At 38.3% G+C, this 57,671-nt stretch carries 51 protein-coding genes; 6 read left to right on the forward strand and 45 right to left on the reverse strand.

Going from position 1 to position 57,671, the window contains the following annotated elements:
- Nucleotides 1-83: 83 nt before the first annotated feature.
- Nucleotides 84-905: a YitT family protein gene (locus BQ5321_RS15015; protein WP_071395244.1), complete on the forward strand. Its 822-nt coding sequence runs from the start codon at nt 84-86 to the stop codon at nt 903-905.
- Between the two features lie 79 nt (nt 906-984).
- On the opposite strand, the gene hprK is transcribed toward BQ5321_RS15015, so the two are convergent.
- From hprK to hmpA, 5 genes are all read right to left on the reverse strand, one after another.
- Nucleotides 985-1,932, reverse strand: a complete 948-nt coding sequence (hprK, locus tag BQ5321_RS15020; protein ID WP_071395245.1) for an HPr(Ser) kinase/phosphatase — start codon at nt 1,930-1,932, stop codon at nt 985-987.
- Between the two features lie 86 nt (nt 1,933-2,018).
- Nucleotides 2,019-2,816: a hypothetical protein gene (locus BQ5321_RS15025; protein ID WP_071395246.1), complete on the reverse strand. Its 798-nt coding sequence runs from the start codon at nt 2,814-2,816 to the stop codon at nt 2,019-2,021.
- Nucleotides 2,817-3,187: 371 nt separating this feature from the next.
- Nucleotides 3,188-3,448, reverse strand: coding sequence for a metal-sensitive transcriptional regulator (locus tag BQ5321_RS15035; RefSeq protein ID WP_071395248.1), 261 nt, complete (start codon nt 3,446-3,448; stop codon nt 3,188-3,190).
- A gap of 365 nt (nt 3,449-3,813) precedes the next feature.
- Entirely contained in the window at nt 3,814-4,128 is a 315-nt protein-coding gene (locus tag BQ5321_RS15040; RefSeq protein WP_071395249.1) for a thioredoxin family protein, read from the reverse strand.
- A 202-nt stretch (nt 4,129-4,330) separates the two neighbouring features.
- Nucleotides 4,331-5,563 carry an NO-inducible flavohemoprotein gene (gene hmpA / locus BQ5321_RS15045; protein ID WP_071395250.1) on the reverse strand — a complete coding sequence of 411 codons (1,233 nt, stop codon included), beginning with the start codon at nt 5,561-5,563 and terminating at the stop codon, nt 4,331-4,333.
- A 167-nt stretch (nt 5,564-5,730) separates the two neighbouring features.
- On the opposite strand from hmpA, the gene BQ5321_RS15050 reads away from it, so the two are divergent.
- Nucleotides 5,731-6,171: an RrF2 family transcriptional regulator gene (locus tag BQ5321_RS15050; protein WP_071395251.1), complete on the forward strand. Its 441-nt coding sequence runs from the start codon at nt 5,731-5,733 to the stop codon at nt 6,169-6,171.
- 76 nt (nt 6,172-6,247) lie between these two features.
- Here BQ5321_RS15050 and BQ5321_RS15055 read toward each other — a convergent pair whose 3' ends face one another.
- A complete protein-coding gene (locus BQ5321_RS15055; protein ID WP_071395252.1) occupies nt 6,248-7,093 on the reverse strand; it encodes a 2OG-Fe(II) oxygenase in 846 nt (281 codons plus the stop codon).
- 445 nt (nt 7,094-7,538) lie between these two features.
- Here BQ5321_RS15055 and BQ5321_RS15060 point away from each other — a divergent pair, with 445 nt between their 5' ends.
- From BQ5321_RS15060 to BQ5321_RS15070, 3 genes are all read left to right on the forward strand, one after another.
- Nucleotides 7,539-7,943 carry an anti-sigma regulatory factor gene (locus BQ5321_RS15060; protein WP_071395253.1) on the forward strand — a complete coding sequence of 135 codons (405 nt, stop codon included), beginning with the start codon at nt 7,539-7,541 and terminating at the stop codon, nt 7,941-7,943.
- Nucleotides 7,940-9,811: an ATP-binding protein gene (locus BQ5321_RS15065; RefSeq protein ID WP_071395254.1), complete on the forward strand. Its 1,872-nt coding sequence runs from the start codon at nt 7,940-7,942 to the stop codon at nt 9,809-9,811. The genes BQ5321_RS15060 and BQ5321_RS15065 overlap by 4 nt, the downstream gene beginning before the upstream one ends.
- 118 nt (nt 9,812-9,929) lie before the next feature.
- Nucleotides 9,930-10,778, forward strand: coding sequence for an STAS domain-containing protein (locus BQ5321_RS15070; protein WP_071395255.1), 849 nt, complete (start codon nt 9,930-9,932; stop codon nt 10,776-10,778).
- Nucleotides 10,779-10,895: 117 nt separating this feature from the next.
- Here BQ5321_RS15070 and spoVK read toward each other — a convergent pair whose 3' ends face one another.
- The 3 genes from spoVK to miaA all read right to left on the reverse strand — a co-directional run bounded on the left by spoVK (nt 10,896) and on the right by miaA (nt 13,324).
- Nucleotides 10,896-11,843 (reverse strand): stage V sporulation protein K, encoded by a 948-nt coding sequence (spoVK, locus tag BQ5321_RS15075; protein WP_071395256.1) that lies wholly within the window; start codon nt 11,841-11,843, stop codon nt 10,896-10,898.
- A 247-nt stretch (nt 11,844-12,090) separates the two neighbouring features.
- On the reverse strand, nt 12,091-12,330 hold the full coding sequence (gene hfq / locus BQ5321_RS15080; RefSeq protein WP_071395257.1) for an RNA chaperone Hfq: 240 nt from the start codon (nt 12,328-12,330) through the stop codon (nt 12,091-12,093).
- A 31-nt stretch (nt 12,331-12,361) separates the two neighbouring features.
- Nucleotides 12,362-13,324: a tRNA (adenosine(37)-N6)-dimethylallyltransferase MiaA gene (miaA, locus tag BQ5321_RS15085; RefSeq protein ID WP_071395258.1), complete on the reverse strand. Its 963-nt coding sequence runs from the start codon at nt 13,322-13,324 to the stop codon at nt 12,362-12,364.
- A 318-nt stretch (nt 13,325-13,642) separates the two neighbouring features.
- Between miaA and mreBH the strand changes: the two genes are divergently transcribed.
- Nucleotides 13,643-14,650, forward strand: coding sequence for a rod-share determining protein MreBH (mreBH, locus tag BQ5321_RS15090; RefSeq protein WP_071395259.1), 1,008 nt, complete (start codon nt 13,643-13,645; stop codon nt 14,648-14,650).
- A gap of 66 nt (nt 14,651-14,716) precedes the next feature.
- Here the strand turns inward: mreBH and mutL are convergent, their stop codons facing one another.
- From mutL to truB, 36 genes are all read right to left on the reverse strand, one after another.
- Entirely contained in the window at nt 14,717-16,672 is a 1,956-nt protein-coding gene (gene mutL / locus BQ5321_RS15095) for a DNA mismatch repair endonuclease MutL (protein WP_071395260.1), read from the reverse strand.
- 16 nt (nt 16,673-16,688) lie between these two features.
- Nucleotides 16,689-19,361, reverse strand: a complete 2,673-nt coding sequence (gene mutS, locus BQ5321_RS15100) for a DNA mismatch repair protein MutS (RefSeq protein WP_187143791.1) — start codon at nt 19,359-19,361, stop codon at nt 16,689-16,691.
- A 156-nt stretch (nt 19,362-19,517) separates the two neighbouring features.
- Complete coding sequence (locus BQ5321_RS15105; RefSeq protein ID WP_071395262.1) at nt 19,518-20,060, reverse strand: outer spore coat protein CotE; 543 nt, start codon at nt 20,058-20,060, stop codon at nt 19,518-19,520.
- A 213-nt stretch (nt 20,061-20,273) separates the two neighbouring features.
- The gene (locus tag BQ5321_RS15110) at nt 20,274-20,702 is read right to left on the reverse strand and encodes a YlbF/YmcA family competence regulator (protein WP_071395263.1); all 429 of its coding nucleotides are present in this window, start codon (nt 20,700-20,702) and stop codon (nt 20,274-20,276) included.
- 24 nt (nt 20,703-20,726) lie between these two features.
- Nucleotides 20,727-22,244, reverse strand: coding sequence for a tRNA (N6-isopentenyl adenosine(37)-C2)-methylthiotransferase MiaB (gene miaB, locus BQ5321_RS15115; protein WP_071395264.1), 1,518 nt, complete (start codon nt 22,242-22,244; stop codon nt 20,727-20,729).
- A gap of 221 nt (nt 22,245-22,465) precedes the next feature.
- The gene (locus BQ5321_RS15120) at nt 22,466-23,332 is read right to left on the reverse strand and encodes a 2-oxoacid:ferredoxin oxidoreductase subunit beta (RefSeq protein ID WP_071395265.1); all 867 of its coding nucleotides are present in this window, start codon (nt 23,330-23,332) and stop codon (nt 22,466-22,468) included.
- Nucleotides 23,319-25,088 (reverse strand): 2-oxoacid:acceptor oxidoreductase subunit alpha, encoded by a 1,770-nt coding sequence (locus BQ5321_RS15125; protein WP_071395266.1) that lies wholly within the window; start codon nt 25,086-25,088, stop codon nt 23,319-23,321. Before BQ5321_RS15125 ends, BQ5321_RS15120 begins: the two co-directional genes overlap by 14 nt.
- A gap of 501 nt (nt 25,089-25,589) precedes the next feature.
- Complete coding sequence (gene spoVS, locus BQ5321_RS15130) at nt 25,590-25,850, reverse strand: stage V sporulation protein SpoVS (RefSeq protein ID WP_071395267.1); 261 nt, start codon at nt 25,848-25,850, stop codon at nt 25,590-25,592.
- A gap of 211 nt (nt 25,851-26,061) precedes the next feature.
- Nucleotides 26,062-26,859 carry a TIGR00282 family metallophosphoesterase gene (locus BQ5321_RS15135; RefSeq protein ID WP_071395268.1) on the reverse strand — a complete coding sequence of 266 codons (798 nt, stop codon included), beginning with the start codon at nt 26,857-26,859 and terminating at the stop codon, nt 26,062-26,064.
- An 81-nt stretch (nt 26,860-26,940) separates the two neighbouring features.
- Nucleotides 26,941-28,503, reverse strand: a complete 1,563-nt coding sequence (gene rny, locus BQ5321_RS15140) for a ribonuclease Y (RefSeq protein ID WP_071395269.1) — start codon at nt 28,501-28,503, stop codon at nt 26,941-26,943.
- Between the two features lie 258 nt (nt 28,504-28,761).
- Nucleotides 28,762-29,811: a recombinase RecA gene (recA, locus tag BQ5321_RS15145; RefSeq protein WP_071395270.1), complete on the reverse strand. Its 1,050-nt coding sequence runs from the start codon at nt 29,809-29,811 to the stop codon at nt 28,762-28,764.
- Nucleotides 29,812-30,142: 331 nt separating this feature from the next.
- Nucleotides 30,143-31,390 (reverse strand): competence/damage-inducible protein A, encoded by a 1,248-nt coding sequence (locus BQ5321_RS15150; protein WP_071395271.1) that lies wholly within the window; start codon nt 31,388-31,390, stop codon nt 30,143-30,145.
- Nucleotides 31,391-31,438: 48 nt separating this feature from the next.
- Entirely contained in the window at nt 31,439-32,017 is a 579-nt protein-coding gene (gene pgsA, locus BQ5321_RS15155) for a CDP-diacylglycerol--glycerol-3-phosphate 3-phosphatidyltransferase (RefSeq protein ID WP_071395272.1), read from the reverse strand.
- A gap of 75 nt (nt 32,018-32,092) precedes the next feature.
- Nucleotides 32,093-33,010: a helix-turn-helix domain-containing protein gene (locus BQ5321_RS15160; protein ID WP_071395273.1), complete on the reverse strand. Its 918-nt coding sequence runs from the start codon at nt 33,008-33,010 to the stop codon at nt 32,093-32,095.
- Nucleotides 33,011-33,030: 20 nt separating this feature from the next.
- Nucleotides 33,031-33,822, reverse strand: a complete 792-nt coding sequence (locus BQ5321_RS15165; protein WP_071395274.1) for a YmfK family protein — start codon at nt 33,820-33,822, stop codon at nt 33,031-33,033.
- A gap of 339 nt (nt 33,823-34,161) precedes the next feature.
- Complete coding sequence (locus BQ5321_RS15170) at nt 34,162-34,422, reverse strand: DUF3243 domain-containing protein (protein ID WP_071395275.1); 261 nt, start codon at nt 34,420-34,422, stop codon at nt 34,162-34,164.
- 93 nt (nt 34,423-34,515) lie between these two features.
- Nucleotides 34,516-35,238: an elongation factor P 5-aminopentanone reductase gene (ymfI, locus tag BQ5321_RS15175; protein WP_071395276.1), complete on the reverse strand. Its 723-nt coding sequence runs from the start codon at nt 35,236-35,238 to the stop codon at nt 34,516-34,518.
- 70 nt (nt 35,239-35,308) lie between these two features.
- Nucleotides 35,309-36,598: an EF-P 5-aminopentanol modification-associated protein YfmH gene (gene yfmH / locus BQ5321_RS15180; protein ID WP_071395277.1), complete on the reverse strand. Its 1,290-nt coding sequence runs from the start codon at nt 36,596-36,598 to the stop codon at nt 35,309-35,311.
- A gap of 1 nt (nt 36,599) precedes the next feature.
- Nucleotides 36,600-37,874, reverse strand: a complete 1,275-nt coding sequence (gene yfmF / locus BQ5321_RS15185) for an EF-P 5-aminopentanol modification-associated protein YfmF (protein WP_071395278.1) — start codon at nt 37,872-37,874, stop codon at nt 36,600-36,602.
- A 206-nt stretch (nt 37,875-38,080) separates the two neighbouring features.
- Nucleotides 38,081-40,411: an FtsK/SpoIIIE family DNA translocase gene (locus tag BQ5321_RS15190; RefSeq protein ID WP_071395279.1), complete on the reverse strand. Its 2,331-nt coding sequence runs from the start codon at nt 40,409-40,411 to the stop codon at nt 38,081-38,083.
- 201 nt (nt 40,412-40,612) lie between these two features.
- Nucleotides 40,613-40,834 (reverse strand): YlzJ-like family protein, encoded by a 222-nt coding sequence (locus BQ5321_RS15195; protein ID WP_071395280.1) that lies wholly within the window; start codon nt 40,832-40,834, stop codon nt 40,613-40,615.
- Nucleotides 40,831-41,580 carry a ClpP family protease gene (locus tag BQ5321_RS15200; RefSeq protein ID WP_071395281.1) on the reverse strand — a complete coding sequence of 250 codons (750 nt, stop codon included), beginning with the start codon at nt 41,578-41,580 and terminating at the stop codon, nt 40,831-40,833. Before BQ5321_RS15200 ends, BQ5321_RS15195 begins: the two co-directional genes overlap by 4 nt.
- 85 nt (nt 41,581-41,665) lie before the next feature.
- The gene (locus BQ5321_RS15205) at nt 41,666-42,301 is read right to left on the reverse strand and encodes an NUDIX hydrolase (protein WP_071395282.1); all 636 of its coding nucleotides are present in this window, start codon (nt 42,299-42,301) and stop codon (nt 41,666-41,668) included.
- A 155-nt stretch (nt 42,302-42,456) separates the two neighbouring features.
- Nucleotides 42,457-44,127 carry a ribonuclease J gene (locus BQ5321_RS15210; RefSeq protein ID WP_071395283.1) on the reverse strand — a complete coding sequence of 557 codons (1,671 nt, stop codon included), beginning with the start codon at nt 44,125-44,127 and terminating at the stop codon, nt 42,457-42,459.
- Nucleotides 44,128-44,335: 208 nt separating this feature from the next.
- A complete protein-coding gene (gene dapA, locus BQ5321_RS15215; RefSeq protein WP_071395284.1) occupies nt 44,336-45,208 on the reverse strand; it encodes a 4-hydroxy-tetrahydrodipicolinate synthase in 873 nt (290 codons plus the stop codon).
- 46 nt (nt 45,209-45,254) lie between these two features.
- On the reverse strand, nt 45,255-46,466 hold the full coding sequence (gene dapG, locus BQ5321_RS15220; RefSeq protein WP_071395285.1) for an aspartate kinase: 1,212 nt from the start codon (nt 46,464-46,466) through the stop codon (nt 45,255-45,257).
- Nucleotides 46,467-46,649: 183 nt separating this feature from the next.
- Nucleotides 46,650-47,699 carry an aspartate-semialdehyde dehydrogenase gene (gene asd, locus BQ5321_RS15225; protein WP_071395286.1) on the reverse strand — a complete coding sequence of 350 codons (1,050 nt, stop codon included), beginning with the start codon at nt 47,697-47,699 and terminating at the stop codon, nt 46,650-46,652.
- Nucleotides 47,700-48,046: 347 nt separating this feature from the next.
- Nucleotides 48,047-48,646: a dipicolinate synthase subunit B gene (gene dpaB, locus BQ5321_RS15230; RefSeq protein WP_071395287.1), complete on the reverse strand. Its 600-nt coding sequence runs from the start codon at nt 48,644-48,646 to the stop codon at nt 48,047-48,049.
- On the reverse strand, nt 48,643-49,545 hold the full coding sequence (gene dpaA, locus BQ5321_RS15235; RefSeq protein WP_071395288.1) for a dipicolinic acid synthetase subunit A: 903 nt from the start codon (nt 49,543-49,545) through the stop codon (nt 48,643-48,645). The genes dpaB and dpaA overlap by 4 nt, the downstream gene beginning before the upstream one ends.
- Before the next feature lie 322 nt (nt 49,546-49,867).
- Complete coding sequence (locus tag BQ5321_RS15240) at nt 49,868-50,104, reverse strand: YlmC/YmxH family sporulation protein (protein WP_071395289.1); 237 nt, start codon at nt 50,102-50,104, stop codon at nt 49,868-49,870.
- A 130-nt stretch (nt 50,105-50,234) separates the two neighbouring features.
- Nucleotides 50,235-51,470 carry a M16 family metallopeptidase gene (locus BQ5321_RS15245; protein ID WP_071395290.1) on the reverse strand — a complete coding sequence of 412 codons (1,236 nt, stop codon included), beginning with the start codon at nt 51,468-51,470 and terminating at the stop codon, nt 50,235-50,237.
- A 345-nt stretch (nt 51,471-51,815) separates the two neighbouring features.
- On the reverse strand, nt 51,816-52,802 hold the full coding sequence (locus BQ5321_RS15250) for a polysaccharide deacetylase family protein (protein WP_071395291.1): 987 nt from the start codon (nt 52,800-52,802) through the stop codon (nt 51,816-51,818).
- 141 nt (nt 52,803-52,943) lie between these two features.
- Nucleotides 52,944-55,064, reverse strand: a complete 2,121-nt coding sequence (gene pnp / locus BQ5321_RS15255; RefSeq protein WP_071395292.1) for a polyribonucleotide nucleotidyltransferase — start codon at nt 55,062-55,064, stop codon at nt 52,944-52,946.
- 245 nt (nt 55,065-55,309) lie between these two features.
- A complete protein-coding gene (rpsO, locus tag BQ5321_RS15260) occupies nt 55,310-55,579 on the reverse strand; it encodes a 30S ribosomal protein S15 (protein WP_071395293.1) in 270 nt (89 codons plus the stop codon).
- Between the two features lie 108 nt (nt 55,580-55,687).
- A complete protein-coding gene (gene ribF, locus BQ5321_RS15265) occupies nt 55,688-56,662 on the reverse strand; it encodes a bifunctional riboflavin kinase/FAD synthetase (RefSeq protein ID WP_071395294.1) in 975 nt (324 codons plus the stop codon).
- Between the two features lie 30 nt (nt 56,663-56,692).
- Nucleotides 56,693-57,610 carry a tRNA pseudouridine(55) synthase TruB gene (gene truB, locus BQ5321_RS15270; RefSeq protein ID WP_071395295.1) on the reverse strand — a complete coding sequence of 306 codons (918 nt, stop codon included), beginning with the start codon at nt 57,608-57,610 and terminating at the stop codon, nt 56,693-56,695.
- Between the last annotated feature and the right edge of the window lie 61 nt (nt 57,611-57,671).

Genomic DNA, 57,671 nt, shown 5'->3' on the forward strand with positions numbered 1-57,671 from the left:
TTATGGTAAAATAGTTTAGGTTCAATGAGATTCTATCAACAACGATGACCAACTAACTAGTGAATGGAATTGGAGTGTTACAGATGTTTCGGACTGTATTTCGCATCATTTGTTTAGGAGCTTGCGCTTGTCTTTTTGCGTTTGCTTTTAATGTTTTTCTTCTTCCGCATCACCTATTATCTGGGGGGGTAGCCGGTATAGCTGCTCTTATTCACCATTTTGTGGATGTTAATTCGGGAATTATCTTATTTACAATGAATATACCATTATTTATATTAGGCTTAATTTATCTAGGTAAAAAATTTGTCCTTCATACCATCTACACCGTAACCGTTCTATCCTTAGCGCTCAAATTCATACCGATATACGCGATAAGTGAAGATATCTTCTTATCATCTGTAATTGGAGGAGCATTATATGGATTGGCAGTCGGAATTATTATACGTTTGGGCAGTTCTACAGGCGGAACTGATATTATTAGCCTAACGGTTTCGAAACGAACGAATATGCAGGTTGGTTTTTTAAATATTTGCATGAACCTATTCGTTGTATTTAGTTCGGGGTTTGTTTTTGGCTGGGATATTACCTTATACACAATCATTGCGATTTATGTAGCCGGACGAGCAGTGGACATGGTCTATACGAATCAAAATAAACTAACGTTAACCATTGTAACCGATAAGGCAGAACAATTAACGGAGGAACTGTTAAAATTACACCCAAGAGGCATTACCATTTCTGAGGCAGAGGGAGCTTATACACACAGACCGAGGAAAATCTTAACAACGGTCATTACTAAATTTGAGTTAAATGAAACAAAGCATAAAATAAAAGAAATCGATGCTAACGCATTTGTAAATATCACACAGACCCTTGAAGTACTGGGTAGATTTAGAAGAGATTGATGACATGCAAAAGGGCCTCCAAGACACTTGGAGGTCCTTCTTGAACAAATCGTCCTGCGGTTTTTCTTCGTCAATCGCTTCATGCTTCAGGTCCAACAGAAGTAATAGAACCTTCTTCCTTCATTTTCCCAATTCGTTCAGAAAATTCATTGATAGCCGTATAGCCTTGCTGCTGTAAACGCCAATTTTTGGCTGCAACCTCTATCAGCGCGGCAATATCCCGGCCCGGACGGACGGGTATCTCAATATGAGGGACAGGGACGTCCAAGTAATCAATCATTTCATTACGGTGAACAATGGCGTCATAATATTTCTTTTCATCCCACGCTGATAGGAAAATATCTAACCGAATGGTTGTTTCATCCTGAAAGGAACCAGATCCATAGAGCCTTGGTACGTTAATCATACCGATGCCACGTAATGATAGAAAATCCCGATTTGTCTGATTATGGGTTCCAATTAAGGTTTCTGGGTCAATACTTTTTAGTATCACTAAATCATCTGAAATTAAACGGTGTCCCTTTTCGATTAATGAAAGGGCTGTCTCACTTTTCCCAATTCCGCTTTCTCCTCTAATTAATAAGCCTACCCCAAAAACATTCATACAAACAGCATGAATCCCGATACTTTTGGCTAATTCCTTTTCCAAATAATTATTTAAAGTGCTAATGACTCTTGTTGTTTTTTCCTTTGCTCGAAGTAGTGCTACACCTTCTTCGTTACAATGTTTAATCAAATAGTTAAGACCTTCCTGATTATGAGTAATAATCATACATGGCGGTTGCTTTTTTATCACATTTCCGATTCTTTCGTCACGTTGTTCCTTTGTGAGTGAATGTAAATAGGTTATTTCTTGTCTACCCAATAGCTGGATTCTTTCCTTCGGAAAAAATCGAAAATAGCCAGTTAATTCAAGACCAGGACGATGGATATCATCATTATCAATGCTGCGTTCAAGACCCTGTTTTCCTGCGAGAATTTCTAAATTCAGCTTATCTGCTAATTGTTGGATTGTAATCGTACTCATATATTACTCCCACTATCGTTTTTCTTACTTTGTGGTATTTTGACGTTCTTAATCCATTATCACATGACGTAAATAATTCCAAAGCATCATATTTTCAGCTTCGAAATGACATATATTTCATTATGAAACTTTTCGAATAGTTCATTATAGGAGGAGTTTATTAGAAGTGGAAATAAGGTTTCGACAGCTTCGTAATAGGGCTGCCCCAAAGCCACTCTAAGAATAACAAAGCGTTGAAAAAGAAAGGCCTTTTCAAAATCTATTCCTAATTCATATAAACCGCTATGCAACTCTTCTTGGGGAATTTGGAGAATTTGCTTTAAGATTTTTTTATTTTTTTCAATGAATTTAACCTCAACGAAATGAGTGACATAATCTGTATAAATCATTTGACCAATCTCATTGGATTCTTTCTTTGTATAATGAAAACCAATCACACGATTTTCCTTTTTTTCACTAAGAATAAACGTTTTATTCCCCTGTAAATGAGTGATAAAATTCTTGACTCGCTTATCAAATAACTTATTAAATTCAATAATTTGATGCAGCTTGACAGCAAAATCTGTATGCTCTTCTCCTACCACAAATAATCTGTCTACAATGGGCAAAAGGTTTAGAACTCCTTCAGAAAGCTGGCTCGATGCATCATAAATAATAATGTTATACGCCTTCTTCATTTTCTTGATTTTTTGTTTTTGCTGCGCTAGGTTTAACGAAGAAAATTCATGAACAAGCTCATCTGAGATTTCTTCCATTTCTAGCGAACCATAGGATATAAATGCAACGTCTAAATTAGTATTTTCCTTTAACCAATGATAGATAGACAACGATAATTCCGTAACACCTGATTTTGCCTTTGGGGAATAGAAACCAATCATATACATTTTACTCACCTGCCTTTTATTACTAGGTTATGTAAAAGATATCTGATTGTTTGGACAACCCCCTATCACTATTAGAATCAAATTCGCCAGTCGAATTTGCGTCCGGATTTTTATCGAGCTCGCTCGATAAACTACCTTTAAAAACCGCAAGACTCGCCGGAGACTTAACTTCATTCAGCAGGGGTTTGTACCCCCACTGAATCGAAGGACCATTTGCATTCATCCCCCATATATAGAAGTGGAGGACTTCTGCTGAATGAAGTTAAAGGCATGAGAAAATGCTAGAAACGCCCTAAACGAGAAAATATTCTTTCTCGTTTAGGGCGTATTAGATTAAAGGACAATTTATCGTTTATGATAAGTAGTTTTTGTTAACGACTTTTTATTAACAATTCCACTGCTTCCTTTACTAAATGCTCTGTTCCTTCACCTTTTTCGACATTTACACGAACACAATGCTCTAGATTAGCACTAACAATAACACCCATTGTACGGTCAAGTGCATTGCGTGCTGCTGATAACTGAGTAACAATTTCTCGGCAATCCTTCCCCTGCTCCATCATACCAAGTACACCTTTTATTTGGCCTTCAATTCGTCTTAAACGATTTTTTATACTTTTGTCGTATTCCATATTAATCCACCTTTCCTTTATATGGACAATTCATCATACAGTTCATAAATGTGGGAAATCTTGTCATCTAAAAGACAGTTCTATAAATAATATAATAATATTACTTAAGTAAGTATTATAATATACCTCAAGGGGTATAATGTCAAATTGTTTACATTATAACAGACTAAAAGGATACTATTAAAAAGTATCCTTTTCTCATCATAACTCTATTCATGATTCCAAGTCCAATATAAAATGAAGCTAGTTTCTATACACCATTACATATAACTTTATATTGACTAGAACACAGCAGAAAAATCTATTGACTTTGTACGTAAAAAAGGAGAGCACTTATGACCCGCACTTCTCCAACTGCTACAAGATTATAGTTGGCCTAAAAATTCTCTTACTTGATCCGGTGTTTTGGCGTTTGCGCTATGTAAATGGGCAAGCTTTTCACCGTTTTTAAAGACTAATAATGAAGGAATTCCCATTACCTGCTGTTCATCTGCTATTTCTGGAAATTCATCACGGTCAATCATAAACCATTGCTTATCTTGCTGTTCAGCTATGATTTCATCAATAAACATTCCTAACCGCTTACAGTCTGGACACCAAGTGGTCGTAAAAATCCCAATTGATAATGCCTCTTGATTTATTAGTTCTCTGTATTCCTGCTCATTATTCAATTGCTTCATCCTTAACATCCTCCAAATTCAACTTGTAGCGACAGCCGACAATGGCTAGTCGAAAGATCATCTACCTGAAAGAGTTTATCACATCCAACTCTAAAAGAGAAAAAAATTGAATTCTACTCTATGTTGGTTCATATATTCGAGCATACGGCAATACATCAATAGAAATAAGGCTTCCACCTTTGACAGCGAAAGCCTTTATTCATTATACAGTTACCGACTCTTCCTCAAGAGTACCGGCTGGACCAAAGAATTCAAAATGGATATTTTCTGCAGGCACCCCCCAGACTCTGAGGCTTTGATACATCATCTTCATAAACGGAACCGGTCCACAGAAATAAAAATCTGCTTGATTAGATGGTAAAATGGTTTGCAACCAGCTTGCGTCAATCAATCCTTGCTTATCAAAGTTCTTTTCAGTCAAATCCTGTTGTGTTGGCTCTGAATAAGCAACAAACCCTTCTGCATTTTCAGCTTCATTTATTACTTTTGCTACTTCGTCTTTTAATGCATGTACTTGGCTATTCAATGCACCATGAATAAAGGTTACTTTTCTTTCAGGCTGTTGTTCAACAATTGTTTTTAACATACTTACCATCGGTGTTAATCCAACTCCACCACTTATTAATACAACCGGCGTATCTTTCGCTTCAAGGGTAAATTCACCTGCTGGTACACTTAGCTGTATTATGTCGCCTTCCTGAACTGATTTATGTAGATAATTGGATACGACTCCGTCAGGATTTTCACCTCTGCCTTCTTCTCTTTTGACAGAGATACGGTAGTAATCCTTTCCAGGGGCATCAGATAAACTATAATGTCTAAGACTAGTATAGTTTGCTCCTTCTGGAAGCACCTTCACCGTAATATATTGACCCGCTTTATAGGATGCAATTTCCTTTCCATCTTCTGGCTTTAAATAAAAAGAAGTAATGACATCACTTTCTTTTACCTTTTTCTCGACTGTAAAATTCCGAAAGCCTGCCCAACCACCAGTCTGTTCCTTTGCCTCTTTATACATGTCAGCTTCAATGCCAATAAAGGCATCTGCAATGACTCCATAAGCCTCAGCCCAGGCCTGAATAATTTCTTCTGTAGCCGCATCTCCTAGTACATCCTTTATCGCAGCCAATAGGTTTTCACCAACGATTGGATAGTGCTCTGGTTTTATTTCAAGTGCCCTATGCTTAGTGGCGATTTGCTTAACAACTGGGATAATAGCTGCTAAATTATCAATATTAGCAGCGGCTGCATAAACAGTATTTGCTAAGGCGGTTTGCTGACGTCCTTGCTTTTGATTGGCATGATTAAAAATATTTAATAGCTCTGGGTGGTTTGTAAACATTCTTTCATAGAAACGCGTTGTGATTTCCTTACCATATTTTTCGAGTACCGGTACGGTGCTTTTTATTATTGCTATTGTTTCTTGACTTAACATAACCCCATCCACCTTTTAAAGATATATTTTATTTACATCTTTAATAATATTACAACAGTGATAAATAAGATATATTTTATTTACATCTTTCAAAAAGTTGTCACAATTACATTTATTATCCTTTGATGTTATAATAAGATAACTCAAAGCATAGAGGTGTCATTGAGATGAGGTTAACCAATTATACAGATTATTCATTGCGTGTATTGATATATTTAGCATTAAAAACAGATTCTGAATTATGCACAATAAAAGAGATTGCCGAAACCTATCAAATTTCTAAAAATCATCTGATGAAAATTATTCACGAGTTAGGGAAGCTTGGGTATATTGAAACCATCCGTGGTCGCCACGGTGGGATTCGGTTAGCTAAAAGTCCAAGTGCCATTAATATCGGAGAAGTAGTAGCCAAGACCGAAGAGGATTTTCATATTGTTGATTGTTTTAATAAAGATCATAACTATTGTGTTATTACCCCATCCTGTAAATTAAAGCATGTCCTTGCAGAAGCACTACAGGCATTTATGAAGGTATTAAAGGATTATACGCTTGAGGATTTAATCCAAAATAATGATGATTTACAACAATTATTTGATCCTCCGATTTAAGAAACGAAGCTGTCCAAAAAGGTGTTTTTTATCTTACCTTTCAGACAGCCTCTTTTCTATTTTCATCTGTTATTACTTAATCATATATTTTCCCTTGCCGTATCCATTTCGTTGCGACCCATTTATCACCATTGATAACGGGTGTGCTAGAGTGTAATGACAGACGATCTGTTTGACCTTTACTATTTCCATAATGAAAATAGACGGCCGCCCCTTTTTTCGGCGATAACGACAAGCCTAGCTTTGGGAAAACCGTTTCACCACCTGCTTCGACATCGTTTAAATACATTAAGAGAGTCGCAATCCGCTGACCTCCTTTTGCCGCATCCACTTTACTATCTGGAAAATAATCATAGTGGCTTTTATACTCTTCTCCTTGATTATAGTGAAGCACCTGTAATGACTCGCCGTTTATAATCGGAAAATCAGTGAGTGCCGCAATCCTTTTTTCAATTGTTGTTATGAGTCTATTTTCCATGACAGCAAACTCCGTTCCCTCACTCGTTCGTCCTGGGACCGTTTTTTCCTTCCCCGTTTCTGCATCAATAACTTGTGAGCGTCTTAACCGATCTTTTGCAAGGGAAATTAGCTTCTCACATTCGTGAGAGCTTAATAGATTATCTAAATACAGGATGAACGGCTTTTCCATTCTTAGTGTTACTTTGATATCCAATTTATCAGTTGTTGAAATTAAATTTCCTTTATTCGCAATGTGCGGTAGCTCAACCACATATGGAGCATGTTCATCTATGGTTTGAATTGGCTGATTTCGAATCATACGGAATAGCGTTGTGTAGGCATACTTTTCAGCAAAGCCTTTTTTTACCATAGCATCAACAATGAATTCAGGAGAGACCCCGTTGTTTAACGTATTTTGAATCCATTCCTTTAATTCATTTGAAATGGTGCTGATTTTTCCCACGTTTCTCACCTCCTAAATAATTAACAACCACTTGCTAGTTTCACTACAAGCATGGGCTGTCATTCTTCTAATGAAAGATTAGCATTCTATTACTTATTTTAAAGCACAATCGTTGAAAGGAAAAAGAAATTAGTGTTTTTTTATTTAAATCAAATTCGCCCGTCGAATTTGCGTCCCGATTTTTATCGAGCTCGCTCGATAAATTACCTTAAAAAAATCTGTGACATCCGCTGGAGGCTTAACTTCATTCAGCCCCCCACTGAATCGAAGTACCATTTGCATTCATCCCCCACTTGTATAAGTGGAGGACTTCTGCTGAATGAAGTTAAAAGATTTTCAGATAGATAGTAAAAAATTATCATGTCTTTTGAAAAATATGTTAAAATATTTCTAATATATTTATATTTCGCAATTAGGTATTTTTTTAAGGAGGATATTGGAAAACTTGTACAGAATTGTAATTGAACGAGAAGATGACGTGTACATGGCTAGTACAATAGGAAAAAGAGTTTCTGAAGAATACGGTTTGACCAAAAGCCAGCAAACCAAATTAGTCGTATCCATCATGGAGCTAACTCGAAATATTGTCTTTTATGCAGACAAGGGAGAGCTTTTTATCAAACCAATACCCTCCTACGGAATCGAAATCATTGCTATTGACCAAGGTCCTGGCATACCGAATCTTGATCAAGTTTTAAATAATTCAGTCCCTTCCAAAACAGGTTTAGGATTGGGATTATCAGGAGTGAAACGTCTCATGGATGAATTTGAAATAACAAGTACTATTCATCTAGGAACAAAGGTTAGAGCCGTCAAATGGTTTAACGAAGGGAAGGCTAAGTATAGATGATTAAATCACCGATAACCAATGATTTATTATATGGTTTGATTGAACTTAGTCCTGAGGGCATAATTCAGCGGGCTAACAATGAAGCCAAAAAACTATTATTTTCCGACGATAATGATTCAAACTACCTTTTTCATTGTGTAAAAAATACAGAAATTAAGACAAAGCTTCATGAATGCTTTATGGGAAAAGCAAATGAGTTTATGGTAACAATTGATTCACAGCCTTACTTTTTTTTGTGTCACCGATCCTATAAAGATAGTTTATTAAATAGTATTTATATCTACGTTTTTAATGTTCAGAATTTGCAGAACTCACACGATCATAACAACTGGAATAATCATCTGTTATCATCGGTCGGAGAAATGGCTGCCGGAATCGCTCACGAGGTTCGCAACCCATTGACTGCGGTAAAAGGCTTCTTACAATTAATGGATCAAACCTATAAGGAAGAATATTCACAAATTGCCCAAAGTGAATTAGAACGCGCCATTCATATCCTAAATGATCTAATGAGTGTCTCAAAGCCTGAATTCATTCAAGAGAAGCAAATAAATTTCAATGTCATTTCTGAGATTGAATCCATTTTGCTGTTGTTTCAGAATCAGCTCTATTCCATCAATGTCATCAAGCATTTTGAAAATGACAATGCCATGATTGTCGGTCGAAAAGATCAAATCAAAAAAGCATTGTTTAACATTATCAAAAATGCGATTGAAGCGATGCCAAATGGAGGAACACTGGTAATTGATCAGGCTGATGAAGCTCAAAATGTAATTATCACGATTTCAGATTCCGGTATTGGCATTCCTAAAGACAAGCTTAGATTATTAGGTACCCCCTTCTTTACCTTAAAACAAGATGGAAAAGGTATGGGGCTGGCACAGGTATTTAACGCGATTCAAAGCAACAACGGTAAAATTAGTGTTACGAGTGAAGAAGGTCACGGCACCTCTTTTATTCTCACTTTTCCAAAAACAATTAAGCATGCTGATACATTTTTAGGAGGTCATTCAATGCTCACCACAATCGATTCAAGATTTGAATTATCACAGTTTTTAAATGAAAATGTTACTTTTTATTCTAAAGAATGGATTCAATACCTAAAAGAGAATAAAAGCTACATCACTTCACTTTTGCAGGAAAATGGAGATTTAACCTATTATGAGGAATTTGGCAATCCATTTTTCAGATTACTTGCTGCTAATATGATTGAGCTTAAAACAGAGGAAATTATGGATCATGCCAAAATGCGCGGTGTGAAAAGCGCCAAGGCTGACTTTCCTATTCATCTAGCATGGGAACTTTTTCAGTCCAGCCGAGGAATTATCTGGAGTGCGATTAAAACGTTTTATATGGAATCTGGTATCAAACTGGATACGGAGGAGTTTTTTATTCTTGAACGGCATGTAAACGATGTGGTGGACTTATATATTGATTCTTATACTGCATATTATGTGAACTATAAAGAAGAATTACTAAAAAGCCATCGCGAAACGGTTGATGAATTATCAGTCCCAATCATCCCTATTACTGAAAAGGTTTGCATTCTTCCTATCGTTGGAAATGTGGACACGTATCGTGCGAAGAAGATCAGAGAAAGAACCCTTGTTCGCGTTAATGAATTAAAGGCACACCAGCTCATTATTGATATTTCTGGCGTTCCTTATGTAGATACCGCCGTCGTTAATCATCTATTTAAAATTGTTAAAGGGATTAAACTACTTGGTTGCTCAACGATTTTAACAGGCATCAGTCCTGAAATCGCCGACACGATGATTGAGCTTGGCATTGAAATTGATAATGAGGTCAAGACAAAATCTGATCTTCAGCAAGCATTGCAGGATATACATTTATTCCCAAACAACTAATGGCACAGGCTTAATGATAAGGGCTTGTTCCAGGTTATATGGAATGCTGTTTTATGTAAGTATGATAGGAGATAAAGAATACACAACAACATTCGATTCCCAATTCAGGAGGACATTTATGGAGCAAGCCACCAATAAGAAATTAGAGTTAGGTAATTTTTTCAATCAAAATTTAACTTTCTATACAAACGAATGGATTAATTATATCGAAAATTCAAAGGGGTATTTGACTTCATTATTAAAGGAAACTGGCGAATGGACCATTCTAGAAGAGGAAGGTAATCCTCTGTTAAAATCGGTAGCCTATTTCATCTTAAATAAGAACCTTGAATACGTAACAACAACAGCAAAAGCAACTAGCGAAAGGCATGCAAAGATTAATTTCCCCATACATTTAGCCTGGGAGCTATTCCAATCAACGCGAGGTATTATTTGGAATGCTGTGAAGTCCTTCTATCTAGAGGCAAAAATCACGCTAGATATGAAGGAATGCTTTGAAGTCGAGCGGTATATTAATGATATCATAGACCAATTTGTCGAGACTTATACAGCTAGCTATGTAAGCTATAAGGATTATTTGTTAAGAAGTCATCGTGAAACAGTGGATGAATTATCAGTGCCAATTATACCCTTATCGGATAAGGTTTGCATTCTCCCCATTGTTGGAAATGTGGATACGTATCGAGCTAAGAAAATACAGGAAAGAACCCTATTGCGAATTAGTCAATTAAAATCTCAAAATCTAATTATCGATATTTCTGGTGTTCCATTTGTCGATACTGCTGTCGTGAACCATTTATTTAAAATTGTTAAGGGGATTAGACTTTTAGGCTGTTCAACCATTATTGTCGGAATAGGACCTGAAATTGCTGATACCATGATAGAACTCGGAATCGAAATTGAAAATGAAGTAAAAACCAAATCAACCTTGCAGCAGGCATTGCAGGATATGCTGTTTTTCTCATGAGCCTTGTCAAAAAAATCAAGTAGTCCTAACATTAAGAGGGTCAGGCACCCGCATAGTAACTTCATAAATCACTTCAGATACCGTGTGGACGCCTGACACTGATGGGACACCCCCCATTTATTCTTCCTCAAGGACAAGATCATTACTTCGAATCGTCATTAAGTCATGACGATCAAAATTATTTTGCATCAGTAGTCTCATAGCCTGTGCTCGAATAGCTTTTTCCAAAACATTTCTTATATAACGGCCATTTGAAAAGCTAATGGGGTTTAACGAGCTTTTTACCCATAATAAGTGTTCGCGGAGCTTCTTTTCTGCTTCATGACTCAATGTATATTCCTTTTCCTTCAACATAATTTCAGCAATTTCCATTAGCTGGTTTATATTATAATCCGGAAAATCAATAACAAGTGGAAAACGAGAGTGCAGCCCTGGGTTTAACGTGAGAAAAAAATCCATCTCTCTTGAGTAACCGGCTAAGATTAAGATGAATTCATGCTGTTTGTCTTCCATATGTTTTACAAGCGTATCGATTGCCTCTTTACCAAAATCCTTTTCACCACCGCGTCCAAGAGAATAGGCTTCATCAATAAACAGAATACCCCCGAGTGCTTTTTTTATTAAATCCCTTGTTTTTTGTGCGGTATGTCCGATATATTCCCCGACTAAATCCGCCCGTTCCGCCTCAATTAAGTGACCCTTCGATAGGACTCCCATCTTTTGAAACAGCTTTCCGATTAGTCTTGCGACAGTCGTTTTTCCTGTCCCTGGATTTCCTTTGAACATCATATGAAGAGCCTGTTTACCAGCCTTTAAACTGTTTTCTTCTCTTTTTTTATTAATATAAATCCATGCATAAATTTCTTTAATCATTTTCTTCATGACATCCATACCAACGAGGGCGGCAAGCTCTGCTTCAATTTCTTTCAACGCAGTATGTTCAGGGGGAATTGACTTTGGAGCAACAGAAGCTGGGGGAATATCATCTGCAATAGGACTTCGCTTCTGTGAATTTAAAACGATACTGATTTGTCCGTTGTTTTTCATTCGCATCGGTTGTTCCAAACTCCTCACCTCACATTCTTATACAATATACACCCAACATCTTTTTAACGTGACAAATGCCTATCGCTAATATGGTTAGAAGGGAGCAGGAATACGTTTCCCATTCATAATTCATAGAAAATATCACAGTATAGACCGAATAAAGGCACTTATTCTATTTGTATTCAACTTGCTGCTTGTTCATGAACAAATGAGACATCATAAAAAAGCATCCACATGTGGTAATGTGAATGCCTTTGTCGCCATATTATTTTGCCTGTGGTGCTTCTACTTCAATATGTACATTCCTTTGTGGAGCAAAGGTAGATATTGCATGCTTATAAACGAGCTGCTGCTTTCCTTCACACTCAAAAAGTACAGTAAAATTATCAAAGCCTTTTATTTGGCCTCTTATTTGAAATCCATTTAATAAAAATACCGTACAATTGGTTCCATCTTTACGGAGTTGATTTAAAAATTGGTCTTGGATATTTACTGAATGCTTCATGTATAAAGCTCCTCCTCTTTTGTCTCTACTATTATGTATTCGATTTAATTTTTAGCTTTCCTTCAATATAAGAGAAAATTTCAGTTATTTTTTTTTCACGTTCATTAGGTACGACTGCCGTCGTCATATCAAACCATTGGACATCCATTTTATTACGAAACCAGGTCAACTGCCTTTTCGCGTAGCGGCGTGAATTTTGCTTTAGGTTCTCGACAGCTTCACTAAGAGCTATTTTACCGTCAAAATATTCATAAAGCTCTTTATAGCCAATTGCTTGAACCGATTGGCAATTTCTGACTCCCTGTTGGTACAGCTTCTCTACTTCCTTTAATAATCCCTCTTCCATCATCAGGTCAACACGCTTATTAATCCGTTCATACAGTAATTCACGCTCCATGGTTAAACCAATAACAGCCGTGTCATATAATGGTTCTTGTTCTTGCGTATCTTGCCATTCACTCATCGTCTTTCCTGTACAATGATAGATTTCTAATGCCCTGATTACGCGACGAATATTATTAGGATGAATCTTTGCAGCACTATTGGAGTCAATCTGACTTAGCTGATTATGCAAAAGAAGGTTTCCTTCTTTATCAGCTACCTCTTCTAACTGTTTGCGGAATTCATCATTTGTAGGAGCTTCAGAAAATTGGTAATCATATAAAACAGATTGAATATAGAGACCGGTTCCACCAACAATAATGGGCAATTTTCCCCTCTTTGTAATATCTGAAATTTTCTTTCTTACTAGCTCTTGAAACTCTGCTGCTGAAAAAGCTTCCGTCGGGTGTTTAATGTCAATTAAATAGTGGGGAATTCCGTCCATTTCAGCGGGCTTTATTTTGGCGGTACCAATATCCATATATTTATACACCTGCATGGAGTCTCCACTAATGATTTCGCCGTTAAAAGCCTTTGCCAGTTTAATGCTAGTATCTGTTTTTCCAACAGCCGTTGGTCCGATTAAAACAACGAGCTTACTTTTCGTAGTCACTCTTTACACTACCTTTAAATAAGAATACGGTATTGCCATTTATTAATGGATACCTTCTCTATCATACCATATTTAGTTCGTAAATCAGTCAAACATCTATTCATTATGACCATTTTATAGAGAACTATTCATTTTCATTTCAAGGATTACAGCATCTTTTTATTGAAGATGATTTATTAATAAATTTTACCGCATGTAACAGCTGCGTATTCGATTGATTACAGCTCATTTACATTTAGATAACATCGCTACAAAACTTCGTTTTTCGTGCTAAGGTTTAATAAGAGTGGGAATACTATTGGAATTAGGTGAGAATACATGTTTTCGAATGCTGAAATAGGAATAGATTTAGGTACAGCGAATACGCTTGTCTATAGTAAAAATAAAGGTATCGCAATTAATGAACCAAGTGTGGTTGCGATGGATACAGGAACGAAAAAGGTAATTGCTGTTGGTCATGAAGCAAAAGAAATGATTGGGAAAACACCAGAAAACATTATTGCTGTCCGCCCATTGAAGGAGGGTGTGATTGCTGATTATGATATCACAACAGAGATGCTTCGTCATATTATTGGAAAGGCTTCAAAAGCACTGGGATTTTCATTAAGAAAACCAAATGTTGTTGTTTGTACACCATCAGGGTCTACAAGTGTTGACCGAAGAGCTATTCAGGATGCTGTTCGTCATGCAGGAGCAAAAAAGGTTTTTATTATTGAAGAGCCCGTTGCTGCTGCCATCGGAGCTGGTATGCCTGTAGATGAACCGGTTGCCAATGTTGTGATTGATTTTGGTGGAGGTTCTACGGAAGTGGCTATCATTTCCTTTGGTGGTGTGGTAGCCTGCCATACCGTAAAAATCGGCGGTGACCGTTTAGATGATGATATTATTCAATTTGTTAGAAAAAAATTTAATGTTCTAATTGGAGAAAGAACTGCAGAAAAAATAAAAATAGAAATTGGTTATGCTTTAGTAGACCATGAGGAATTAACAATGGAGGTGCGTGGACGAGACCTTGTGAATGGATTGCCCAAAACAATCACGTTATCCTCCTTTGAGATTCGAGATGCTATGAAAGAATCATTACTGCAAATTTTAGAGGCCATTCGAGCCACTTTAGAGGACAGTCCTGCAGAATTAAGTGGTGATATTGTTGACCGGGGTGTCATCCTGACTGGGGGCGGAGCCTTGCTGAAAGGAATGGAAGCTTGGCTGACACAGGAAATCGCTGTGCCCATTGCATTAGCAGACAACCCGCTTGAATGTGTAGCGATTGGAGCTGGCAAGTCACTGCAATATCTAAATAAGCTGCTTTATGCAGCCAATTAAAAAGGTCCATTTATGGTGAAACAACACCATAAATGGACCCTTTTTTTAATTATTTTTTCAAATTAGCTACATTACTCGTTTAAACATCTTTTCTAGCTCATAGACGGATGTATGAATAATAATCGGCCGACCATGGGGGCAGGTAAATGGATCCGTCGTTTGTCTCAATTCATCGAGTAATGCTTGAATTTCGTCATCTCGCAAATGACGGTTCGCTTTTATCGAGCCTTTACAGCTCATCATAATCGCCGCTTCCTCACGTAGCTTTTTAATATCCACTTTCTTCATCGCAAGTAGCTGCTCAATCATATCCTCGATAATTTCCTTTTCCTCTCCCTTTGGAAACCATTGCGGATGCGCCTTAATAATGTAGCTGTTATAGCCAAAAGGTTCAAGGAACACCCCTACTTTTTCAAGTTCAGCTTTGTATTCTTCAATTTTCAGAACTTCATCCGTTGAATATTCAAATGTAAGAGGAACGAGGAGTTCTTGTAATTCAGAAGCCACCATCCCTACTTTTTCTTTGTAAAATTCATATTTAATCCGTTCTTGGGCAGCATGCTGGTCAATAATATAAAGACCACGGTCATTTTGAGCAAATATATAAGTCCCGTGCATTTGCCCTATTGGATAAAGTGGAGGCACTCTTACTTCACTTTTTTCTTCCGTCATCAAATCAGGTTCCGCAAAATCCACAATCTGATTTTCCACTTCTGCTTCTATATGTGATAGACCGTTTGACCATTCTAAATCATCTGGATTCTGTTTAAGTGCAGATGACTCATTTTGGTCTCTGATATCCATGAATCGCTCCGCTTCTCTTACAGAAAATCCAACGTCTTCTGCCTTCTCCTCTATTTGTTCCTGCACTGCCCAGCCCTGCATTATTACTTCTTGAACATCCTCACCAGCTCGTGGCATCATTTTTGTCTCCTCAGTGCTACTGGAAGAACGTGCTGGAAGATGATCTAATTGCAACGCGGTTTGTTCAGATGCTTCCTTAACAGGCTTATTTTTAGTAAGACCAGAGGGAATAAGCTCTTTCTTTTGAAAGGCTTCTTTGATGCTTTGGGAAACAAGTTGGTTTAACTCCTGTTCCTTGCTTATGCGGACCTCTAGCTTAGATGGATGAACATTCACATCAACTAAAATCGGGTCCATCATAATATTTAATAATACGATTGGAAATCTGCCAATCGGGAGCAGTGTATGATACCCTTCCTGAATCGCCTTCACAAGTGGATAATTTTTAATAAATCGACCATTTATCATCGTTGAAATATAGTTCCTAGAGGCTCTAGTAATCTCAGGTAGAGCCAAATATCCATCGATTGTATAATCGAGCGATGTGACATGAATCGGTATCATTTTTTTAGCGATATTTATTCCATAGATAGCAGCTAACACCTGTCTTACATCACCATTCCCTGCTGTGTGCAATAGCTTTCGATCATTGTGAGATAATCGAATGGACACCTCTGGATGGGCAAGTGCAAGGCGGTTCGATACATCGGTGATATTACCAAGCTCTGTATGCACGGTTTTCATATATTTCAACCGTGCAGGGGTATTATAGAATAAATCGGTAATGATAATATCGGTACCTTTTCGAGAAGCTGCCTTTTCCAGTGTGACGATTTTTCCGCCTTCAAGAGCAATTCGAGTCCCGTCTAAGCCAGTGGATGTGATGAGTTCAAATTTAGAAACGGAGGCGATACTGGGAAGAGCCTCGCCACGGAATCCAAGGGTACGTATCCGAAACAAATCATGCTCATCCTTTATTTTACTTGTAGCATGCCGTTTAAATGCCATCGGTACATCCTTCTCTTCGATACCGTCTCCGTTATCACTTATTCGAATCTTGGCTAGGCCCGCTTCTTCAATTTCAATATTAATGATGGAGGCACCAGCATCAATCGCATTCTCAACCAATTCCTTTACAACTGAAGCTGGACGTTCAACCACTTCACCGGCTGCAATTTTATTTGAAAGTGCATCATCAAGCTGGATTATTTTCCCCAAAATTCATTCACCTCGGTTAGCTTCGCATTCTTTTATGAAGGTCATAAAGTATATTCATAGCTTGCATTGGTGTCATATCTAAAATATCTAACTCTTTAATCTGATCTAACACCCGTTTTTCTTTAGTACTCCATTGGTTCTTTTTCGGCGGAACAGGGTCATCAAACAAGGAAAGCTGAGCTGCTTCTTGACCTGCTGTCGTTGAAGCTGATGCGATCCTTTTCTCCGTAGCTTCCCTTACAGTAGAAGGCTTTTCAACTAAAGCCTCCCTAAGTTCTAGTCCATCTGACTCTTTTCTTTGCAACTTAATATCCTGCTGCTCTAAAGCTGCCAAAATTTCATTCGCCCTCGTTATCAGCGATGAAGGTAATTGAGCAAGCTGAGCCACATGGATCCCATAGCTCTTATCCGCAGGACCTTCTTTGATTTTATGAAGGAATACGACTTTGCCATTTTGTTCTATTGCACTAACATGAATATTGGTTAATCGTTCAAGTTCATCCTCAAGCACGGTTAATTCATGATAATGTGTTGAGAATAGTGTTTTCGCTCCAATATGATCATGAATATATTCAATAATTGCTTGTGCTAAGGCCATCCCATCATAGGTGGAAGTACCGCGACCAATTTCATCAAATAAGATAAGACTGTTCTTTGTCGCATTGGCTATCGCATTTTTGGCTTCAAGCATTTCGACCATAAATGTACTTTGTCCAGAAATCAAATCGTCTGCTGCCCCAATTCTTGTAAATACTTGGTCAAAAATGGGAAGAATCGCTTCCTCTGCCGGAACGTAACAACCGATTTGTGCGAGAATAGCCGTTAAGGCAATTTGCCGCATATACGTGCTTTTACCAGACATATTGGGTCCTGTAATCAAAAGTACTTCCTGCTCATTATGCATGAGGCAGTCGTTCGGCACATAACGGTCACCATTCATCACCTTTTCCACTACCGGGTGACGACCTTCTTTCAGCATAATACGGCGCTCATCTGAGAATACAGGCTTCACATAATGGCGTTCCTCGCTAATCGTAGCAAAGCATTGCAGTACATCTAATTCACTGACTATTTTCGCTAATGCCTGCAGCCGAGGAATATATTCCTTCACATGCTCACGAATCTCTGAAAATAGTTGATATTCTAATTCCATACTCTTTTCTTCGGCTTGTAAAATTAATGCTTCTTTCTCTTTTAATTCAGGAGTGATAAAACGTTCTGCGTTTGTTAATGTCTGCTTACGCTCATATCTGCCTTCTTCGAGCAAATGCAGGTTCGCTTTCGTGACTTCAATATAATAGCCAAACACCCGGTTGTAACCAACCTTCAATGATTTTATGCCTGTTTTCTCTCTTTCTTCACGTTCAAGCTGAGCGATCCATGTCTTCCCGTTTCGCATTGCATCACGATATGTGTCAAGCTCCTCATGATATCCATCCTGAATCATATTTCCTTCTTTAACGGACAAAGGCGGGTTTTCAATAATCGCCTTCTCCAGCAAATCAGTTATCTCTTCGCAAGGGTCTAACCGATCAGCTAATTGTTGGCTCACGGTATTACCAAGCTGCTCAACCAGGCTGTGAATAATCGGAATTTGCTGCAAGGACCTTCTTAACTGGACAAGGTCGCGGGCACTCACATTCCCGAAAGCTACTCTGCCTGCCAATCGCTCAAGATCATAGACTTCTTTCAATTTATCTCTTAATTCTTGGCGTTCAAAATAAGCATTCATAAAAGTTTCGACCATTATAAGGCGGGTTTCAATTGCCGTTTTATCAAGCAGGGGACGATCGATCCATTGCTTTAATAGCCGCCCTCCCATAGCTGTTTTCGTTTCATCAAGCAGCCAGAGAAGAGAACCTTTTTTCCCTTTCGAACGAATCGTTTCAGTAAGCTCAAGATTCCGCTTTGAATAATAATCTATCTTCATATGTTGATAGATTTGATAATTAGAAACGGGCTGTAGATGGCCAAGACTCCTTTTTTGTGTTCGATGCAGATAATTCAATAATCTTGCCATCGCTGTTCGAGGCTTGTCCTCGTTTATATCACAAAAAAGTGATTGATAGGATTCGTGAATCAATTCATCCTCTTCATATGAAATCGTGACAGTCATACGTTCACGAATTTTCCGCTGCCATGCTTCATTGAAGCTTGCAGATACAACCAGCTCCTTCGCTCCTAATAATGCTAGTTCATTGATTACTTCCTCTACTTGCCCATTCAATATCGTTACTTTATTTTCACCCGTCGATAAATCATTGTAGGCAAAGCCAAAGGTACCATCATCAAAAGTAGTGATGGCGGCAATATAGTTGTTTTCCTTTTCATGCAAGCCCTTGCCTTCCATCATTGTTCCAGGTGTAATAAGCTGTACAACCTCGCGGCGGACAACTCCCTTTGCCTGCTTTGGATCTTCCGTTTGTTCACATATCGCCACTTTATAGCCGCGCTCTACTAGCTGTTCAATATAAGAAGCAGCAGAGTGATAAGGAACACCGCACATCGGGATTCGCGCTTCCCCACCACCTTCACGGCTGGTTAACGTAATCTCTAATTCCTGAGATGCCTTAACCGCATCCTCAAAAAACATTTCATAAAAATCTCCAAGTCGAAAAAATAAAAAGGCATCTTGATAGTCTGCCTTTACCTGTATATATTGCTGTATCATCGGCGTATAAACGACCATCATATCCTCCAAAACTAATCATTTTTTTCATTTTTCATTACTCCATTATAACATACAAGAAATCATTCTCGTATGGGAGGTTTTTCTAAAGTAATTGTTCACAGTTCTAGACTTCAACAAAGAAAAACTAGGAAGCAAAGCCTTCCTAGTTCACATTTATTTATCCTTTTTTCCGTGTAGAAAGTCAGGATCTAACTCCTCAAAATCCTCATCATCCACGTCTAAGCACCAATCATCATCATCGTCGAATTTATCTGGATAAACAGCTACACAAACCTTTGTTTCCCCAATCACTTCAACCATAAACTCTCTTTCAACATGAACAATGATTTTATCTCCCTTTGGAGAAATCACACATTCAACACAGTTTGGCTGCTGCATCACCTTGGCAATAACATCTTGATCGTCCAGGCAATCAGGATCACGATATTTTAACTTAATGATATCACAATATTCGACACGTTCAGTCACTACTTCTGTTTTTGTATTTCTATTAAAAGAGTACCAAACGTTAATATCATAATAGCCCTTAATTTCAACCGTTTTTCCTACCTTTTTCGCCTCGTACGTATGGTTTATAATCCAACAGCCAAGAATGCTTGACGGCTGGTGTGAAGGGCAGATCGTATGGTTGGACTGCGTACTTTTACGTCCTTTTGCCACGACCGCTTTTGTGATTATCTCTCTGTAATCTCCCATTGCGAGCGAAACCTCCTCATTTATTTTCAATTCATCCTATGCTTGATATTAGGCTGGTGTGCGATTATTTTTTGATGAATATCAGAAAAAATATAGGCATGTTGCATTGTATGCTTACCGTTTGAGAAGGTTCCAATCCTGTTAATATCTCGCTTTTTGTCAAAAAATGAAAAAGTCCGGAATGTTATCCGGACTTTACAAGTTGTGTGTATTCTAATGGTGAGAGCAGTTTTTATTTTGGATTTCGGCGCCTGTTTCTCCACTAAGTAAATTTCCACCCGTTGCTTTAATAATCTCATCGGTAACAGCATTAGAAATAGTAGTGGCAACTAGCTGTAATAAATCATTTACATCTGCTTGAGACTGTTTAAATTCATACACAACTGGTATCTCATCTAATTCCTGCTCAAGCCTTGCAATTTTTTCTTCCGTTTTTCGTAATGCCTCAACTTTCCCGTAATGCTGAAAATTGACAGCTTGCTTCTGTAACGCCTTAATGGATGAAATATTACTACGCACTTTTTCATTTTCATGAATCTGTGCTTCAGCACGTTTGAAATAATCCACTTCATCTGTTTCCGCAATCATTTTAGCTATATCTCTTGCTTTTGCAATGATTTCATCCTTCGTATATTTCCCCATTATTTCCACCCCGATCGGTTCTAGTTATTCCACCATTTCTCCATTTAAAGACCACGTTTTGGTTTCCGTGATTTTAACCTTTACTAGATTTCCAATGGCTGATTTCGGTCCTGTAAAGTTAACAAGCTTATTTCTTCGTGTATAACCAGCCAATACATCTGAATTATTTTTACTTTCCCCTTCAACAAGCACCTCGACAACTTGACCCTCGTATTTCTTCAAGCTCTGTGCTGACATTTCATTCACAAGGGTATTTAAGCGCTGAAGGCGATTCTTTTTAACTTCCATTGGTACATTATCCTGCATTTTTGCTGCAGGTGTCCCTTCACGTGGAGAATAAATAAACGTATAGGCAGCCTCATACCCCACCTCACGATAAAGTGAAAGTGTTTCCTCAAATTGTTCCTCTGTTTCATTTGGATAACCGACAATGATATCCGTCGTTAGAGCTACATTGGGAATGGCTGCTTTAATCTTACCTACTAATTCCAAATACTGCTCTCTAGTATATTTACGTGCCATGATTTTTAGTACATCAGTTGACCCAGACTGTACTGGTAGATGGATGTGCTCAACTAGATTTCCACCCTGCGCCAGCACCTCAATCAAATGATCGTCAAAATCACGAGGATGGCTTGTGGTAAATCGAATTCTAGGAATATCAATTTTTCTCATTTCATCCATTAAATCGCCAAGGCCATATTCAATGTCGGAAAAATCTTTTCCGTAAGCATTAACGTTTTGTCCAAGCAGCGTAATTTCCTGATATCCTTGGGCAGCAAGGTGGCGTACCTCTTGAATAACATCTTCTGGTCGACGACTTCGTTCTTTACCTCTTGTATAAGGTACAATACAATAAGTACAAAATTTATCACAGCCATACATAATATTGACCCATGCTTTAATATTTCCTCGTCTCACCTTTGGAAGGTTTTCAATCACATCCCCTTCCTTAGACCACACTTCAACAATCATTTCTTTTGACATGTATGCTTCCTCTAAAATATGTGGAAGACGATGTATATTATGTGTTCCAAAAATCATATCAACATGCTGATAGGTTTTGAGAATTTTATTAACAACCGACTCTTCCTGTGACATACAGCCGCAAACTCCAAGCAATAAATCAGGCTTTTCTAATTTCAAGTGCTTCAAATGGCCAATTTCACCAAACACTTTATTTTCAGCATTTTCTCGAATCGCACAGGTATTTAAGAGAATAACATTTGCGTCTTCAACTGTATCAGTAGGCTCATAGCCTAGAGCAAGGAATATTCCTGCCATAACCTCAGTATCGTGCTCATTCATTTGGCAGCCATAAGTACGAATATAGAATTTACGCCCTTGACCCATTCCTTTATATTTTTCTGGAATTTCGAAATCCTTATGGTATTGAACATCCTCTTTACCACGTTTTTTTGCATCCTTTAATGATGGCGCAGTGATGACTGTTTCAAAATATTTGCTGTAATCCTTTGCGGATTTTTTGTCCGAAGGATTTGCCGTTACTTGTTGTCCTTCTAAGCGTTGCTTTTCATTCATCTATATATCTCCTTTCGCTATCTTTGCATAAAAAGATAGAGTAATGCACATTATAATAGTATAATGCCTTACATGAATGAAAACAATAGACAGCATAATTTCCAGAAAAAAAAGCACGGTTATCCCATCGTTCTGATAAAAATATCTATGTATGACAAAATAAGCAAGTGATTTATGTAAATAATCACTTGCTTATTTTGTCTTTCATTAAACCTTTTTTATTATTTAAACTCCGCTACTAGTTTATCAAAATGTGCTTGGTCTAAGTTTAGATCCATTTTTGTTAATGGGTCTTCAGAATAGCCATGTAATAGTTCTTGATAGGACTTACGCTCTGTATTTTGGTAAATTAATCCTGTTACAAGTCCGTTATGCTCCATCAATGTTTGCATTGCCGCTTCACGATTAGATGGGTCATAGCCATCAATATCACTTAATTTTGATAGGTTTTCTTTAAACCAATCATATGTGTTTACTTTATTATAAGTGACACATGGACTGAAGACGTTGATTAAAGAAAATCCTTTATGTTTGATACCCGCTTCAATAAGGGCAGTTAAGTCCTTAAGATCAGTTGAGAAGCTTTGTGCAACAAAGGTTGCTCCTGCTGTTAAAGCCATTTCCATCGGTGCAATCGCTTGTTCGATTGAGCCTTTTGGAGTCGATTTTGTTTTGAATCCCGCCTGTGAGCGAGGAGAAGTTTGTCCTTTTGTTAACCCATAGATTTGGTTATCCATTACGATATAGGTAATGTCAATATTTCTTCTGATTGCATGAATGGTATGACCCATACCAATGGCAAAACCATCTCCGTCACCACCGGAAGCAATAACTGTTAAATCACGGTTTGCCATTTTTACACCTTGTGCAATTGGTAATGAACGACCATGAATACTGTGTACACCATATGAATTAATATACCCAGAAATACGTCCTGAACAGCCAATTCCGGAGATTACGGCTAAGTTTTCCGGTTCTAAACCAACATTTGCTGCAGCTCTCTGAATCGCAGCCTGAACGGAGAAGTCTCCGCAGCCTGGACACCAGTTTGGTTTCACATTATTTCGAAAATCTTTAAATGTTGCCATTTAGAACAACTCCTTGCTCTTCGTGTATATTTTTGCATTTAGTATAAACTTCATATGGTTTATATGGATTTCCGTCGTACTTTAATACCTTTTTAATTTTCTCAGCGTAGCCAACATTCATTTTAATGATATTGGCCAATTGTCCAGTTGCATTGTTTTCAATAACAGCTACTTTTTTAGCATTTTTGATTAAAGGTAACACTTCATCTGTTGGGAATGGGTGAATTAAGCGAATATGTGCATGATTCACCTTAATGCCATCGTTTTCAAGACGTGTTACAGCTTCTTCAATCGCACCGCGTGTTGAGTTAAATCCAATTAATAATAGATCAGCATCGTCATGCGGGCAATTTTTATATACAGGTGTGTTAAACTTAATATTTTCTACTTTTCTAAAGCGCTTATCCATTTGCATGTTACGGTTCAGTGCAGCTTCAGATGGTTTACCCGTTTCATCATGCTCTACTCCAGTAACATGGTGAATACCATTTTTAACCCCTGGGATTACACGTGGAGAAACTCCATCTTCTGTTACTTCATAACGCTTAAAGTATCCTTTGTTTTCCTGTTCAGGGATTCCATCAGTAATTAATTTACCACGTCGAATCTCTACCTTGTTAAAGTCAAGCGGCTCTACCGTTTGTTTACCTAATGATAATTGTAAATCCGATAACACAATGACAGGACACTGATATTCTTCAGCTAGATTAAAAGCTTCTGCTGTATCATAGAACGCTTCTTGCACTGTACTTGGAGCCATAACGATTTTTGGAATTTCACCATGTGTTCCATAAATCATGGCCATTAAATCGGATTGCTCTTGTTTTGTCGGCATACCAGTTGATGGACCACCGCGTTGAGTATCCACAATGACAAGTGGAGTTTCTGTAATTCCAGATAGACCAATCGCTTCCATTTTAAGAGAAAGTCCTGGGCCAGAAGAAGCAGTCAAAGTACGAACACCACCGTAGTTTCCGCCGATAGCCATGGTAACCGCTGCAATTTCATCCTCTGTCTGAATAACAGCTCCGCCAAGTGGAGGTAATTCTTTAATCAAGTATTCCATGATCTCTGAAGCTGGTGTAATTGGATAGGCAGCCATGAATCGGCAACCGCCTGCTAGTGCACCTAAAGCAATAGCATCATTTCCAATCATAAACAGTCTATTTTGACCATCAGCTTCTGCAAGTTCCATTACTTCTGATCCATCTGTTAATTGATTTTTTAAGTAATCATATCCAGCTTTGATTGCTTCCATATTTTTCGCAACCACTTGCTGTCCTTTTTTACCAAAAATCTCTTGAACTACATCTTCGAATACATTAATATTTAGATTTAGAATTGCACATGTTGCACCAACTGCCACCATGTTTTTCATTAATGATGTACCTAAATCAGTAGCAATTTCTGTAAATGGAACCGCATACAATGATGCTTCCGTATCATCCGGTTTCTTTGGATTTATTTTAGAATCTGCAATAATAATCCCTTTATCATGCAATTCCTTATAGTTTACATCGATTGTCTCCTGATCAAATGCTACTAAAATATCAAGATCATCAGAAATAGTGCGAACTTCTGTCGTACTTACACGAATTTTATTATTTGTGTGTCCACCTTTAATCCGCGATGAAAAGTGGCGATAACCATATAAATAATAACCTAATCGGTTTAATGCGATAGAGAATATTTCTCCAGTACTCTCGATTCCTTCACCTTGTTGCCCGCCAACCTTCCATGAAAGCTGATTAACCATAATTCCACCCCTTTGGATACGTAAAAAATTATGTCACTATGTACATAAAAGTATAGCACCAATCGACTAAATCTTCTAAGAAAATGCCTAACTAAATTATTTACTAGGAATTTTCATTATATTTGGAAAATCGATTGTACTAAACGATTTCAATTCTAGACCTATAACATAAAAAAAGCAACCTTTTCCGACGAAATTTTGACGAAAATATGAATATTTTTTAATTAATTAAAAATTATTATATTACCTTATTAATCTTATGCATAAAATCATACAAACTCATTCCTATTATCCTAGAGAATATTTTATCTTCTGATTCACTCACCTTCTTTGTTGATTGATGTCGAAATAAGCATTGTCAAATTCTTTATATTTATATAATAATCGTTTATTACAATATTTGCGAATTTTTGCACTTATGAAACGTAAAAATCGATACTCTTCCACACTTGAAAAACCTGCTTGCAACTGCAAACAGGTTCTACTTATGTTCATGTTGTGTTATCTAGGTTCAATAATCAATTTAATCGCAGTTCTTTCTTCACCGTCAATCAAAATGTCAGTGAAGGCTGGGATACATATTAAATCCACCCCGCTAGGTGCGACAAATCCTCTTGCAATGGCTACCGCTTTAACCGCTTGATTTAATGCACCCGCACCAATTGCTTGAATTTCTGCTCCACCTCTTTCTCGCAGAACCCCAGCAAGCGCACCAGCTACAGAATTAGGATTAGACTTTGCTGAAACTTTTAATATTTCCATTCCTAGCTCCTCCTTGTTTGGTCCCTCCCATATGTTCGTGGAACGAACAATTCAGGTTAAATCATTCCAATGTTACTATATTCAGGAAACAATTCAGTTATTCCGGCTTGGTCGAAAAAAGCGACCTAGTTTCAAGTAAAAAAAGAAACATACTAATTTCCTCCCCACGAAAAAATTGGGGACGGTATATAGTATGTTTCTTTTTCAATCATTATGAATAGAACGGGTGATCATCATTAATTAAAATACGTTCCATTTTTTTGGCCCTACCACTTTTTTTATCAATCTCAATGCATACGGCACTCAATTGACTTCTACCCGTTTTAGGGACCTCAAAGCGGGCTGGCATATTCGTGAGGAATCTTCTCAGTACAACCTCTCTATCCATCCCTAATATCCCATCATACGGTCCTGTCATACCGACATCTGATAAGTAAGCAGTCCCATCAGGCAGAATTCGATTATCTGCGGTTTGCACATGGGTATGTGTTCCTATGACAGCTGAGACCCTCCCGTCCAAATACCAGCCCATCGCTTGCTTTTCACTCGTAGCTTCTCCATGGAAATCAACAAATATGATAGGTGTTCTCTCTCTAGCCTCCTTAATTAATTCGTCGGCCTTCTGAAATGGGCAATCGCTTGGAGGCAAAAAGGTTCTCCCCTGTAGACTGATCACAGCTATCTCGTCAGTATTCATCTTCAAATAAACAATCCCTTTTCCTGGATTATTCTCTGGAAAATTAGCCGGTCTAGCAAGGTACTTTGCATTATCAATAAAATCATAAATTTCACGATTGTCCCACGTGTGATTTCCCAGCGTCACGACCTGTGCTCCTGCTTCTAAAAAACCACGGTATATTTTTTCTGTTATACCCCTTCCTGCAGCAGCATTCTCTCCATTAATGATTGTGATATGTGGACGGTATTTGTCTTTTAGCTTAGGCAAATATTCATTTATCATATCACGCCCTAATGAGCCTACAACATCTCCGATAAACAGTATATTCATGTATACCCCTTCTTTATCAAATTTATTTGTTCATGAAACACAAATGTTTACATAAAATAAAAGCGGTGTATACACACCGCTTTATTTTGCATATTCAACCGCTCTTGTTTCACGAATAACCGTGACTTTAATATGGCCTGGATAATCAAGCTCATCTTCAATCTTTTTACGAATATCACGGGCAAGACGATGTGCTTCTAAATCGTCTATTTGTTCCGGTTTTACTGAAATCCGCACTTCGCGGCCAGCTTGAATCGCAAATGATTTTTCAACTCCATCAAAAGATTCAGAGATTTCTTCTAGTTTTTCTAGACGACGAATGTAATTCTCAAGCGTCTCTCTTCTTGCTCCTGGTCTAGCCGCAGATAATGCATCAGCAGCAGCCACAAGAACTGCGATAATGGAGGTTGGTTCTGTATCCCCATGATGTGAAGCAATACTGTTAATGACGACTGGATGTTCTTTATATTTAGTTGCCAATTCAACCCCGATTTCAACATGACTGCCCTCGACTTCATGGTCAATCGCTTTTCCAATATCATGAAGCAGGCCTGAACGACGTGCTAATGTCTCATCCTCACCAAGCTCAGCCGCAAGCATTCCTGTCAGCTGTGCGACTTCTATTGAGTGCTTTAACACATTCTGACCATAACTTGTACGGAATTTCAATCGACCAAGAATCTTTATTAGGTCTGGATGTAGACCATGTACACCGACTTCAAAGGTTGTTTGTTCACCAATTTCACGAATATGCTCATCGACTTCACGTCGTGCTTTATCCACCATTTCTTCAATACGAGCTGGATGGATTCTGCCATCCTGAACTAGCTTTTCAAGCGCTAAACGTGCAGTTTCTCGTCGAATTGGATCAAATCCGGAAAGAATAACTGCTTCCGGTGTATCATCAATAATAAGATCTATACCAGTTAGGGTTTCTAACGTCCGAATGTTACGGCCTTCCCTGCCGATAATACGTCCCTTCATCTCGTCATTTGGAAGATTTACAACTGATACTGTAGTTTCAGCCACATGATCAGCTGCACATCGTTGGATAGCCAGTGACAAGATGTCTTTTGCCTTCTTGTCAGATTCCTCTTTTGCTCTTATCTCGCTTTCTTTTATCATTACAGCGACATCGTGTTTTAATTCATGTTCGACCCGCTCTAAAATGATGGTCCTTGCCTCTTCACGAGTTAAGCCCGAGATTCGCTCCAACTCTGATTGTTGTGTTTTTACGATCTCGTCCACTTTGCTTTCCATCTCTTCAATATGCTGTTGTCTTTTGTTAAGAGAATCATCTCTTTTCTCTAAAAGTGCTTCACGTTTTTCTAACGTTTCGTCTTTACGGTCAAGATTTTCCTCTTTTTGCAGTAAACGATTTTCTTGTTTTTGCAGTTCATTCCTTCGCTCACGAATTTCACGCTCCGCTTCATTACGAAGCTTATGAATTTCGTCCTTTGCTTCCAGCATGGCTTCTTTCTTTAAAGAATCCGCATCACGTTTCGCATCTTCTACTATTTGTTCTGCTGCATTTCGTGCTCCTGCAATTTTAGCTTCAGCAATGGATTTACGAACAAAATAGCCAACAACTACACCGACGATAAGGCCAAGCAAAATGGAGATGATTGCAGCTAATAGGTCCATCATTTCACCTCCTTCTGCTATGAACTTGTTTTCCAGTTACGTTTCTAAAGTGTCGACATGTACATTGTTCAGAATTCAATATACAGCTCAATGGCTTTTAATACTCATAGAAAAGTAAAATATACATATATAATTGTAAAGGTGAGTATTTTCAATGTCAAGTGATTGTCCTTACAGCTTTTGCTAATTTTAAATATCAAAAAGTTTCTAAACATATCTAAAAGGGCAAAGTCTTCATAGACTTTGCCCAGTCATCCATTAATCAATTAAATCAAGCTCATCCTGCTCAAGGGCGTCAGCCGTTGGCGAAGCTGCCGCATCACTGTCGAGGCCGTAATGCTCACGAATTTTTTGCTGAATTTCAAACGCAATTTCTCGGTTTTCTTTAATAAACTGCTTAGCATTTTCCCTACCTTGTCCAAGTCGTTCATCATTATAGGAGTACCAAGAGCCACTCTTTTGAACAATATCCAGCTCTGCACCAATATCGATGATTTCACCTTCTTTTGAAATCCCTTCACCGTACATAATATCCACTTCAGCTGTACGGAATGGTGGCGCTACTTTGTTTTTGACAATTTTAATTTTGGTTCTATTCCCGACGATATCATTTCCCTGCTTAATCGCTTCAGCACGACGAACCTCAAGACGTACAGATGAGTAGAACTTTAAGGCACGTCCTCCTGGAGTTGTTTCAGGGTTACCAAACATAACGCCAATTTTTTCTCGAACCTGGTTAATGAAAATCGCGATGGTCTTTGATTTATTGATAGCTCCAGAAAGCTTACGAAGTGCCTGTGACATCAAGCGTGCCTGAAGACCCATGTGTGAGTCTCCCATTTCTCCTTCAATTTCTGCTTTTGGAACAAGGGCTGCAACAGAGTCCACAACAACAATATCAACTGCACCACTTCGTACCAGCGCTTCCGCTATCTCTAATGCCTGTTCTCCTGTATCAGGCTGTGATAGTAGGAGCTCATCAATATTCACTCCTAATTTTTGCGCATAGATTGGATCCAGCGCGTGCTCAGCATCAATAAACGCTGCCTGTCCACCCTTAGCCTGCACCTCAGCAATTGCATGGAGAGCAACGGTCGTTTTACCTGAACTTTCTGGACCATATACTTCAATGATACGTCCTCTTGGATATCCGCCTACACCAAGGGCTGCATCCAATGCCAAGGAACCACTTGGACATGTAGATATCCTTCTGTCAGTTTGTTCCCCAAGCTTCATGATAGAACCTTTACCAAATTGTTTTTCTATTTGTTTTAACGCCTGTTCAAGGGCTGCTTGACGATCACTCACTGCATTTTCCTCCTTTAAAATAAAACCTATCTAAAGCCGAAGGTTACGGCTGTCTCATCTCAAAATCTATCTTTACTATAGCTTGTTTTTGCTATTTTGTCTATTAAAATATCGAACATTTATTCGTTATTTTTCGAGGCTATAATTCTTTGAAAATGCTCAAATTTATTACTACTTTATCCTTTTTCAGTAGGTTTTTATCACTAAAAATCAAAAATTCAATTGGAATCTTAAGATTAAAAAAGTAATATTACCAGCTTAAGTTGTTATAGTCAAGGAGCAACAAGACTCCTTTCATGAGTGAAAGGAGTCTTGTTATCTGTCATTATGTTTATTCTTCGAGGTTTAAGATTTCTTTTAATAAACGATAGCATCCATGCTGAACGGTGCGGATTCGAATGATTGTCCGGTTGCCACCAAGTTTTAACTCTTCTACTATAGTTGGCTGATTTTTTATCTTAATCCCAATAAATACCGTACCGGCTGGCTTATCTTCTAATTCCTCTGGACCCGCAACACCTGTAAAGCTAATCCCAATATCCGACCTCATTAAAGTTGCTACATTTTCAGCCAGCTCACTTGCACATTCGGCACTCACAACCCCGTACTTAGCAATCGTTTCAGGCTTTACTTTCAATACATTTTTCTTTACTTCCGGATTATAGCACACGACTCCGCCCATTAATAAAGAGCCTGCACCTGGAATAGACGTTAACTCTTTCTGGAACATACCGCCAGTTAAGCTTTCAGCTGCAGCAATGGTCAGCTTCTTTTCTTTTACTATCTCCGAAAGCTCACTCATAAGGGAGGTTTCATCATAGCCATAGAAATACTCCCCTACTCGACTAAGAATTAACTTTTCTGTATCAGAGATTAACTCAAGTGCAGCAGTTTCTGATTGATGCTTGGCTGTAATCCTAAGCGTCACTTCACCATCACCTGCCAATGGAGCAATGGTTGGATTGGATTGAGCATCGAGCAAATCCTCAATCTCTGTTTCCAACTGTGATTCACCAATTCCAAAAAAACGCAATACTCGGGAAATAATTTTTTCCTTTACTTGAAGCTTATTCATGATGCTTGGGCGTGCATATGTTAAAAACATCGGCTCCATTTCTTTTGGAGGTCCAGGAAATAATAAATAAAGTTGATTTTGCTTGGAGACAATCATACCTGGCGCCATTCCGTGGTCATTTGGCATCACTTCGGAGCCCTCAATGACCAATGCTTGTTTCCGGTTATTCGCGGACATCGTTCTGCCAACCCGGCTATAATAGGCTTCTATTGAATGCATCGCTTGTTCATCTGTAATAAGCGGTCTTCCTAAATGAGTGGCAATGGTTTCTTTTGTCAAATCATCCTTTGTTGGACCAAGGCCACCTGTAAAAATAATCATATCCGCACGACCTTCAGCAACCTCAATAGCAGCCTTTAATCGACTGGCATTATCACCAACTACTGTATGGTAATATACATTGATTCCCATATCAGCAAGGGTTCTTGAAAGAAAACGAGCATTCGTATTGACTATTTGGCCTAATAATAATTCAGACCCAACGGCAATAATTTCTGCATGCATGAACATACCCCTTTACGTAATAGAATGATTCGTTTGCCTAAATGTAATTTACTTTGAATGGATAAAGGGTTCTTTATTTTTCACAAAATAATCCCATCCTGACCAGACCGTGAAAAACAATGCAACCCAGAGGGCAATAATATCGAAAGGTATCGACATCATTTCAAATAATATATTATGTAATAGCAGTGCCGAAATGGCCACAATTTGTGTCCAAGTTTTTATTTTACCCAACATATTGGCCGCTACAACTTCTCCTGCACCAGCTAACACGAGACGCAGACCGGTAACCGCAAATTCCCGGCTAATGATAATAATGACGATCCACGACGGTGCCAGCTGCAGCTCAACCAGAACAATCAGAGCAGCAGATACCAAGAGTTTATCGGCAAGCGGATCAAGAAATTTACCTAAATTGGTAACCATATTATATTTGCGGGCATAATGTCCATCAATCCAATCGGTTGTAGAAGCAATAATAAAGATTAAAGCCCCAACAAAATGTGTCATTGGCATGGATGTTCCTAATATCGATATCTCTCCCCATGAAAATGGAAAAACCATAATGATGAGAAAAATAGGAATTAAAAAAATTCGTGATATTGTGATTTTATTTGGCAGATTCATTTCATTTTCCCTCCAAAACAAATGAGCAAGCTAAGCATATGTATACGAGAAAAATAGTCATCACCTTTATGATGACTATTCACTCGGTTTGACATAACGGATAATAATATCCTGACGTACAACCTCAGCTGGAGAGACCACATATTCCAGCTTCTGTCCGTTTATATAAATATCTGTTGCAGTTGAATTCCCCGCTACAACAATGACTTCCGTTTCTTGTGACATATCAAGGGTTTGGCTTTCCGTTTCCCCTGTTCTCATCATACCTTGAAAGAAGGAATAGCCTTTACTATTTTTAATATTCACCCATGTTTCACCTTTTGATACAACCTTTAATTCAAATGTATCTGCATTCTTCAGTTCATATACAGATTTGTCACCATTTACTTCAATATTTTTTAATTCTTGCGAGACTTGAGGCTCGTCCTCCATTTTTTCTTTTTTCTCGTTTGTTTCTTCCTGGCTATCCTTTATGTTCTCTTTATCATTAGACTGACTCGATTCGTCTTCTTTGCTAATATCCGCCAAATCTGCTGACTCTTCATATCTAGTTTCTTGCTTACTTTCTTGCGGAGCCGTTTGACGATCATCATCCCCTGAATATTTCTGTGCTAGATACCAGATAAAGACAAACACCCCTATGACAAGAACGCCAATCAACACCTTCGGAAGTACATCCAGCACCTTCGAACTGCTCTCAGAAAGTGATTTTCTAGTTTGAACACGAGAAAGTTGTCCGGGAATATCCTCGCTTAGGATACTGGGTATCTCATTTTTATACTCCTCAAATAGCAGCTCTGGTTCAAGACCAACAGCTTCTGCATACTGTTTAATAAAGGCCCGCACATAAAACTTACCAGGCATCGAACTGTAATTGCCTTCTTCAATACCAATCAAATACCGCTTTTGGATTTTCGTAGCTTCCTGTAAATCATCAAGACTCAAGCCTTTTTCTAAACGGGCTTCCTTTAAGCGATTACCTAATTCTGTCAATTACAACACCTTCCAACTACCTAAAAGTCAAACTCTCCAAATTCAGCAGAAGAAAACAGAGTGTTTTTTTCCACTATATCATACGTAATTTCTTCGTCTGGTTCGTTACGAAGCTCAATCATGTAATCAAAATCATCAAGTGTATACTCAGTATTTTGAACAAAGATATCAGGATGCTCAATTACTTTTACGGCAGGCAATCTCATGATTTCCCTAATTAACTGCCAATGTTTTTCATTAGCTCTTCTAGTCGAAACAATTCCATCAATGATAAATAAATTGTCCTTATTATATTCATCTTCAATTAATCGATTTCGGATTGTTTGCTTTAATAAAGTCGATGATACAAATAACCAGCGCTTGTTCGCACAAACACTTGAAGCAACAATTGATTCCGTTTTTCCAACTCGGGGCATGCCCCGAATCCCGATTAATTTATGGCCATCCTGTTTAAACAATTCCGCCATAAAATCAACTAAAATGCCTAAATCGTCTCGAACAAAACGAAAGGTTTTTTTATCATCTGCATCTCTTTGTATGTATCGGCCATGTCTAACGGCCAGGCGGTCCCGCAGCTTCGGCTTTCTTAGTTTAATCAGTTCTATTGTATCCATAGTATGTAAAATAGACTCAAGTCTTTCAATTTGTTTATCATCTTTTGCTAAAATAAGCAGCCCACGCCGATCTTCTTCAACCCCGTTTATCGTAACTATATTGATTGACATCATTCCTAATAGAGAAGCGATATCCCCTAACAGGCCAGGTCGATTAGATTGGATTTTATATTCTAAATACCATTCCTCTTTCTCCATCCTATAACCCCCTCCTTCTATTGGTTGATGTTGTTAACTAGTTTCTCACAGATAAATGTATCATAGCCATAGCTCTTTAAGTTATTTCATATTGATAACCCTATAAATCCCAACCTCTATCATATCTGATTTTATAAGAAGATGAAAGAAAAAAAGTAGGAAATCTAACTAAAATCCATTAAGAATATAAAAAACCATTGTATAAATATTCAGCATTTTCATAGATAATTACTATTACAATATAATTTATAGTGCGAAATAAAAAAAGAGAGGATGGTTCTTATGAACACGATATCCTCTCTTACAGCAGATAAAAATAAAAGGTATTAGGTCATACAGTTACTGATTTGTGCCATTATTTTCTACAAGCTTGACCATGATGCTTGCAATGGCATGTTGTTCTTCAGGAGTTGCAACCGACCATAAATCTGCCAGCACTCTTTCCTGTTCATTTTTAGGGTCTACCTGTTTTGCTAAGTAATCACCAACCTGATAAGCAAGATCATTAATCGTATTTTTATCCATCCCTTGCTGCTCTGCTTGATTCAAGCGATCCCCTAAAAAATCTTTCCATTGCTGCCAGTTTTCTAAAATTGACATAATTTTGAACCTCCTATAGTAGTATTACCTTATTATTTTGCATGTTAGAGATTCAAAATATACATCCTTTCTTATAGTTTCAAACTCGCCATATCACATATACCAACCGCCATTCACACTTAGTATCTGCCCTGTAATATAGCTTGCTTTCTCTGAAAGTAAAAAAGACACACTGTTTGCAATATCCTCTGGTTCTGCCAAGCGCCCCATCGGTATCTCTGCCTTGATCATGTCTAATTCTTCATTAGTAAAATGACCGAGCATCGTCGTATTGACAGCTCCAGGAGCGACACCATTTACTCTGATTCCATTCAGTGCTAATTCCTTGCTTAAGGATTTTACTAGAGAGATTTGCGCTCCCTTTACAGCTGAATAGATGACTTCGCAGGAGGCACCAGTTTGACCCCAGATTGACGTGATGAACAAAATGGAACCAGACTGCTGTCTAATTAATTTTGGAAGCAATTCCTTCGTTAGCATAATAGGTGAAGTCAAGTGGATCATCGTTAAATTTTCAACGGTTTCTCTATCTGTATCAACAAATAAGCCATAATGACTTATACCACTATTATGAATGATGGAATCTAGGGTAAAAATATTACTAGATAGCTTTTTATAGCCATCCGGCGTTGACAAATCTGCCTGTATAGGAATAAATTCACCCTCATATATGGACAATTCATCTAAAAGTTCCCTGATTGCTTGAGCATTTTGATGATAGTGTAAATAAAGAGAATAGCCTGTCTCTGCCAATTTTTTCGCCATCGCATGCCCAATTCCTCCGCTTGCCCCGGTTATTAAAGCGTATTTCCTCATATAAAAATCACTTCCCCACCCTTTTCACGTTTTAACGTAATGGTAGCAAAAAAACACCGACAAGTCGGCGTTATTTTTTTGGAACTACCTGGCACACAGTGATACGTTCTTCTGCTATCAATTCAGCAGCTGCTGCCTTCAAATCATCCACCGTAATTCTCTCAAGTGTTGGAACCACATCAAATAGGTTCATGTCATTAAAAGCATATCGTGTAAATTGATTGGCGATATATTCAGGTGAATTGATCGCACGTAGGAATGTCCCGATTTTTTTCCTCTTCGTCCTTTCAATATTTTCAGCTGTAAAAGCACTTCCTTGCTTTGCCGATTCGAGCATTTTTTGTAAGTCGTTAGCTAGGCGATCAGGTTCAGGTGTATCACCGCCAATCATAGCAAAGCCAAACCCTTTTTCCTGACTGTAATCAAACGAAAAAGTATCATCAATTAGTCCTGCAGAATATAAATGCTGATAATTATCCGAGGTTTTACCAAATAAAACATCAAGCATCATATTTAATGTTAGCTCATACTTCAGCATTTCTGCTCCAGAGTACGCCTTATCAAGCGCTTTTATCCCAACCATACACTTTGATGTTTGGACATTCATTTTAAGAACTTGTTTTTTCTCCGCTACCTCTACTGGTTCTGGGTCAAACTGACGCTTAATTTCTGGGACAGATTCATAGTTCCGTTTTCGTTGATTCTCTTTTATTTGATTCATAATTTTTTCTGGTTCCACCGGACCAACAACAAATAGCAGCATGTTACTTGGATGATAAAAGGTCCCATAGCATTCATAGAGGAGGTCCTTTGTAATATGTGAAATAGACTCAATCGTCCCTGCAATATCAATGCTGACTGGGTGGGTATGATACATATTTTGAATCACTCCATAATACAGCCGCCAATCAGGATTATCATCATACATTGTTATTTCCTGACCGATAATCCCCTTTTCCTTTTCAACTGTTTTTTCACTAAAATATGGCTCCTGAACAAAATTTAATAAGGTATCAAGGTTTAGCTCTACAGCAGACGTACTTGAAAATAAATAGGCTGTTCTCGTAAAAGAAGTAAAAGCATTAGCTGAAGCACCCTGTTTACTAAATTGCTGAAAGACATCACCATCTTCCTTTTCAAACAGCTTATGCTCTAAAAAATGAGCAATTCCATCAGGCACCTTTAAGTATTCTTCTTTACCAAGTGGAACAAAGTGGTTATCGATGGAGCCATATTTTGTCGTAAACGTTGCATAGGTTTTATTAAAGCCTTTTTTTGGCAATATATATACTTCTAAGCCATTATCAAGCTTTTCATGGAAAAGCTCTTCTTGGAGTTGCTTAAATTCTATTTTTTCCATTCTATTGTTGCGCCCCCTCAGTCAAAAAGTAAATGGTATCTAATTCAATCTTACCTGCTACCTTCGTAATCTCATCCTTCGTTACACTTTCCATCGCCTCTAGCCAATAATCTAATGAAATATTCTCTTTTGAGACAACGTTATGATATAAAATCTCTACCATTCCTCTTGCATTATCAACTGTTTCAAGCAGTTGATTCCGAATAACTGCTTTTGTCTGCTTGATTTCATCTTCTGTAAATTCACCTGCTGACATTGCTTTCATCTGTTCCTTAATGATGGTAACTGCTTGCTCGTAATTTTTATTATCAATTCCTGACATAACCAGCATTAAACCCTTATGGCTTTCTAAACGGCTAGCAACATAGTAAGCAAGGCTAGCTTTTTCTCTCACATTAAGAAACAATTTCGAATGCGAAAAACCACCAAAGATTCCATTAAATATTTGCAAGGCATAATAATCTTTATCACCGTATAATACATTCGTTCGATAGCCAATATTCAGCTTTCCTTGCTTTACGTCCTGAACCTCTTTTATTTCCTTTACAGATGTTATTTGCACAGGACTATCCACTATCAGTTTCGGCTTCCGGGAGCTAAATTGAAACAGGCTATTCGCTAATGTCTCTACTTCATCCTTCTGTACATCCCCGACAACATATAGATCCAGTTCATCGTGTGCGATCGCCTCTTGATAGTAATCATATAAGCTTTGTGGAGTTATGGAATCTACATCCTCTAGCTGACCATGCACATTTAGAGCATAAGCCTCCTCTTTGCACATTTCCTGAATAAGACGAAAGTTAGAATATTTCATTTTATCATCATAGACGGATTGAATCCGCTGTTTTAAAGAACGCTTCTCATTATCGACTGTTGTGCTATCAAAGGAAGCGCCCTTTGTATTCGGATTGGTTACAACCTCCGCTAAAAACCCAAATGCTTTTGCCAATAGTGGTGTTGAATCAGATAAAAACTTTTCATTGGCTATTTCAATCGATAAGCTAATGATATGGTATTCACCCTTTTTCCCTAAATCCACATGAAAAGTTGCTCCATATAGTTCATCCAAATAGGATCTTAAAAGAGAGGTTGTTGGATATTTCTTCGAATTGCTTTGTAATACATGAGGAAGTAGTGCTCGTTTTGTTACATGCTCTAGACTTAAAGGAGCCTTCATTTTGAAAACGATTGTGTTCGTTTTATATTTCTCAGTTGAGATGATATGCAGCTTCATCCCTTTTACATCCGTAATATTTTCCGATAAAACACCCATCATTCGTTCCTCCTTAAAATTCCGCTTATCTTATCCATATGTAAACAGTAAGACAGTTATTTTCTATAATTTCCTGCAAATATGAACATATCCTTACTATAACCTTGTTAATTTCTTACAATCAAGTTTTGCGAGCAGAAAATTCAATTCTTGGGGAAACCAACAAGCCGTATCATGAAAAAGGTACAGACAAATGTCTGTACCTTTTATATGATATCTTCTGAAGAAGGTTTCATCATTAAAACAGCTCGAGGCTTACTTCCTTCATACGGTCCAACAATCCCGCGAGCTTCCATTTCATCTATTAATCTTGCTGCCCTAGTATAACCTATCCGAAATCTGCGCTGCAGCATAGAGACTGAAGCCGTCTGCATTTCTAGTACTAAGTCAACTGCTTCTCCATACAACTCATCTTCCACATCCGAACGGTTATTAGGAATATCATCAGGAATCATATCCTCCTGATACTGTGCTTTTTGTTGGTCAATAACAAATTCTACAACCTCTTCCACTTCTTCATCTGAAAGAAAAGCACCTTGAACACGTACAGGCTTTGAAGCTCCAACAGGGAAAAACAGCATATCACCGCGTCCCAATAATTTCTCCGCTCCACCCATATCAAGAATGGTCCTTGAATCCGTGGCAGAAGATACAGCAAACGCAATTCTTGATGGAATATTGGCTTTAATTACCCCTGTAATAACATCAACAGACGGACGCTGTGTGGCAATAATTAAATGAATACCGGCAGCACGAGCCATTTGTGCCAGTCTCGTAATTGAATCCTCAACATCTGAAGAAGCAACCATCATTAAATCAGCTAGCTCATCGACAATAACCACTATATATGGCAGGAGTGGCTGCTGAGCTTCTTCTTCAGCGTTATGACGCCTAATGTGTTCATTATAACCTTCAATATTTCTTGTTCCTGTGTGAGAGAATAGATCATATCTTCGCTCCATCTCATTGACTACCTTTTGCAGAGCCTGTGAAGCTTTCTTCGGATTCGTTACAACAGGAGCTAATAAATGGGGGATTCCGTTATATACATTTAATTCCACCATTTTCGGGTCTACCATCATCAGCTTCACTTCATGTGGTTTTGCCCTCATCAGTATACTCGTTATGATACCGTTGATACAAACACTCTTCCCACTTCCTGTTGCACCTGCCACTAATAAATGAGGCATTTTATTAAGCTCAGCTAATACTGCTCCACCCGTAATATCACGACCCAAACCAATCATCAGCTTCGCTTCCGGCTTGTTATTCTGCTTGGATTCCAAAACCTCTCGCAGTGAAACCATTGCCACATCTGTATTGGGAACCTCAATACCAATAGCTGATTTTCCCGGAATAGGTGCCTCCATACGAATATCCTTTGCTGCAAGGGCTAAAGCTAAATCATCAGTTAGACTAACGATTTTGCTCACCTTCACTCCAACATCCGGATGTACTTCATACTTTGTTACTGCAGGTCCAAGGTGAACTTGAGTAACAGTTGCCTTTACTCCAAAGCTCTGGAACGTACGCTCAAGCTTGGCCGCATTTTCTTGTATTAAAGCATATTCCCCGCTTTGGTCCGTGTATTTAGGGAGTTTTAAGAGGTCGATTGGAGGCAGTTCATAGTCAACATTTTCCACTTCTGTCACTTCATTAAAGGTGATAGGTGGTGTATCCTCTTCACTTTCCTCCGTCTTTTCTTGATCAGGCACCCCATTTTGTTGATAAGCACGTTCAGTAAAGCTGGAAATGATTGGTTCAGGTCTAACATTCTCCTCCTTCTGCTCCTCGGCAGTGAGATGAATAACTGGATTTGTTTTCGTTGTATCCTCTACCTGTTCAGCCTTATCTGCATCTTTTTGAGCACGTTTTTCTTCACGTTTTTTCTGCTTGTCCTCCTTCCAACCCTGCATATCCTCTTTAAACGATTGCCATTGACCTCCTAAGAATCGCCCAAACGCTGTAAAAACCTTACCAGCTCCCTCACCAAAGGTTTTTCCAGTTAAGAGAATAAATCCGATTAGAATAAGGACAAAGGATATGAGCTTTGTTCCAGCTTCATCAAATAAATAATAAAAGATTGCAAATAATACGGCTCCTGTCATTCCTCCACCAAGGTCTGTTGAACTTGCTTCTCCGCGTACCTCCAACCAATATAATTCCCATGTGTTTGCAATCACACTTGGATTTACAAATTTATCTCCATTGGACAGAAGCTGAAACAGAGTAATATGACTTAACAGCAACAAGGCAGAAACAATAATATATAGACCAATCAATTTAACAGAAAGTAAAAAAGGTCGTTGACGTTTCCACATTAAATAACCGCCGTAAATAATCATGCCGATGAGTCCAATCATATACCATTCACCGATAAAAAATCGGTAAAACATGACAACTGCATGACCGACAGCTCCTAAATTTGCCATTGATATAATCGAAAGGGCAATTAATAAGAGGGCAACTAATTCAAATTGAATGGTTTGTTTTATATGTGTTTTATTTCTGGATTGTCGCCTTTTTCTTTTGGCCATCGTATCACCTTACTGATTATTAATTTACTAATGAAGAGAGCAGCCAAATGGCTGCTCTTTAGTTAGTATTTTAATTATATCATATCAATTAACCGAACACATATGCCCAAATACAAAAATCTCCTCAATTGGCAGATGCTGCAGCGCAATACTATCGACCTACAGAGGTTGAGTCACTGCAGTTGGATAAGCTGAAAAATTTCATGAATCTTTCTTATTTGCGAGTATAGCTCCCGGACATAAACGATTATCCATATAATGGCTTGGATCACTACTCATAACCCGTAAGACACGATAATCATGGTTTTCATTCATTTCAACCAATAACGGAATTCCATCGTAATCAATGACCTTTTGTTTTTCATACTCTGATTCTTGAGTTTGATATACAAGTTCCTGTGGCATTGTTGTATATAGAATCATTGCACAAGCCTCTCATTCTCTTGATTTCTAAAATCAATTAATTCATTTAGTTTTTTCAATGCCTGTCCGATTCCACCCACTTCATTTATTAACCCTGAATTCACAGCATCAATTCCAATGACGTTTGTGCCAATATCTCTTGTTAAATTTCCTTTAGCAAACATTAAATCTTTAAAATGTTCCTCCGTAATATTAGAATGTTTCGTCACAAACCGGATAACTCGGTCCTGCATTTTATCTAAATATTCAAAGGTTTGCGGTACGCCAATCACAAGACCTGTTAATCGCACTGGATGTATGGTCATAGTTGCTGTTTCTGCAATAAAGGAATAATCACAAGATACCGCAATAGGTACACCAATCGAATGACCGCCTCCTAATACAATGGATACAGTTGGCTTTGATAAAGAAGATAACATTTCAGAAATCGCTAACCCTGCTTCGACATCTCCACCTACTGTATTTAAAATAATTAAAAGTCCTTCTATTTTTGGATTCTGTTCAATAGCAACGAGCTGTGGAATGATATGTTCATATTTCGTTGTTTTATTTTGCGGCGGCAGCTGAAGATGTCCTTCAATTTGCCCGATAATCGTTAGACAATGAATTTTCGAGTCCTGTGAAAGCTGTGGTACATTTGTCTGTCCAAGTTGCTGGATTTTTTCCATTAAAGCTGATGGTTTATCTTCTTTTGGTTGACCCTGTTCATCATTTCCACTATCATTTCGGAAGATTTCCTTATCCATCTTCTATTCTCCCTTCAAAGACATGATAGGAATAGTATGAGATTAGGAAAGATTTTTCATGCAGACATTAAAATTAATTATCTATCTACTCTCCTTGCTTTGCATCACCTTCTAATAATTCTAAGAAATTATACAATACACGTGCCGTTAAGCCCCAAATAACCCTACCATTGTACTGATAGAAATATTCATCCAAATGCCGTTGACCCCATTTGTAATTTTCTCCTCCTGGAATTAAATGCAGCGGAAATCCCTCCTCAGGGATCACTTGATAATAGATTTTATATACTTCCGGTTTTGTTTCACGAAAAAAAGATAGTGGGACAGTAAAAACCTCTCCTACCTCAGACGTATTAGGAATCATTTCCTCCGGGTTTATGATTCGTCCAACAAATGGGTAAATGATATTACTAGATGCATTTATTGTAAAACCTAATGGAATGACATCTTTTATCGATGATGCTTCAATACCTAATTCCTCAGAGGTTTCACGAATGGCACAATGGCGTTGATCAACATCATTTTCATCAATTCTACCGCCTGGAAAGCATATTTCTCCAGGTTGTCTTCGTAAGTTCAGGGACCTAACTTCAAATAATATATGCGTCTCATTCCCTACCTCGACAAGGGGGATTAGCACGGAGTATTTAACCAGTTCTGTTTGTCCCAAAATAGATAGCTTACGCCCTTTTAGTTTTGCAATCACCTTCGCTATTTCCAATCTGTATCACCCCAAGACTCTCATTAGTAATAAGTTATAATATCTACTATAACATGTATATTTGATATATTTTGTCAAAGCATTGACTGAAATGGATTCTTTTACATTTCTATAAAAAACAAAAGTGAGGCAATTATGCCTCACAACTGTATCTTCTATTTTACTTCCATAATAATCGGTAAAATCATTGGTCTGCGCTTTGTTTTTTCATAGAGGAATTGGTTTAAACAATCACGCATATCCTGTTTAATGACAGCCCAATCAAAGGAATCTCGCAGAATACTTTGGTCAACAATCTCACGTACTCGTTTCGATGCTTCATCTAACAATTTTTCCGACTCCCTGACATAGACAAACCCTCTTGAAATAATTTCAGGACCAGATGAAATTTTCTTTTCTTTTTTATTTAACGTTACCACAACAATTAATATCCCATCCTGCGACAATAGCTTACGGTCTCGCAGCACAATATTTCCAACATCACCAACACCGCTGCCATCTATCAGTACGTTGCCAGCTGGGACCCGGCCTGCAGGGCGAATCCGATCATTTTTTAATTCAATCATTTCACCCTTCTCTGGCAAATAGATACGATCGTCAGTTAAGCCACACTCTTTCGCTACTTTGGCATGGGCCTTTAACATCTTAAACTCGCCATGAACGGGAATGAAAAACTTCGGATTCATGATATTAATCATAAACTTGAGTTCTTCCTGACTAGCATGACTTGAGGTGTGATAGGAGTTTTTGCCCGCTAATACAATCGCCCCAGCCCGGAATAGCATATCAACTGTTTTTGAAATAAATAACTCATTTCCCCGCAAAGCAGAAACAGCAAATACAACGGTATCCCCTTTTTGAATATTTACATTTTTATGAGTTTGCTTTGCCATTTTTTGCAAGGCTTCTATTGGTTCTCCCTGACGTCCCGTTGCTAGTACCACGATTTCATCATCGGAATAATTTTGAATTTCTGATACTGGGATAATAATTTCATCATGCACCTGCAAATATCCGAGCTTAATAACAATATCAAAAATACGCTGCAGGCTTTTACCAACGATGGCTACTTTTCGTCTACTTTCATATGCAGCATCAAAAATATGCTGGATTCGGTTTAAATCAGAGGCAAAACAAGCTGCAATAATTCGTCCTTTTGCATTATAGAAAGCATCATTCATTTCTCTTGCCACAACAGCCTCAGAAGATGTATATCCCGGTTTCTCCGCATCTGTACTATCAGATAAAAGACACAGGACACCCTTCTCACCAATTTGAACCATTTTTCCGATTTCAGGCTTGTACGGGTCGCTAGCAGATTGGTCAAACTTGAAATCACCCGTATGTACAATAACGCCATCAGAGGTATGAATACAAATTGCAACCGAATCTGGAATGCTGTGATTGGTTTTAAAGAATGAAATTTGTACCGTATCAAATTCAAGTATCGAATCAGACGTAATTTCAATAAACTGAGCTTTTTGATGATAATCCTGTTCTTTCATTTTGGTTTCAGCAAATGCCAGAGTTAGTTTCGTTCCATATACAGGGACATTAATTTCACGTAAAAGGTAGGATAACCCGCCGATATGATCCTCATGACCATGTGTTAAAAAAATCCCCTTAATTCTGTTTTCATTTTGAACTAAATAGCTGTAATCGGGGATAACAATATCAATTCCGAGCATTTCATTTTCAGGAAACATTAATCCGGCATCAATGACAAATATGTCTTCATCCACTTCCACTATATACATATTCTTGCCGATTTCGCCAACTCCCCCAAGTGCAATAAGTTTAATACTCTCGTTTTCTTTTCTCTTCAAGACAAGCTTCCTCCTATGTTGTATTGCGCCGATCGAAATCAGATACACTCATTATACTTGAAACCGGAAATCCTTTACAACTACGAAGTGAGTAATAACTCATTGAATTAGAGACTACCCATGAGGCAAAGATGGTGGGCTAAATGCCAAATGGGAATAAAAAAACCAGCCAACTATTAAATTGACTGGTTTCTCTTATTCTTTTATTTTATTTTCGCCGAAGTAACAGCGTTAATTCTTCTCGTTCCTTCTCTGTTAAGGGGACGAGCGGGAGTCGAACGGTACCGACATCTAACCCTTTTAATTGTAAAGCTGTTTTTACAGGTACCGGATTTGGCGCTTTAAATAACCCCTCCATAATCGGAAGAAGCTGCTGATGAAGCTTAGAAGCCCCTTTAATGTCACCTTGGAGAAACTTTGCAATCATTTCCTGCATCTCATTTCCAATGATATGAGATGCGACAGAAATGACACCGTCACCACCTATTGATAACACCGGCAATGTCACACCATCGTCCCCAGTGAAAAGCTGAAAATCGTCACTTGTATTCGCGATTATTTTGGTCATGTTACTTAAATTGCCGCTCGCTTCTTTAACAGCGACAATATTATGAATGTTAGAAAGTCGAATGATGGTTTCCGGTTCAATATTAATAGCAGACCGACCAGGAATATTATATAACAGTATAGGCAAAGAAGTGCTTTCCGCAATCGCCTTGAAATGTTGGTACAAACCCTCTTGATTCGGTTTATTATAATAAGGAGCAACAAGCATAATCCCATCAACACCCATTTTTTCTGCTTGTTTCGTCATTTCGATTGACTCATAGGTGTTGTAATTACCTGTACCGGCAATGACTGATACTCGTTTATCAACTACTTTAACAACATGAGCGAATAATGCTAATTTTTCTTCTTTAGTTAATGTAGGTGATTCTCCAGTTGTTCCAGATACTACAAGTGAATCAGTACCATTGGCAATTAAATAATTAATGAGCTGAGTTGTTTTAGGAAAATCTATATGTCCTTTACTATCAAACGGGGTTACCATTGCCGTAGATACTCTACCAAATCGTATCATACAACCACTCCTTCCAAATTAGCGGTAAGGATCTGGTCCTTACCGGCTAATTTTCTTTATCCAGCTCAAACGCATTATGCAAGGCATTGACAGCTGTACTAAGGTCAGCTTCTTTAATAAGCACCCAAATAGTCGTGTGACTATCTGCCGATTGCAAAATACGAATACTGTTCTCAGACAAGGCCCCGACAATTTTGGAGGTTACACCAGGAACTCCAGCCATACCCGCCCCGACAACAGACACTTTAGCACATTCCCGTTCAACAGTCGGTTCATGACCAAGTGAACGAAGGACAGACATGGCCTTATCGGTCATTTCCTCTGTTACGGTATAGACCACCTGGTTTGGTGAGATATTGATAAAATCAACACTGATTTTTTCATTTGCCATTGCCTTGAAAACCTCGGCCTGCAGGTCATACTGTTCCTTCTTGGCATACACCTTGATTTGTGTAACACCAGATACATGAGCAATCCCAGTCACCATACGGTCCTTTATCGTATCCTCACGGGACTGCGAAGTAACTAATGTGCCAAGATTATCTGAATAAGTGGAGCGAATCCGTATCGGCACTTTCGTTTGCATAGCAATCTCAACGGCCCGTGGATGAATAACCTTTGCCCCTTGATAAGCCATATTGCACACTTCCGTATAGGTGACAACTTGAAGCGGTCTTGCTTTTTCAGCAATACGTGGATCAGCCGTCATAATTCCTTCGACATCTGTAAAAATATCGATAAACTCTGCATTTAGGGCAACACCTAGGGCAGCTGCAGAAGTGTCACTTCCACCTCTGCCAATCGTGGTGATATCGCCATTTTTTGTCTGCCCTTGAAATCCGGCGACTACCACTACATCATGTGTTTTAAAGGCCCACATCACTCTTTCGCATCTCATGTCAATAATCTTGGCATTCATATGGTCATCATTTGTCCTAAACCCAGCCTGAGCTCCGGTTAAAGCTATGGCATTAATGCCTTCTTGTAATAACATATTCGTAAAGACAACACTCGAAATAATTTCACCACATGACAGGATAAGATCTGTTTCACGATTACTAATGAGACTTTTTGAACCATTTACGAGTGACAACAGTGTATCTGTGGCATATGGGTCACCTTTTCGACCCATGGCCGATACAACCACTACTACTTTGTAGCCCTCTTTTATTGCGGACTGTATATGTTTTTTTGCATGCTGGCGACCTTTATCGTCACGGACGGAGGTCCCGCCAAATTTTTGGACGATTATTTTCATCGTAACACCTCTAAAATCCATTCAATGAAACGGACTTTTCATGATTGATTTTTTATTCCTCTAGATGCTGTCTCCATTCATAAGCGGGTAGCTGCTGCTACGATAATAACTCGTTCGACCGAGACATAGCTATAATAGAAAAATAGTAGGTTAAATACTAGACTCCTAAAAACAAGTAATTACTTATTTTACTAAACCTAATTTAACAAGGCTTTCAGCAATTTGTACTGAATTCCAGGCAGCACCTTTTAGTAAATTATCGGAAACTACCCAAAGATGGAAGCCTTTTTCATCATGTAAATCTTTACGGATTCGACCTACAAATACATCATTTTTGCCAACGCAATCAGCAGGCATTGGATAGATTTGATTTTCTGGATCATCCTGAAGGACAACACCAGGAGCATCCTGTAACAGCTCCTTCAAATCTGCTGCTGTTACACCTTTTGTATCCACTTCAATAAATAATGATTCTGAGTGCCCAACCGCAACTGGAAGACGTACACATGTAGCAGCGACGCTTAATTCTGGGTTATGCATAATTTTTTTCGTTTCATTAATCATTTTCATTTCTTCATACGTAAAGCCGTTTTCCTGGAATAAATCAATCTGCGGAATGGCATTAAACGCGATTTGATAGTGCTTTTTATCACCTTTAACTGGCAGAATTTTCGGTTCGAATTCCTCATTGTTAACAATCGCCTTTGTTTGCTCATTTAATTCCTGAACGGCAACAGCACCAGATCCTGAAACCGCCTGATAAGTAGATACGATTATTTTATTTAGACCATATTTTTCTCTAATTGGTTCAAGTGCAACAACCATTTGAATAGTTGAACAGTTTGGATTGGCAATAATCCCATTATGAGTGAATAGATCTTTTTCATTTACCTCAGGTACAACTAGAGGTACATTCTCATCCATACGATACGCACTGGTGTTATCCACTACGATTGCTCCACGTTTAACAGCTTCAGGTGCAAGTTCTTTTGATACACTTCCCCCAGCACTAAATAATGCAATATCTACCCCTTCAAAGCTCTCAGGCTTTGCTTCTTGAACCGTATATTCAGCTCCATTTACTTGTACCTTTGTACCAGCAGAACGAGCGGAAGATAATAAAGTAAGTTTTGCAATTGGAAACTGTCTATCTTCCAATGTTTTCAGCATTTGCTGACCCACTGCTCCTGTCGCTCCAACTACTGCTACGTGGAATCCCTTTTTCTGTTCCATTTTTTGCTCCCCTTCCAATTCTGTAAAAATTACGACTATTTTTTGAGTACTAGAACATCACTTTATTATATGAGGAATATTTCATTATGATAAAGCCTAACTTATAAAAGGACGTCGCTTGTAAAAAGCCTCCTTTAGTTATTATATAGCGATTTGAAGCTGAGCTCTACTCCATTTATCTAATGCTGATAAATTAGGTAGGCTGCCTTCTACGCATATGGCTTTACTGGCTTTACAACCTCATACAAAGAAGGCGAGGTAAAATTGACCTATCGCCATCTTTCTACTATAATAACATTTATTTTAACACATTCAATCAGGAAACAAATATTCTTTTATTTGAAATGCTAATTTCCATCCTTAAATCTTTCTACAATCACTGGTTGAATTTGTTTTCCAATTAGTGCAGCTTCAACAGCATCACTTAGCATCGTCATTCGTGCAACCATAGAATTTGGTTTTTTCACAGGATCATCCTGACCGTATGGAATAAAATATATATTTTTTGTTGCCATTAACCTCATTAAATTGACGCCATTCAAACCTAAGGCATCATTAGTTGATATTCCTAATACAACAGGCTTTTGATTACGTAAGGTTGCTTTTGCAGCCATTAAGACAGGAGAATCTGTTAAGGCATTGGCAAATTTGCTCATCGAATTACCTGTTAAAGGAGCAACCACCATACAGTCTAGTGGAATTTTCGGACCTAAAGGCTCAGCTTTCACAATAGAGTCAATCACTTTATTCCCTGTTAACTCCTCAATTCTGGTTACCCAGTCTTCCCCCTTACCAAAGCGTGTCTCTGTATTTTGGACTGTAAAGGTTACAACAGGGAGAACTTCAGCACCAGCGTTGACTAATTTCTCGATTTCTGGAAACACTGCGTCATAGGTGCAATGTGATCCTGTTAATCCAAATCCAATACGTTTTCCATTTAAACTCATGATTTATTCTCCTTCCGCTTATCATAAAGCTCCTGCAGTATATTTGAAAGGACACCCGCTAAAATATTACCTGCTGTTTTCGGGGCAACAATGCCCGGAAGACTAGGGGCTAACAATGCTTTTATGCCTCTTTTTTCAGCATAGCGAAAATCGGTTCCACCTGGTTTAGAAGCTAAATCAATAATCAGCGTGTGCACTGGCATTTTCGAGATAACATTAGCACTTACGACTTGGTGTGGAATCGTATTGATTAATATATCAGTGTCTTTAACCCATTCGATAATGTCATCTAATTGAAATGGAGTTAATCCCATTTCTGTTATTCTCGCAATATGCTCCGATTTACGTGCTCCCACCTTAACCCTCGCTCCCAACGAGTGAAAGGTTCTTGCAACACTCATCCCGACTCTTCCTAATCCAAGGACCGTAACATTTGAGCCGTGAATTGTAAAATCTGTATGCTGTATTGCCATCATAATCGTTCCCTCTACTGTTGGAATGGAATTATAGATTGCAACATCATCTCTTTTAAATAATTGCACTAATGGCCTTGTAGCACCATCGGTAATACTTGATAAATACGAATTCGTTATACCGGAAAAAATCACACAGTGCGGCGGTGTTTTTTTTAGCATTTCCTCTGTAAGAATGACTTTCTCATTAGAAAAAATGGTATCAACGTTCCCTTCAAGGCTCGTGCCTGCTACCGGCAGAATCAAGGCATCTATTTGTGAGAAATCCAAGTCTGCTATCTTCTCCTTTGTTGCACCGGAAAAAGCATGGTCCAGCTGTTCAAAGCCTATTAATGAAAGCTTTGCATCCAGTTCTGTCAGCTTTCGAATAATTTCTAGCTGTCTCGCATCACCGCCAATAATTGCAATTTGCATATCTGTCAGCATGAAAGATTCACCTTCTTTTTTAGGGCTATCGTTACACATGTCTAGATAACTTTCTCATGTATAAAAGAGCCTAATGGTTATCAAAAGCCCCTTTTTAGATTCATCAACCTAATCCCTTTAAAAATAGCCAAGTTGCAATCAAACTAGATGGATGGTGAAGAAACTTCTTCAACATCATATGTCATATAAACTTAATCGGTGACGCCGCCAATGGTTTAGTATGAAAAGTGATGATCGTGTTTAGCAATAGGCATTAATCTATTTAATTATAAAAAGCAAAAAAAGGTGACTACTTGAGCCACCTTTTTTTGCTTTTTACTTTTTACTTTTCCATATCAATAATCAGCATATCCGTGCCAATTTTTTTTATTTGTCCCCATTCGACTCGAATCTCTCCACCATGCTTTTTCATCCCAAACCACTTTAAAGTTGGTATAAGCAATGCCTCAATTTGCCCGCTTTTTTCATTAATTTCTAAATCCGTTTGTCCTAGTATGCCTAAACGCTCAGCTCGATTGACATCAACGATTTCTTTCCCGCTTAATTCACTTAACCTCAATACCTAATCCCTCCATCTCTTTTAGCTGTCCTCCCTATATTCATACGGGATGACAGGTCCATTTAGACGTGATTCGAGAAAAGAGCGAATACAGATTATAACCGTGACATCCGTTGGAAGCATTAGCGTATTAGACTCCTTTTGGCAGTTCTCCGTTAGGACTAATTAATGAAACTGAGCAGTGATCAGTAAATACTTTATTAGCCATCCGATCGACATCTTCTTTTGTTACGGAATCAATTTGTTCCACAATCTCATCAAGAGAACGGTGCAGGCCCAATAGCAGCTCATTTTTACCGTTTCGACTCATCCGGCTGTTTGTACTTTCTAAGCTCAACATTAAGCTTCCTTTTAACTGCTCTTTACTATTTGTCAATTCCTTCTCTGTAATACCATCTCTTTTTAAGACCGCAAGTGTTTCCTGGATAGTCTCATAAAGGAGATCAAGCTGCTTAGCACCTGTTCCTCCATAAATTGTTACAATCCCAGTATCCTCGAAAGCCGAATGGTAGGAGAAGACTGAATAGGCCAAACCTCTTTGCTCCCTGACATCCTGGAACAAACGGCTGCTCATACTGCCTCCCAGTATATTATTGAGCGAAATAAGACTATAAATGTCATCATGTCCAACCTGTAAGCCCTCATATCCAAGGCAAAGGTGCGCCTGTTCCGTTTCTTTTTTACGGGCAATCCTGTTTGTATGAAAAACAGGTATCGAGGTTTCAATCTCACGCTTGCCACCTTCATAGGATCCAAATAATGTCTCTACTTCTTTAATAAAAGCATCTGATATATTACCTGCTACCGATATAACTACATGTTCGGGAGTATACATGCTATGTACATATTCCTTTAATGTGTCACTTGTAAAGGTTGATAAGGTTTCCTCAGTACCTAAAATGGGATAGCCGAGTGAATGATCCTCGTAAATGGCTTTACTAAGTAAATCATGAACAATGTCATCTGGCGTATCTTCATACATCTTTATTTCTTCATAGACAACATTTTTTTCTTTGACTAATTCTTCTTCCACAAATGTCGAATTAAAAAACATATCAGCTAGTACTTCTAAGGCAAACTGTGCATGGTTATCAAGAACTTTTGCATAGTAGCAGGTATATTCCTTTGACGTAAAGGCATTTACCTGCCCACCGATACTATCAAAGGACTCCGCAATCTCACGTGCAGTTCGTGTCTTTGTTCCCTTAAAGAACATATGCTCCAAAAAGTGGGAAATCCCATTATTAGCTGGAGTCTCATTTCGTGATCCGGTACCAATCCATACACCGATTGCAACAGAACGAACGGTTGGAATATTTTCTAATACGACTCTAACACCATTTTGACATGTATATTTCTTGATCAAATAAACTCCTCCTGTTCTAAACCTCAGTTGCTTCATTGCCAAATCAAATTCGCCCGTCGAATTTGCGTCCGGATTACCTGAGCTCGCTCGATAAACTACCATTAAAAATCCGAGACATCCGCCGGAGGCTTAACTTCATTCAGCCGGGGTTTGAAACCTCACTGAATCGAAGTACCATTTGCATTCATCCCCCACTTGTAGAAGTGGAAGACTTCTGTACCTGTCGCAAGCTTTCGGTACAAAAAGCTTATGCTGAATGAAGTTAAAACTTTTTCATCCTATGCCAAGTAAGTATATACTAATAACGTTATTTTTTCCAAAATCTTGACTTTTAGGCAAAATAACTCAATTTTTAGGTTTTTTCTCTATTTTCCCCTCGGGAAAGTTTTCCATTATTCTATCTTCATTTAGTAATTCAGTAATTGTGTCAATCTGTAAACCTTTCCCCTTTATCCTAACAATTAATTGATCTAATGATTTTGCCGTTGAGGAAGTGGGGTGCATGAGAATAATGGCACCATTATGTACCTTGCTCATCACTCGATTGATTAATACATCAGGTGAGGGTTTTTGCCAATCAACCGTATCAACGCTCCACATAATAGTCCCCATTTTTTCTTCAGCTGCAACCGAAATCACTTCATCACGAAAGCTACCACTAGGAGGTGCGAACCATTCCGGGTTCAATCCTGTCGTGGCTTTAATGACTTCATTTGTTCTCATAATTTCTTGACGTATTTTAGTTGTTGAGCTTACTTTTAAATCTGGATGAGTAAAAGAATGATTCCCTACCTCATGTCCTGCATCAGCAATCAGTTTTGCAAGCTCAGGGTTTTTTTGAACCCATCTTCCTTCTAGAAAAAAGGTTGCCTTAATATGATGACTTTTCAAAGTAGCTAGCATTTCCGATAAATATTCATTTCCCCAGGCAACATTTATGATAAAGCTAACCATTGGTTTATCTGGATGTCCTTTGTAAACAGGTGCAGGCGGAAGCTCATCAAGATGAACCTTTGGCTTTATTTGTCTAAAGACCAGCTTGTCTTCCACAAATTCACCGCTGCTTTTCATTTTTTTATAAGAAGCTTCAGCATCGACCTTTAAGCCATTATAGCCAGGGATCGCCTTCCAGATTGGGTCAATTTTTGCATCGCTAGGAGGAACTTCATATTCTTCACTTTTCAAGACAATTTCTTGAAAAAGAGAATCCTTTGGTTTACTTACCGAAAATGAACTACCCTTCATGTTACTTAAATATTCAGTCGTAAAAGGATTGCTAACCAGCATGAAAGCCACTACAAAAATAAATCCAAAAACAAACATTTTTTTCATTGAACCTGCCTCCTCCTTTTAAAATATGAAAAAGAGGGACAAGGTAGAACGAAAAAAGGAAGCAGAATCGATTGTTCACCTGACCTAGAAGAACAAAAAGAAACAGCCAGATCTCCTGACTGTTTTTCATGGTCTTATTTGTTATTTCTGCGTACTTTGTTCGTGCTCACGCTGCTCCTTTAAGACTGCCTTTCGAGAAAGGTTGACACGTCCCTGTTTGTCGATTTCAAGAACTTTAACTAGCATTTCGTCACCAATCTTCACGACGTCTTCTACTTTCCCAACTCGCTCTTCTGCTAGTTCAGAAATGTGTACAAGACCATCCTTACCCTGGAATATTTCAACGAATGCACCAAATTTCTCGATTCGCTTCACTTTGCCAAGATACAACTGACCTGCTACGACTTCTCGAACAATATCCTCAATAATATGCTTGGCCTTTTGATTCATTTCCTCATCTACAGAAGAAATAAAGACCGTACCATCCTGCTCAATATCAATTTTTACGCCTGTTTCTTCGATAATCTTATTGATTTGTTTACCGCTTGGTCCAATAACATCACGAATTTTATCAGGGTTAATGGACATTGTTAGAATTTTAGGAGCAAACTTAGATAGTTGACCTCTTGGACTATCGATAGTAGCCAGCATAGAATCTAAAATTTGCATACGACCTTTTTTCGCCTGCTGCAATGCTTCTTCTATAATTTCACGAGAAAGCCCTTCAATTTTTATATCCATTTGTAAGGCTGTTACACCTTTAGCTGTCCCAGCAACTTTAAAATCCATATCACCAAGGTGATCTTCCATCCCTTGGATATCGGTTAAAATTGTATAGTATTCACCTGACTTCACTAATCCCATGGCAATACCAGCAACAGGTGCTTTAATTGGCACCCCAGCGTCCATCATAGCAAGTGTGCTCGCACAAATACTAGCTTGAGACGTTGACCCATTTGATTCCAATACTTCCGAAACTAAGCGAATCGTATATGGAAATTCCTTATCATCTGGTATAACAGCGACTAACGCCCGTTCTCCTAATGCACCATGGCCAATTTCACGGCGGCCCGGACCACGCATTGGTCCTGTTTCACCAACACTAAAATTAGGAAAATTATAGTGATGCATAAACCGCTTTTCTTCTTCAAGCCCTAGTCCATCTAATATTTGAACGTCACCTAAGGCACCAAGAGTACAAATACTTAAGGCCTGCGTTTGTCCACGTGTAAACAAGCCGGAACCATGTGTACGAGGTAAAATATTAACTTCAGAAGATAACGGACGAATTTCATCAACACCACGTCCATCAGGTCGTACCTTCTCTTCTGTAATTAGACGACGGACTTCACCTTTAACAAGCTTATCTAATATTTGTTTAACCTGCTTTAAGGTCTCTTCCTCGGCTTCTTTTTCTTCATATTTGCTCATGACAAGATCTTTTACTTTCTTAATCGCTTCCTCGCGAGCATGTTTCTCTTGCACTTGAATCGCTTGAATCATATCCGATTCACAAAGCGAACGAATCTCTGCTTCTAATTCTGAATCAAGCTCAAAAAGAACTACTTCAAGTTTTTCTTTACCGATTTCTGCAACAATCGTTTCTTGGAAGGCGATTAATCGCTTGATTTCTTCATGTCCAAACATAATCGCTTCTAACATGATTTCTTCTGGTACTTCATCTGCACCTGCTTCAACCATATTAATGGCATCCTTAGTTCCAGCGACAATTAAATGAATATCACTTTGTTCTTCTTGTTCCACGGTAGGGTTGATAATAAACTGACCATCAATTCTTCCAACTGTCACGCCTGCAATTGGTCCTTTGAATGGAATATCCGACACGCTTAGTGCAAGTGAGGAACCAAACATTGCAGCCATCTCAGTTGAACAATCCTGGTCCACACTCATTACCATGCTGACAACTTGAACTTCATTCCTAAATCCATCAGCAAATAAGGGGCGAATTGGTCTGTCAATTAATCGACTAGCAAGTATTGCCCGTTCACTTGGACGACCCTCTCTTTTAATAAACCCGCCGGGGATTTTTCCAACTGCATACAGACGTTCCTCATAATTTACAGTTAACGGAAAAAAGTCAACGTTTTTTGGCTCCTTTGAAGCGGTTGCAGTACTTAATACTGCTGAATCACCATAGCGAACTAAAACAGCACCATTCGCTTGTTTAGCTAACTGTCCAATTTCAACTGTTAAATTTCGGCCAGCCCAATTTATTGAATAAACATGCTTATCTTGTCCCATTCATTTATTACTCCTCTCTACCTAAAATACATTAGAGGTACTGCGAAACATTATCCATTCGCACATACTTATTCTATATATATAAAGCAGTTTTCATTTAGTAAAACATAGCTATTACTATTATGTACATTTTTTAAAAAAATTAAGCTCTGCTATAGTACAATTCAACGCAAATATCTCTACCCATATTATGGTATCTAATTTTACGCTAATAAAAAAGCGGGAAAAATCCCGCTTTTCATTGACTATCTACGTAAACCAAGCTTATTAATCAGTTCACGATAACGTTGAACATCTTTATTACGTAGGTAAGTTAATAAATTACGACGCTTACCAACCATTTTCAAAAGACCACGACGTGAGTGATGATCCTTTTTATGTGTACGTAAATGCTCATTTAAATTGTTAATCGATTCTGTAAGGACAGCGATTTGAACTTCTGGAGAACCAGTATCCGTATCGTGTACTTTGTACTCATTGATAAGTTCATTTTTGCGCTCTTGAGTGATTGCCATCCTGCTTCACCTCCTAAATTTTTCAAATCCCCTATTACTGAGCAAACGTTGGTGAGTCGTATTGCCAAGCAAAGGTTCAATTTGATACGTTAATAAGAATACAACTTTTTACGATAAAATGCAAGTTTCTTTCCTGATTTTTTCAAAGTAATCATGGGCCTGTGCTTTATCTTTTTCAATTTGTGCAATAAGCTCATCAATGCCAGAAAACTTTTGTTCACTCCGCAGCCGGCGATGCCACTCAATGGTCACTTTTTCATCATAAATGTAGCGGTCAAAATCAAAAATAAATACCTCGATAGATGGTTTATCGGTCTGTTCCTTATGAAAGGTCGGCTTATAGCCAACATTACATACACCCTTGAAGGTCTCACCGCTTTTTTCAATCGTTAACTTTACTGCATAAACACCGGTCGGAGGCAGTAAATAATCATCATGAATATCAATATTTGCTGTTGGAAATCCAATCGTCCTGCCTCGTTTTTCACCATGAATAACCTTACCTTTTGTTGTATAAAAACGACCAAGAAAATGTGGAAGTTGCTCCATTCTTCCATCATGAATACAGCCTCTAATCGCTGTGGAGCTTATTTTTTCCTGTCCATATTGCAGTTTATCCACAACGGAAAAAGTAAACATTTCTCTTGCATGGAATGGTAATGTTTCCATTGTCCCCTTGCCCATACGGCCATATGTATAATCAAAACCTGCCACAACATGCTTAACGTTTAAATCAATCAAAAATCGATCAACATATTCCTGAGGTAATAAGTTGGCAAATTCTTCTGTAAAACGAACAATAAAAAAATAATCAATGCCTAAATCATGGATTAACCTGATTTTTTCTTCAAGCGGGGTAATATATTGAACATGCTGTACACTTCTACCCAATACAACTGAAGGATGCGGATTAAACGACATTACAGCGCTTTTATAGCCTTTTTGGTCAGCTTCCCTTTTTGCAGCTGCAATTACTTTTTGATGTCCAAGATGTACACCATCAAAAAACCCTAAAGCCATTGCCAATGGCGGGATGTCCTCTTTTTTCATATAATGCGGATGATCTAAATAATATACTTCCACTTTCGGTATCACCTTTTCTTTAAAGCATGCTTACTCTATAGCTCTTAGCACTTTTGCTGGCTTCATCATCCCGGGCTTTGTAGGATGATGCATATATATCGCTAAAGCTTGGCCAGCTTCTGTTTCAACCACAATTGGATTCTTTTCATGTATGAAGGTATTAGGAATAGGTATAATAGCTCCATTTTTGACTTTCTCCGCTATTTTATCACTAATCATATATTTGGGCAAATGAGCTAATGCCGCCTCAAGAGGAAATAATAAATCAGAAATCGTCCCTGCTTCAACCTTTGCTTCAATCTCTTCAAATGTGACGCAATCAGAAAGTGAAAAGGAAGCTGATTGAATTCGGCTTAAAGCTGACATATGGGCAGGATAACCTAGCGCTTCTCCAATCATCACAGCAAGAGTGCGAATATAGGTTCCTTTACTGCATGATACTCGAAACCGAAATGTAATTTGCTCGCCGCTAAAGGACTCGCGATCATCAAGAAGATCGATTGAGTAGATTGTAACCGTTCTGGTTGGGCGCTCAACTTCAATTCCTTGTCTAGCATACTCATATAACCGTTTGCCATTGACTTTAACAGCCGAATACATGGGAGGTGTTTGGGTTATGGTACCTGTTAACTCCTTCAGTACAGCGAAAATTTCCCCGCGGTCAATAATCCGGTCAATCGGCTTTCGTTCAATTATTTCTCCAGCAGCGTCTTCCGTGCTGGTTGAAAATCCAATTGTCACTTCTCCTTCATATGCTTTACCAGCATCCGTTATGTATTCTGCAACCTTAGTTGCTCTTCCAAGGCAAATGGGTAATACTCCCGTTACATCAGGGTCGAGAGTTCCAGTATGACCAACTTTTTTCATATGAAGTATTTTTCTTAATTTAAATACACAATCATGTGATGTCATCCCTGCAGGCTTATAAAGTGGAATAATTCCTTCCATTATGTTTAGGTCCTTTCTTATTCTGAAAAAAATGGATAGACACTAGGTCTATCCATTTTTT

It is taken from the genome of Bacillus tuaregi, from assembly GCF_900104575.1.
GTDB lineage: Bacteria > Bacillota > Bacilli > Bacillales > Cytobacillaceae > Bacillus_BD > Bacillus_BD tuaregi.

Coding starts and splice junctions, on each gene's coding strand:
- BQ5321_RS15125 (WP_071395266.1), bottom strand. CDS start 25,088: ATGGTTAATCAGCTTTCATGGAAGGTTGGCGGGCAACAAGGTGAAGGA.
- pnp (WP_071395292.1), bottom strand. CDS start 55,064: ATGGGACAAGATAAGCATGTTTATTCAATAAATTGGGCTGGCCGAAAT.
- mutS (WP_187143791.1), bottom strand. CDS start 19,361: ATGGTCGTTTATACGCCGATGATACAGCAATATATACAGGTAAAGGCA.
- BQ5321_RS15150 (WP_071395271.1), bottom strand. CDS start 31,390: ATGCATGCAGAAATTATTGCCGTTGGGTCTGAATTATTATTAGGCCAA.
- spoVS (WP_071395267.1), bottom strand. CDS start 25,850: ATGGAAATATTAAAAGTTTCAGCAAAGTCTAATCCTAATTCTGTAGCT.
- pgsA (WP_071395272.1), bottom strand. CDS start 32,017: ATGAATCTGCCAAATAAAATCACAATATCACGAATTTTTTTAATTCCT.
- hprK (WP_071395245.1), bottom strand. CDS start 1,932: ATGAGTACGATTACAATCCAACAATTAGCAGATAAGCTGAATTTAGAA.
- BQ5321_RS15190 (WP_071395279.1), bottom strand. CDS start 40,411: ATGGCCAAAAGAAAAAGGCGACAATCCAGAAATAAAACACATATAAAA.
- BQ5321_RS15105 (WP_071395262.1), bottom strand. CDS start 20,060: ATGGGAGATTACAGAGAGATAATCACAAAAGCGGTCGTGGCAAAAGGA.
- hmpA (WP_071395250.1), bottom strand. CDS start 5,563: ATGTTAAGTCAAGAAACAATAGCAATAATAAAAAGCACCGTACCGGTA.
- BQ5321_RS15025 (WP_071395246.1), bottom strand. CDS start 2,816: ATGTATATGATTGGTTTCTATTCCCCAAAGGCAAAATCAGGTGTTACG.
- BQ5321_RS15120 (WP_071395265.1), bottom strand. CDS start 23,332: ATGGCAACATTTAAAGATTTTCGAAATAATGTGAAACCAAACTGGTGT.
- miaB (WP_071395264.1), bottom strand. CDS start 22,244: ATGAATGAAAAGCAACGCTTAGAAGGACAACAAGTAACGGCAAATCCT.
- BQ5321_RS15195 (WP_071395280.1), bottom strand. CDS start 40,834: ATGATTCTATATACAACAATGCCACAGGAACTTGTATATCAAACTCAA.
- mreBH (WP_071395259.1), top strand. CDS start 13,643: ATGTTTTCGAATGCTGAAATAGGAATAGATTTAGGTACAGCGAATACG.
- rny (WP_071395269.1), bottom strand. CDS start 28,503: ATGGACCTATTAGCTGCAATCATCTCCATTTTGCTTGGCCTTATCGTC.
- BQ5321_RS15165 (WP_071395274.1), bottom strand. CDS start 33,822: ATGGAGAAAGAGGAATGGTATTTAGAATATAAAATCCAATCTAATCGA.
- dpaB (WP_071395287.1), bottom strand. CDS start 48,646: ATGAGTTTAAATGGAAAACGTATTGGATTTGGATTAACAGGATCACAT.
- ymfI (WP_071395276.1), bottom strand. CDS start 35,238: ATGAGGAAATACGCTTTAATAACCGGGGCAAGCGGAGGAATTGGGCAT.
- rpsO (WP_071395293.1), bottom strand. CDS start 55,579: ATGGCAATCACTCAAGAGCGCAAAAATGAACTTATCAATGAGTACAAA.
- dapA (WP_071395284.1), bottom strand. CDS start 45,208: ATGATACGATTTGGTAGAGTATCTACGGCAATGGTAACCCCGTTTGAT.
- BQ5321_RS15035 (WP_071395248.1), bottom strand. CDS start 3,448: ATGGAATACGACAAAAGTATAAAAAATCGTTTAAGACGAATTGAAGGC.
- BQ5321_RS15015 (WP_071395244.1), top strand. CDS start 84: ATGTTTCGGACTGTATTTCGCATCATTTGTTTAGGAGCTTGCGCTTGT.
- BQ5321_RS15050 (WP_071395251.1), top strand. CDS start 5,731: ATGAGGTTAACCAATTATACAGATTATTCATTGCGTGTATTGATATAT.
- BQ5321_RS15135 (WP_071395268.1), bottom strand. CDS start 26,859: ATGAATATACTGTTTATCGGAGATGTTGTAGGCTCATTAGGGCGTGAT.
- BQ5321_RS15065 (WP_071395254.1), top strand. CDS start 7,940: ATGATTAAATCACCGATAACCAATGATTTATTATATGGTTTGATTGAA.
- truB (WP_071395295.1), bottom strand. CDS start 57,610: ATGGAAGGAATTATTCCACTTTATAAGCCTGCAGGGATGACATCACAT.
- yfmF (WP_071395278.1), bottom strand. CDS start 37,874: ATGGGTGTTTTATCGGAAAATATTACGGATGTAAAAGGGATGAAGCTG.
- BQ5321_RS15070 (WP_071395255.1), top strand. CDS start 9,930: ATGGAGCAAGCCACCAATAAGAAATTAGAGTTAGGTAATTTTTTCAAT.
- dapG (WP_071395285.1), bottom strand. CDS start 46,466: ATGAAAATAATCGTCCAAAAATTTGGCGGGACCTCCGTCCGTGACGAT.
- BQ5321_RS15170 (WP_071395275.1), bottom strand. CDS start 34,422: ATGTCAATTTTAGAAAACTGGCAGCAATGGAAAGATTTTTTAGGGGAT.
- BQ5321_RS15110 (WP_071395263.1), bottom strand. CDS start 20,702: ATGGGGAAATATACGAAGGATGAAATCATTGCAAAAGCAAGAGATATA.
- dpaA (WP_071395288.1), bottom strand. CDS start 49,545: ATGCTGACAGATATGCAAATTGCAATTATTGGCGGTGATGCGAGACAG.
- hfq (WP_071395257.1), bottom strand. CDS start 12,330: ATGAAGCATTCAGTAAATATCCAAGACCAATTTTTAAATCAACTCCGT.
- yfmH (WP_071395277.1), bottom strand. CDS start 36,598: ATGGAAAAAATAGAATTTAAGCAACTCCAAGAAGAGCTTTTCCATGAA.
- BQ5321_RS15250 (WP_071395291.1), bottom strand. CDS start 52,802: ATGAAAAAAATGTTTGTTTTTGGATTTATTTTTGTAGTGGCTTTCATG.
- BQ5321_RS15040 (WP_071395249.1), bottom strand. CDS start 4,128: ATGAAGCAATTGAATAATGAGCAGGAATACAGAGAACTAATAAATCAA.
- BQ5321_RS15200 (WP_071395281.1), bottom strand. CDS start 41,580: ATGGATAAGGAAATCTTCCGAAATGATAGTGGAAATGATGAACAGGGT.
- asd (WP_071395286.1), bottom strand. CDS start 47,699: ATGGAACAGAAAAAGGGATTCCACGTAGCAGTAGTTGGAGCGACAGGA.